The 57,671-nt window shown below is 40.7% G+C and carries 57 protein-coding genes (2 of these 57 only partly in view); 32 read left to right on the forward strand and 25 right to left on the reverse strand.

Features of this window, described 5'->3' with window-relative positions:
- The 11 genes from MHH68_RS04750 to MHH68_RS04800 all read left to right on the forward strand — a co-directional run.
- Positions 1-1,317: the 3' portion of a PucR family transcriptional regulator ligand-binding domain-containing protein gene (locus MHH68_RS04750; RefSeq protein WP_339165359.1), read on the forward strand. It extends 276 nt beyond the left edge of the window; only the last 1,317 of its 1,593 coding nucleotides appear in the window; its start codon lies beyond the left edge, outside the window; its stop codon occupies positions 1,315-1,317.
- 244 nt (positions 1,318-1,561) lie between these two features.
- Positions 1,562-2,902, forward strand: a complete 1,341-nt coding sequence (locus MHH68_RS04755) for an aspartate aminotransferase family protein (RefSeq protein WP_339165361.1) — start codon at positions 1,562-1,564, stop codon at positions 2,900-2,902.
- A gap of 183 nt (positions 2,903-3,085) precedes the next feature.
- Positions 3,086-3,643 carry a glycerol-3-phosphate responsive antiterminator gene (locus MHH68_RS04760; RefSeq protein WP_034663739.1) on the forward strand — a complete coding sequence of 186 codons (558 nt, stop codon included), beginning with the start codon at positions 3,086-3,088 and terminating at the stop codon, positions 3,641-3,643.
- A gap of 213 nt (positions 3,644-3,856) precedes the next feature.
- Positions 3,857-4,672 (forward strand): MIP/aquaporin family protein, encoded by an 816-nt coding sequence (locus tag MHH68_RS04765; protein ID WP_061407218.1) that lies wholly within the window; start codon positions 3,857-3,859, stop codon positions 4,670-4,672.
- Between the two features lie 15 nt (positions 4,673-4,687).
- Entirely contained in the window at positions 4,688-6,184 is a 1,497-nt protein-coding gene (glpK, locus tag MHH68_RS04770) for a glycerol kinase GlpK (RefSeq protein ID WP_180309320.1), read from the forward strand.
- 139 nt (positions 6,185-6,323) lie between these two features.
- Positions 6,324-7,985 (forward strand): glycerol-3-phosphate dehydrogenase, encoded by a 1,662-nt coding sequence (gene glpD, locus MHH68_RS04775; protein ID WP_268498191.1) that lies wholly within the window; start codon positions 6,324-6,326, stop codon positions 7,983-7,985.
- Positions 7,986-8,181: 196 nt separating this feature from the next.
- Complete coding sequence (locus tag MHH68_RS04780) at positions 8,182-9,927, forward strand: phospho-sugar mutase (RefSeq protein WP_268498189.1); 1,746 nt, start codon at positions 8,182-8,184, stop codon at positions 9,925-9,927.
- A 149-nt stretch (positions 9,928-10,076) separates the two neighbouring features.
- Positions 10,077-11,222 (forward strand): GAF domain-containing sensor histidine kinase, encoded by a 1,146-nt coding sequence (locus MHH68_RS04785; RefSeq protein WP_339165365.1) that lies wholly within the window; start codon positions 10,077-10,079, stop codon positions 11,220-11,222.
- Positions 11,219-11,869, forward strand: coding sequence for a response regulator transcription factor (locus MHH68_RS04790; protein ID WP_061407224.1), 651 nt, complete (start codon positions 11,219-11,221; stop codon positions 11,867-11,869). The genes MHH68_RS04785 and MHH68_RS04790 overlap by 4 nt, the downstream gene beginning before the upstream one ends.
- A 269-nt stretch (positions 11,870-12,138) precedes the next feature.
- The gene (locus MHH68_RS04795; protein WP_339165367.1) at positions 12,139-12,561 is read left to right on the forward strand and encodes a GNAT family N-acetyltransferase; all 423 of its coding nucleotides are present in this window, start codon (positions 12,139-12,141) and stop codon (positions 12,559-12,561) included.
- A 29-nt stretch (positions 12,562-12,590) separates the two neighbouring features.
- Entirely contained in the window at positions 12,591-13,001 is a 411-nt protein-coding gene (locus MHH68_RS04800) for a hypothetical protein (RefSeq protein WP_339165369.1), read from the forward strand.
- A 35-nt stretch (positions 13,002-13,036) separates the two neighbouring features.
- On the opposite strand, the gene MHH68_RS04805 is transcribed toward MHH68_RS04800, so the two are convergent.
- Positions 13,037-13,285 carry a YhdB family protein gene (locus tag MHH68_RS04805; protein ID WP_024426598.1) on the reverse strand — a complete coding sequence of 83 codons (249 nt, stop codon included), beginning with the start codon at positions 13,283-13,285 and terminating at the stop codon, positions 13,037-13,039.
- A gap of 128 nt (positions 13,286-13,413) precedes the next feature.
- Here MHH68_RS04805 and MHH68_RS04810 point away from each other — a divergent pair, with 128 nt between their 5' ends.
- Positions 13,414-13,797 carry a YqzG/YhdC family protein gene (locus MHH68_RS04810; RefSeq protein WP_044140630.1) on the forward strand — a complete coding sequence of 128 codons (384 nt, stop codon included), beginning with the start codon at positions 13,414-13,416 and terminating at the stop codon, positions 13,795-13,797.
- Positions 13,798-14,001: 204 nt separating this feature from the next.
- Here MHH68_RS04810 and MHH68_RS04815 read toward each other — a convergent pair whose 3' ends face one another.
- Both MHH68_RS04815 and MHH68_RS04820 read right to left on the reverse strand, forming a co-directional pair.
- Positions 14,002-15,477 carry a catalase gene (locus MHH68_RS04815; protein ID WP_058014433.1) on the reverse strand — a complete coding sequence of 492 codons (1,476 nt, stop codon included), beginning with the start codon at positions 15,475-15,477 and terminating at the stop codon, positions 14,002-14,004.
- 160 nt (positions 15,478-15,637) lie between these two features.
- Positions 15,638-16,069 carry an Rrf2 family transcriptional regulator gene (locus MHH68_RS04820; protein ID WP_058014432.1) on the reverse strand — a complete coding sequence of 144 codons (432 nt, stop codon included), beginning with the start codon at positions 16,067-16,069 and terminating at the stop codon, positions 15,638-15,640.
- Positions 16,070-16,252: 183 nt separating this feature from the next.
- On the opposite strand from MHH68_RS04820, the gene MHH68_RS04825 reads away from it, so the two are divergent.
- Positions 16,253-17,452, forward strand: coding sequence for a globin domain-containing protein (locus MHH68_RS04825; protein ID WP_339165372.1), 1,200 nt, complete (start codon positions 16,253-16,255; stop codon positions 17,450-17,452).
- Positions 17,453-17,528: 76 nt separating this feature from the next.
- Positions 17,529-18,944: a SpoVR family protein gene (locus MHH68_RS04830; protein ID WP_058014430.1), complete on the forward strand. Its 1,416-nt coding sequence runs from the start codon at positions 17,529-17,531 to the stop codon at positions 18,942-18,944.
- A 47-nt stretch (positions 18,945-18,991) separates the two neighbouring features.
- Here the strand turns inward: MHH68_RS04830 and MHH68_RS04835 are convergent, their stop codons facing one another.
- The gene (locus MHH68_RS04835) at positions 18,992-20,356 is read right to left on the reverse strand and encodes an alkaline phosphatase (RefSeq protein WP_058014429.1); all 1,365 of its coding nucleotides are present in this window, start codon (positions 20,354-20,356) and stop codon (positions 18,992-18,994) included.
- Positions 20,357-20,710: 354 nt separating this feature from the next.
- Here MHH68_RS04835 and MHH68_RS04840 point away from each other — a divergent pair, with 354 nt between their 5' ends.
- The gene (locus MHH68_RS04840) at positions 20,711-21,544 is read left to right on the forward strand and encodes a LysM peptidoglycan-binding domain-containing protein (protein WP_339165374.1); all 834 of its coding nucleotides are present in this window, start codon (positions 20,711-20,713) and stop codon (positions 21,542-21,544) included.
- Between the two features lie 132 nt (positions 21,545-21,676).
- On the opposite strand, the gene MHH68_RS04845 is transcribed toward MHH68_RS04840, so the two are convergent.
- From MHH68_RS04845 to MHH68_RS04855, 3 genes are read right to left on the reverse strand one after another with little or no spacing between them, the layout of a single operon-like run.
- Positions 21,677-21,967 carry a hypothetical protein gene (locus MHH68_RS04845; protein ID WP_003212420.1) on the reverse strand — a complete coding sequence of 97 codons (291 nt, stop codon included), beginning with the start codon at positions 21,965-21,967 and terminating at the stop codon, positions 21,677-21,679.
- Positions 21,955-23,013 (reverse strand): anti-sigma factor, encoded by a 1,059-nt coding sequence (locus MHH68_RS04850; RefSeq protein ID WP_339165376.1) that lies wholly within the window; start codon positions 23,011-23,013, stop codon positions 21,955-21,957. The genes MHH68_RS04845 and MHH68_RS04850 overlap by 13 nt, the downstream gene beginning before the upstream one ends.
- Positions 23,006-23,497 (reverse strand): sigma-70 family RNA polymerase sigma factor, encoded by a 492-nt coding sequence (locus MHH68_RS04855; RefSeq protein WP_008348979.1) that lies wholly within the window; start codon positions 23,495-23,497, stop codon positions 23,006-23,008. Before MHH68_RS04855 ends, MHH68_RS04850 begins: the two co-directional genes overlap by 8 nt.
- Before the next feature lie 370 nt (positions 23,498-23,867).
- Between MHH68_RS04855 and MHH68_RS04860 the strand changes: the two genes are divergently transcribed.
- Positions 23,868-24,470, forward strand: coding sequence for a 1-acyl-sn-glycerol-3-phosphate acyltransferase (locus tag MHH68_RS04860; protein ID WP_058014426.1), 603 nt, complete (start codon positions 23,868-23,870; stop codon positions 24,468-24,470).
- A gap of 39 nt (positions 24,471-24,509) precedes the next feature.
- Here the strand turns inward: MHH68_RS04860 and MHH68_RS04865 are convergent, their stop codons facing one another.
- Entirely contained in the window at positions 24,510-25,841 is a 1,332-nt protein-coding gene (locus MHH68_RS04865) for a hemolysin family protein (RefSeq protein ID WP_034620023.1), read from the reverse strand.
- A 58-nt stretch (positions 25,842-25,899) separates the two neighbouring features.
- Positions 25,900-26,340, reverse strand: coding sequence for a MerR family transcriptional regulator (locus tag MHH68_RS04870; RefSeq protein ID WP_034620022.1), 441 nt, complete (start codon positions 26,338-26,340; stop codon positions 25,900-25,902).
- Positions 26,341-26,674: 334 nt separating this feature from the next.
- Here MHH68_RS04870 and MHH68_RS04875 point away from each other — a divergent pair, with 334 nt between their 5' ends.
- Both MHH68_RS04875 and MHH68_RS04880 read left to right on the forward strand, forming a co-directional pair.
- The gene (locus tag MHH68_RS04875; RefSeq protein ID WP_058014425.1) at positions 26,675-28,057 is read left to right on the forward strand and encodes a hemolysin family protein; all 1,383 of its coding nucleotides are present in this window, start codon (positions 26,675-26,677) and stop codon (positions 28,055-28,057) included.
- Between the two features lie 90 nt (positions 28,058-28,147).
- The gene (locus tag MHH68_RS04880) at positions 28,148-28,540 is read left to right on the forward strand and encodes a transcriptional regulator (RefSeq protein ID WP_339165380.1); all 393 of its coding nucleotides are present in this window, start codon (positions 28,148-28,150) and stop codon (positions 28,538-28,540) included.
- Here MHH68_RS04880 and crcB (MHH68_RS04885) read toward each other — a convergent pair.
- The 3 genes from crcB (MHH68_RS04885) to MHH68_RS04895 are packed head-to-tail and all read right to left on the reverse strand — an operon-like array spanning position 28,537 to position 30,020.
- On the reverse strand, positions 28,537-28,902 hold the full coding sequence (gene crcB, locus MHH68_RS04885) for a fluoride efflux transporter CrcB (RefSeq protein WP_339165382.1): 366 nt from the start codon (positions 28,900-28,902) through the stop codon (positions 28,537-28,539). The two genes, MHH68_RS04880 and crcB (MHH68_RS04885), sit on opposite strands and share 4 nt — an antisense overlap.
- Positions 28,903-29,298, reverse strand: a complete 396-nt coding sequence (crcB, locus tag MHH68_RS04890) for a fluoride efflux transporter CrcB (RefSeq protein WP_268498172.1) — start codon at positions 29,296-29,298, stop codon at positions 28,903-28,905. It lies immediately after the preceding gene.
- A 5-nt stretch (positions 29,299-29,303) separates the two neighbouring features.
- A complete protein-coding gene (locus MHH68_RS04895) occupies positions 29,304-30,020 on the reverse strand; it encodes a glycerophosphodiester phosphodiesterase family protein (RefSeq protein ID WP_268498170.1) in 717 nt (238 codons plus the stop codon).
- A 308-nt stretch (positions 30,021-30,328) separates the two neighbouring features.
- Between MHH68_RS04895 and MHH68_RS04900 the strand changes: the two genes are divergently transcribed.
- The 3 genes from MHH68_RS04900 to MHH68_RS04910 all read left to right on the forward strand — a co-directional run bounded on the left by MHH68_RS04900 (position 30,329) and on the right by MHH68_RS04910 (position 32,444).
- On the forward strand, positions 30,329-30,430 hold the full coding sequence (locus tag MHH68_RS04900; protein ID WP_008359843.1) for a YhdX family protein: 102 nt from the start codon (positions 30,329-30,331) through the stop codon (positions 30,428-30,430).
- A gap of 164 nt (positions 30,431-30,594) precedes the next feature.
- Complete coding sequence (locus tag MHH68_RS04905) at positions 30,595-31,683, forward strand: mechanosensitive ion channel family protein (RefSeq protein WP_169056198.1); 1,089 nt, start codon at positions 30,595-30,597, stop codon at positions 31,681-31,683.
- A gap of 14 nt (positions 31,684-31,697) precedes the next feature.
- Positions 31,698-32,444: an NAD-dependent protein deacylase gene (locus MHH68_RS04910; RefSeq protein ID WP_339165386.1), complete on the forward strand. Its 747-nt coding sequence runs from the start codon at positions 31,698-31,700 to the stop codon at positions 32,442-32,444.
- Between the two features lie 39 nt (positions 32,445-32,483).
- On the opposite strand, the gene MHH68_RS04915 is transcribed toward MHH68_RS04910, so the two are convergent.
- The gene (locus MHH68_RS04915) at positions 32,484-33,338 is read right to left on the reverse strand and encodes a polysaccharide deacetylase family protein (protein ID WP_144462481.1); all 855 of its coding nucleotides are present in this window, start codon (positions 33,336-33,338) and stop codon (positions 32,484-32,486) included.
- A gap of 296 nt (positions 33,339-33,634) precedes the next feature.
- Here MHH68_RS04915 and dat point away from each other — a divergent pair, with 296 nt between their 5' ends.
- Positions 33,635-34,492, forward strand: coding sequence for a D-amino-acid transaminase (dat, locus tag MHH68_RS04920; RefSeq protein WP_144462479.1), 858 nt, complete (start codon positions 33,635-33,637; stop codon positions 34,490-34,492).
- Between the two features lie 45 nt (positions 34,493-34,537).
- On the opposite strand, the gene MHH68_RS04925 is transcribed toward dat, so the two are convergent.
- On the reverse strand, positions 34,538-35,044 hold the full coding sequence (locus MHH68_RS04925; RefSeq protein ID WP_339165389.1) for a universal stress protein: 507 nt from the start codon (positions 35,042-35,044) through the stop codon (positions 34,538-34,540).
- A 560-nt stretch (positions 35,045-35,604) separates the two neighbouring features.
- On the opposite strand from MHH68_RS04925, the gene MHH68_RS04930 reads away from it, so the two are divergent.
- Positions 35,605-37,362 carry an ABC transporter transmembrane domain-containing protein gene (locus MHH68_RS04930; RefSeq protein WP_339165391.1) on the forward strand — a complete coding sequence of 586 codons (1,758 nt, stop codon included), beginning with the start codon at positions 35,605-35,607 and terminating at the stop codon, positions 37,360-37,362.
- Positions 37,359-39,374: an ABC transporter ATP-binding protein gene (locus tag MHH68_RS04935; RefSeq protein WP_268466927.1), complete on the forward strand. Its 2,016-nt coding sequence runs from the start codon at positions 37,359-37,361 to the stop codon at positions 39,372-39,374. The genes MHH68_RS04930 and MHH68_RS04935 overlap by 4 nt, the downstream gene beginning before the upstream one ends.
- Positions 39,375-39,476: 102 nt before the next feature.
- Here MHH68_RS04935 and MHH68_RS04940 read toward each other — a convergent pair whose 3' ends face one another.
- The 7 genes from MHH68_RS04940 to MHH68_RS04970 form a co-directional block, all read right to left on the reverse strand.
- Positions 39,477-40,094: an NAD(P)H-binding protein gene (locus MHH68_RS04940; RefSeq protein ID WP_339165393.1), complete on the reverse strand. Its 618-nt coding sequence runs from the start codon at positions 40,092-40,094 to the stop codon at positions 39,477-39,479.
- A 292-nt stretch (positions 40,095-40,386) separates the two neighbouring features.
- On the reverse strand, positions 40,387-40,590 hold the full coding sequence (locus MHH68_RS04945) for an alpha/beta-type small acid-soluble spore protein (RefSeq protein ID WP_003210761.1): 204 nt from the start codon (positions 40,588-40,590) through the stop codon (positions 40,387-40,389).
- Positions 40,591-40,820: 230 nt separating this feature from the next.
- Entirely contained in the window at positions 40,821-41,927 is a 1,107-nt protein-coding gene (ugpC, locus tag MHH68_RS04950) for a sn-glycerol-3-phosphate ABC transporter ATP-binding protein UgpC (RefSeq protein WP_339165394.1), read from the reverse strand.
- Between the two features lie 140 nt (positions 41,928-42,067).
- Positions 42,068-42,943, reverse strand: a complete 876-nt coding sequence (locus MHH68_RS04955; RefSeq protein ID WP_268498167.1) for a helix-turn-helix domain-containing protein — start codon at positions 42,941-42,943, stop codon at positions 42,068-42,070.
- A 20-nt stretch (positions 42,944-42,963) separates the two neighbouring features.
- On the reverse strand, positions 42,964-43,173 hold the full coding sequence (locus tag MHH68_RS04960) for a YheE family protein (RefSeq protein ID WP_003211787.1): 210 nt from the start codon (positions 43,171-43,173) through the stop codon (positions 42,964-42,966).
- A 153-nt stretch (positions 43,174-43,326) separates the two neighbouring features.
- Positions 43,327-44,685 (reverse strand): YheC/YheD family protein, encoded by a 1,359-nt coding sequence (locus tag MHH68_RS04965; protein WP_268498163.1) that lies wholly within the window; start codon positions 44,683-44,685, stop codon positions 43,327-43,329.
- The gene (locus MHH68_RS04970) at positions 44,642-45,745 is read right to left on the reverse strand and encodes a YheC/YheD family protein (RefSeq protein ID WP_058014409.1); all 1,104 of its coding nucleotides are present in this window, start codon (positions 45,743-45,745) and stop codon (positions 44,642-44,644) included. The genes MHH68_RS04965 and MHH68_RS04970 overlap by 44 nt, the downstream gene beginning before the upstream one ends.
- A gap of 214 nt (positions 45,746-45,959) precedes the next feature.
- Between MHH68_RS04970 and MHH68_RS04975 the strand changes: the two genes are divergently transcribed.
- The 5 genes from MHH68_RS04975 (at position 45,960) to MHH68_RS04995 (ending at position 51,853) form a co-directional block, all read left to right on the forward strand.
- Positions 45,960-47,093, forward strand: a complete 1,134-nt coding sequence (locus MHH68_RS04975) for a DUF445 family protein (protein WP_339165398.1) — start codon at positions 45,960-45,962, stop codon at positions 47,091-47,093.
- Between the two features lie 121 nt (positions 47,094-47,214).
- The gene (locus tag MHH68_RS04980; RefSeq protein ID WP_012009440.1) at positions 47,215-47,571 is read left to right on the forward strand and encodes a YlbF family regulator; all 357 of its coding nucleotides are present in this window, start codon (positions 47,215-47,217) and stop codon (positions 47,569-47,571) included.
- 451 nt (positions 47,572-48,022) lie between these two features.
- A complete protein-coding gene (locus tag MHH68_RS04985; protein WP_144462461.1) occupies positions 48,023-48,889 on the forward strand; it encodes a Cof-type HAD-IIB family hydrolase in 867 nt (288 codons plus the stop codon).
- 114 nt (positions 48,890-49,003) lie between these two features.
- Positions 49,004-50,503: a coproporphyrinogen III oxidase gene (locus tag MHH68_RS04990; protein ID WP_339165399.1), complete on the forward strand. Its 1,500-nt coding sequence runs from the start codon at positions 49,004-49,006 to the stop codon at positions 50,501-50,503.
- A 75-nt stretch (positions 50,504-50,578) separates the two neighbouring features.
- Positions 50,579-51,853: a SidA/IucD/PvdA family monooxygenase gene (locus tag MHH68_RS04995; RefSeq protein WP_339165401.1), complete on the forward strand. Its 1,275-nt coding sequence runs from the start codon at positions 50,579-50,581 to the stop codon at positions 51,851-51,853.
- A 36-nt stretch (positions 51,854-51,889) separates the two neighbouring features.
- On the opposite strand, the gene MHH68_RS05000 is transcribed toward MHH68_RS04995, so the two are convergent.
- The 3 genes from MHH68_RS05000 to MHH68_RS05010 form a co-directional block, all read right to left on the reverse strand.
- Complete coding sequence (locus MHH68_RS05000; protein ID WP_268466932.1) at positions 51,890-53,113, reverse strand: cation:proton antiporter; 1,224 nt, start codon at positions 53,111-53,113, stop codon at positions 51,890-51,892.
- Positions 53,114-53,116: 3 nt separating this feature from the next.
- Complete coding sequence (locus tag MHH68_RS05005) at positions 53,117-53,614, reverse strand: cation:proton antiporter regulatory subunit (RefSeq protein WP_180309296.1); 498 nt, start codon at positions 53,612-53,614, stop codon at positions 53,117-53,119.
- Positions 53,615-53,678: 64 nt separating this feature from the next.
- Complete coding sequence (locus MHH68_RS05010) at positions 53,679-54,005, reverse strand: potassium:proton antiporter (protein ID WP_339165404.1); 327 nt, start codon at positions 54,003-54,005, stop codon at positions 53,679-53,681.
- A 180-nt stretch (positions 54,006-54,185) separates the two neighbouring features.
- Between MHH68_RS05010 and MHH68_RS05015 the strand changes: the two genes are divergently transcribed.
- Complete coding sequence (locus tag MHH68_RS05015; protein ID WP_339165406.1) at positions 54,186-54,956, forward strand: enoyl-CoA hydratase; 771 nt, start codon at positions 54,186-54,188, stop codon at positions 54,954-54,956.
- Between the two features lie 31 nt (positions 54,957-54,987).
- Here the strand turns inward: MHH68_RS05015 and MHH68_RS05020 are convergent, their stop codons facing one another.
- Positions 54,988-55,176 carry a YhzD family protein gene (locus tag MHH68_RS05020; protein WP_339165408.1) on the reverse strand — a complete coding sequence of 63 codons (189 nt, stop codon included), beginning with the start codon at positions 55,174-55,176 and terminating at the stop codon, positions 54,988-54,990.
- Between the two features lie 172 nt (positions 55,177-55,348).
- On the opposite strand from MHH68_RS05020, the gene MHH68_RS05025 reads away from it, so the two are divergent.
- On the forward strand, positions 55,349-56,563 hold the full coding sequence (locus MHH68_RS05025; protein WP_339165410.1) for a DNA repair exonuclease: 1,215 nt from the start codon (positions 55,349-55,351) through the stop codon (positions 56,561-56,563).
- A gap of 16 nt (positions 56,564-56,579) precedes the next feature.
- Positions 56,580-57,671, forward strand: partial view of an AAA family ATPase gene (locus tag MHH68_RS05030; RefSeq protein WP_339165412.1) — the 5' portion only. The gene runs 1,698 nt beyond the window's last position; 1,092 of the gene's 2,790 nt are visible here — the first part of the coding sequence; the start codon lies at positions 56,580-56,582; its stop codon lies beyond the right edge, outside the window.

Here is a 57,671-nt window from a genome sequence, read left to right on the forward strand (position 1 = left end):
TTCGAAGTGCCAGAAGAATTACTGACTTATGCAGAAGAGAGAGATTTTCCGCTTATTCTGTTTACAAAAGAAGTGAAGTTCGTCAACATCACGCAACATCTTCATACGATGATGATCGAGCGTCAGTATCAAATGATGGCTGATTTAGAAGCATTGTCATCAAAGCTAAATGAGCTTTTGCTGACTCCGCATCCGCAGATGGATATTTTGGATCAAGTGTATCAGCATGTAAGGGGGATTCTTTTACTCCTCCCTGTTCAGGGCGAGCCGATTATTTTATGCGATTCTTCCAAACAAACGGAAGAACTGGTCATGAATTATTTGCAGTTTGCTTCCGTGCCAAAAGGATACGAAGTGACACAAAAACAAGTGCTTGCACTCAAACAAACATTTGCAGATCTTGTGCTCATTCATCAAGCAGACACGCTCTCTGAATTTGAACTGCTTGTGATGGATAAAGGAGCGAATGCTCTAGCCCAGCAAACATTAAGAGAGCTTTATACAGAAGAACTGAAAAAGACAAAAGAAAATGAATGGCTGCAAAAATGGTTTCAAGAAGAGCATACAGAACAAGAGATTATAGAGCACCTTGAAGAAACAGAAGGGGTGAAAAAGCCAACTGGCTGCGTCGTCTTGCTCTTTCAAAAGCATCATCAAATTGAAGAAATCGCAGGGAATCTTTACTTTCTTGTCTCTTGCCGCTCTATTTTTCAGCGTGCTGGTTTCCATCTGATTGCATATGAGCATCAAGAACAAACCTTGTTTATTTTACTAAACACGAGAAAGAAAGAGGACTGGAAAGAGCGTGCGGAAAAGGCTGCAAACGACATCAAACAATTGTATAATCGGGAGCAGCCCCGAGGGGCCGAGATCAATTTTGGTATCGGTCAATATTGTGAAAAATTTCAGCACATGAGAAAAAGCTTTCAAGCAGCCAAAGAATTGCTGCATTTAAAAAAAGTGATGCCTCAGCGGGTGGAAAGCCCATTTTACCAAGATCTACATATGCTCCGTCTCATGCCTATGATGAAGGAAAGCGGTCTGCTTGAATGTATGGTGAAAGAGTATTTAGAGCCCGTGATTGTATACGATAATCAAAATAGCGGGAGACTCTATCAAACGCTGAATATCTTTTTACAAACAAACGGTTCTAAAAAAGAAACCGCAAGCCAGCTTTATATTGTCAGGCAAACTCTTTATCATAGACTGGATAAACTGCATGCCTTGCTCGGTGAGGATATGATGAAGGCGCCAAAACGACAGGCGCTTGAATTTGCGATTCTTGCTCATGAATTCCTGCAAGGAAATAAACGTTAGCGATTTTGCCAAGGCATTAAGAAAAGTGTCTTATGATGGTGTTCAATCAGTTGACGATCTGTCTAATGTAATCGGCCTGACCCCTTTCTTATAATGAAAGTATCGATTGGTTCTCTTTTACAGGCGTTCTAGTGCCAGTTTCATAAGCCTCACGTTTCATCCATATAATGAATGGAGCGGCAATGTGCTGCTGAACTGGTCTAAGCTTCTTTAATGATGAAAACGGATACATGGGGGCGGGAAGATGAAAATACATGAGCAGGCTCAAAATCTTCAGGCGAAAGATGATCAGTTGATTTGGCATCATATGAAAGGGACAAACAAGGAAAATGAAAGTATGGTCATTCACGAGGCAGAAGGTGCTTGGGTGACAGATATTCATGGGAATCGCTATTTAGACGGAATGTCAGGCCTTTGGTGTGTAAATGCCGGATATGGCCGGAAAGAGCTTGCAGAAGCGGCGTATAAGCAATTAAAGACAATGCCTTACTATCCGCTTACACAAAGCCACGTGCCGGCGATTCAGCTGGCTGAAAAGCTAAATGAGTGGCTTGGCGGAGATTATGTCATCTTCTTTTCTAACAGCGGTTCTGAAGCCAACGAAGCTGCATTTAAAATGGCTAAACAATACCATGCGCAAAAAGGAGAGAGTACTAGGACAAAGTTTATCTCCCGGTATCGGTCGTATCACGGCAATACAGCAGCAGCTCTTGCCGCAACCGGTCAAGCGCAGCGTAAATATAAATATGAACCATTAGGTCAAGGCTTTATTCATGTCGCACCGCCTGATATGTATCGTCATCCTGAGGATCAAGAGAATCTGGCAAGTGCTGCGGCAATAGATCAGGCCATGACGTGGGAACTAAGTGAGACGATAGCTGGGGTCATTATGGAGCCGATCATTACGGGCGGAGGTATCCTAATGCCGCCAAAAGGGTATTTGAAGAAGGTCAAAGATATCTGTGAAGCCCATGGAGCGCTTCTCATTGTAGATGAAGTCATCTGCGGATTTGGACGGACAGGGAAGCGGTTTGGTTTTATGCATGAGGAAGTAAAGCCGGATATTATCACCATGGCAAAAGGGATCACAAGCGGTTATTTACCACTTTCTGCAACGTGCGTGAAACGAGAAATCTATGAAGCCTATGCAGGAGAAGATACGTATGACAGGCTGCGCCATGTGAATACATTTGGCGGTCACCCTGCTTCCTGTGCGGTGGCACTTGCGAACCTAGAGATTATGGAAAACGAGCAATTAGTGGAACGGTCCGATGCGCTCGGCCGGGATATGCTTGAACGTTTGCAAGAGTTAAAAGAACACCCATTTGTCGGAGATGTCAGAGGAAAAGGGTTGCTGTTTGGCATTGAGCTTGTTCAGGAGCAACAATCCAAAAAACCAGCTGAACCACATGTCGTCGGCCAATTGATTGCTGAATGTAAAAAACGCGGGCTGATCATCGGGAAAAATGGGGATACAGTGGCCGGCTATAATAACGTTGCCCAGCTTGCACCGCCGCTTAATATAACAGATGATGACGCCTCATTTATCATCAATACCTTAAAAGAAAGCATGGCACAGCTATAGCAGAGAGACTTCTCTGCTTTTTTTTATTGAATAAAAGTTTGCTTTTCATCATTTTGAGCTAGTTCTAGGAAGGTGATGTGAGATGAAAGCGGTATTGGGCACACTACGTGTATTGAAAAATAGAAGAGTTTCTATTACTGTTAGGAGAAGACTGATCCAATACACTTTTGAAGGAGACGGCTTATGAGTTTTCATGATCAACCCATTTTACCTGCTGTGCGCAATATGAAGCAATTTGAGGAATTTTTAAAAAGTCCATTTACATATGGTGTTTTACTTGATGTTCATTTAGGCCGGCTTAAGGGCATCATGAATGAGGCAAATGCTCATCACAAAAAAATGTTTGTCCATGTTGATCTCATTCACGGGATTAAACATGATGAGTATGGAACAGAATTTATTTGTCAGGAAATGAAGCCAGCAGGAATTATTTCTACTAGGTCTTCTGTCATAGTAAAAGCCAAGCAAAAAAAGGTATATGCCATTCAGCGAATGTTTTTACTGGATACAAGTGCCATGGAAAAAAGCATGGAGTTCGTTGGGAAACATCGTCCAGATTTTATTGAAGTATTGCCGGGCGTCGTGCCAGATTTAATTACAGAAGTGCGCGAGCGAGCTGGGATCCCGATTTTTGCAGGCGGATTTATCCGTACAAAAGAAGATGTAGAAAGAGCGCTTGAAGCAGGGGCTACAGCTGTGACGACCTCAAATACCACCCTTTGGAAAGCGTTCCAAAAGTAAAAAGATAAAATGTGAATATTTATTGACAACGTTTTCATCCTCTGATACTATAGCACTAAGTTAATATCATGTGATGGAGAAATGGAGATCCACAACAACGCTTTACTAGGTGACAAATGACCCTAATGTAAAGTATGTTTGTTGTGGATCTTTTTCTTTATCTTTTCTACACATTCATAGGGGATGGCAACTGAACCAGAGGAGGAATTTTTCATGACACCATTTTGGGGAGAAGTCGTAGGTACAATGCTGCTCATTATTTTTGGAGGCGGTGTGTGTGCGGCAGTTAATTTAAAGAAATCACTCGCATATCAATCCGGCTGGATTGTAATCGCTTTCGGATGGGGATTTGCAGTAGCCATTGCAGCATATGCAACTGGTGGAATCAGCGGAGCGCATTTAAACCCCGCACTCACAATTGGGCTTGCGCTAGAAGGAAGTTTTCCTTGGGCTGATGTTCCAATGTATATTGTTGGTCAAATGCTTGGCGCATTAATAGGGGCTACTATTGTCTTTTTACATTACTTACCGCACTGGAAAGCAACAGATGATCCAGGTGCAAAACTAGGTGTATTTTCAACTGGTCCTGCGATTCCGCATACTTTTGCAAACGTACTTAGTGAAGTCATCGGTACATTTGTATTAGTTCTTGGAATCTTAGCGATTGGTGCAAATAAATTTGCAGACGGAGTCAATCCGCTGATTGTTGGTTTCTTAATTGTTGCAATTGGTCTTTCTTTAGGTGGAACAACTGGTTATGCAATTAACCCTGCACGTGATTTAGGTCCGAGAATCGCACATGCGATCTTGCCGATTCCAGGAAAAGGTCCATCGAATTGGAAGTATGCTTGGGTGCCAGTCGTTGGTCCAATTTTAGGCGGGGCATTTGGCGGTGTTTTCTACAATGCAGCCTTTAAAGCGAACGTCACTCCAGCCTTTTGGATTGTAAGCGTTATTTTAGTTGTGGTATTGTTAGGACTCTATGTCACTACGAAAAACCAAACAAATGCTGTAAATGAAAGTATGTAAGGGGAGGAAAACATCATGACAAAAGAAAAATATATTCTTGCATTAGATCAAGGGACAACAAGCACAAGAGCGATCTTATTTGATCAAGAAGGCAAAATTGCACATACAACTCAGAAGGAATTTAATCAATACTTTCCGAACCCAGGCTGGGTAGAACACAATGCAAATGAAATTTGGAGCTCTGTTCTATCGGTCATTTCAACTGCTTTAATTGAATCAGGAATTGAAGCAGACCAAATCGCTGGTATCGGAATTACGAACCAGCGTGAGACAGCGGTTGTTTGGGATAAACATACAGGCGCACCTATTTACAATGCCATTGTTTGGCAGTCAAGACAAACGTCTGGCATTTGTGAAGAGTTAAAAGAACAAGGACACAATGAAACGTTTAGAAATAAAACAGGTCTTCTCATTGATGCTTATTTCTCAGGTACAAAGGTAAAATGGATCTTAGACAATGTAGAAGGTGCCCGTGAGAAAGCAGAAAATGGTGACTTACTGTTTGGCACAATTGATACTTGGCTGATTTGGAAGATGACAGGCGGTAAATCACACGTCACAGATTACTCCAATGCGTCCAGAACATTAATGTTCAACATTTACGATTTGAAATGGGATGAAGAATTACTTGATATCCTTGGCGTACCGGCTTCTATGCTTCCAGAGGTGAAACCATCTTCACACATTTATGGTGAAACAACAGACTATCACTTCTTTGGCAGAAATATTCCGATTGCAGGAGCGGCGGGAGATCAGCAGGCTGCTTTATTCGGTCAGGCTTGCTTTGAAGAAGGAATGGCGAAGAACACATATGGTACAGGATGTTTCATGTTGATGAATACAGGGGAAAAAGCCATTAAGTCGGATCATGGTTTATTAACGACGATTGCATGGGGCATTGACGGCAAAGTTGAATATGCTTTAGAAGGAAGTATTTTCGTTGCTGGCTCAGCGATTCAATGGCTGCGTGATGGACTCAGAATGTTTAAAGACTCGAAAGACAGCGAAGCTTATGCAGAGCGCGTTGAGTCAACAGATGGCGTATACGTCGTTCCGGCATTCGTTGGTCTAGGCACACCATACTGGGATAGTGATGTCAGAGGCGCTGTGTTTGGGTTAACACGCGGTACTTCAAAAGAGCACTTTGTCCGTGCAACGTTAGAATCACTTGCTTATCAAACGAAAGATGTGTTAGATGCGATGGAAAAGGATTCAAACATTTCATTAAAAACATTGCGTGTTGATGGCGGAGCTGTAAAGAATGATTTCTTAATGGGCTTCCAAAGTGATTTACTGGATGTGCCTGTAGAGCGTCCAGAAATTAATGAAACGACGGCACTCGGTGCGGCCTATCTTGCGGGAATAGCAGTTGGCTTCTGGAACGACCGTTCAGACATTGCAAAACAATGGAACCTTGACAAGCGCTTTGATCCTAAGATGGAAGAAGACAGCCGTGACTCGTTATACAGCGGGTGGAAAAAGGCTGTAAAAGCAGCTCAAGCTTTCAAATAAACCAAAAGTATGGTATACTTCAAGTAAGTTAATAGAACGGTTGGAGAACTGGAGAGACCGCAGGCACCGAAGTGTAGAAATACGCTTTGGGTGTTTGCGGTCTCTTTTTCTTTACCGTACAACATGGGAGGAACAAGAGATGACTTTTTCTAGCTTAGAAAGAGAACAAATGCTGCAGGAAATGACAAAAAAACCATATGATGTGTTTATCATTGGTGGGGGTATAACAGGCGCGGGTACAGCACTTGACGCGGCTTCACGAGGAATGCGTGTCGGTCTTGCAGAAATGCAGGATTTCGCAGCAGGTACGTCTAGCCGCTCAACGAAACTAGTGCACGGTGGACTTCGTTATTTAAAACAATTTGAAGTGAAAATGGTCGCAGAGGTCGGTAAAGAGCGTGCCATTGTATATGAAAATGGTCCTCATGTGACAACACCAGAATGGATGCTTCTTCCGATGCATAAAGGCGGCACATTCGGTAAGTTTTCAACATCCATTGGGCTTAGAGTGTATGACTTTTTAGCTGGCGTCAAGCATAGTGAACGCAGAAGCATGCTAAGTGCGAAGGAAACACTTGCAAAAGAACCGCTTGTGAAAAAGGACGGTTTAAAAGGCGGCGGCTACTATGTTGAATACCGTACAGACGATGCACGCCTTACAATCGAAGTCATGAAAGAGGCTGTGAAATTCGGAGCAGAAGCGGTCAACTATGCGAAAGTAAAAGAATTTATTTATGATAAAGGCAAAGTGGTCGGTGTTGTCATTGAAGATGTCATGACGCAGAAAACCTACGATGTATATGCGAAGAAAATCGTCAATGCGACAGGTCCGTGGGTCGATCAGCTAAGAGACAAGGATCACTCAAAAGAAGGGAAGCACTTACAGCATACAAAAGGGATTCACTTAGTATTCGACCAATCAGTCTTCCCATTAAAACAAGCGATCTACTTTGACACACCTGATAAACGGATGGTCTTTGCGATTCCAAGAGAAGGCAAAACGTACGTTGGTACAACAGATACAGTGTACAAAAAGCAGCTGGAACATCCGCGTATGACAAAAGCAGATCGTGATTATGTCATCAAAGCGATTCAATACATGTTCCCTGATCTCAATATTACAGAAAAAGATGTAGAATCTAACTGGGCTGGTCTTCGTCCACTTATTCATGAAGAGGGCAAAGACCCTTCAGAAATTTCTCGTAAGGATGAAGTGTGGACATCATCTTCAGGCTTAATCACCATTGCTGGCGGTAAATTAACAGGCTACCGCAAAATGGCTGAGCACATTGTGAATCTTGTACGTGATGGACTAAAAGAAGAAACAGGCAAAGACTTTGGACCATGTAAAACAAAGCATATGCCAATTTCAGGCGGTCATGTAGGCGGATCAAAAAATATGGCTGCCTTTGTCCAAGCGAAAACAGCAGAAGGAGCATCTGTTGGTCTAACAGAACCAGTTGCTCAAAAACTTGCCGAAAAATATGGCTCAAATGTCAGCAGTCTTTTCAAACGTGTAGAGCAGCTTCAAGGTGAAGCAGACAAACGAAACATTCCAGCGTATGTACTCGCAGAGCTTGTCTATGCAATCGAAGAAGAATTAGCTGTTACCCCTGTCGATTTCTTCTTAAGAAGAACAGGAAGTCTATTATTTAATATCAACTGGGCAAAAAAATATGCACAGCCTGTCGTTGATTATATGGCAGAGCGTTTTGGCTGGGATGAAGAAGTCAAACAGAAGCATCAAACAGAATTAGATCAACTATTCCATGAAGCAGTTGTACCGCTTGATGCTGAATAAAAGAAAAGCCGCTAAGGGCTAAAATCAAGTATATTTTAGCCCTTTGTCAACAATCTGAAGCCGATCAAGTATCGGCTTTTTTTATTTGTTCATCATTTTCTTCATCTCCCAACGATATAGCATGACATAAAGGTTGATTCCATATAAAATAACAGGAGAGGTTATTTTATTGATGATAAGAGCTGGGAGGACGACCATGAGTTGGAAGAGGAATTATGAGCGATGGATCAATGAGAAGCACCTGGATACTGAGCTAAGGGAATGGCTGGAGGCACATCAAGATGATCAACAAGCACTTGAAGACTGTTTCTACAAAAACCTTGAGTTCGGCACTGGAGGAATGCGCGGGGAGATTGGTGCTGGCACGAACCGAATGAATGTGTACACGGTTCGTAAAGCATCTGCAGGCCTTGCTGCGTATATTGCGAAACATGGAGAGGATGCAAAAAGAAGAGGCGTCGCCATTGCATATGATTCACGCCATAAATCGCCTGAATTTGCGATGGAAGCAGCCAAAACTCTTGCTTCACAGGGCATCCAAACATACGTATTTGACGAACTGCGTCCAACACCAGAGCTCTCCTTTGCTGTTCGAGAGCTGAATGCATTTGCTGGGATTGTCGTAACAGCAAGTCACAATCCACCAGAATATAATGGCTATAAAGTATATGGAGAAGACGGCGGACAGCTGCCACCATTTCAGGCAGATCAAGTCATTCAAGAAGTAGATGCAATAGAAAATGAACTGTCGATTTCAGTTGATTCAGAAGAAACGTTAAAACAACAAGGGCTGATCAAGATGATCGGAGCAGAAATCGATCATGCTTATATTGAAAAATTAAAAACGATCAGTGTCCACCCTGAGCTGGCAGGTGAGGTCGATGTTAAAGTCGTTTTCACACCGCTTCATGGTACGGCCAACCAGCCTGTCCGAAAAGGACTTCAAGCTTTAGGCTATCAGCATGTAACCGTTGTGCCTGAACAGGAAAGACCAGATCCGCAATTTTCAACAGTGACATCACCAAACCCAGAAGAGCATGCAGCATTTGAGTATGCCATCAAGCTTGGCGAAAAGCAGAATGCCGATATCCTCATTGCAACAGACCCAGATGCGGATAGGTTAGGTATTGCGGTCAGAGATCATGATGGAGAGTTTACCGTCTTAACAGGCAACCAAACAGGAGCCCTATTGCTCCATTATTTATTGTCTGAAAAACAAAAGCTTGGTCAGCTGCCGCCTCGTCCTGTTGTGATGAAAACGATTGTCACAAGTGAGCTCGGGCGTGCTGTTGCTTCCGCATTTGGTGCCCATACGATGGACACACTGACCGGCTTTAAGTTTATCGGAGAAAAAATCAGGCAATTTGAAGAGAGTGGAGAATACACATTTCAATTCGGGTACGAAGAAAGCTATGGCTATTTGATCGGCGACTTTGCCCGAGATAAAGATGCGGTGCAAGCAGCGCTGTTAGCTGTCGAAGTTGCTGCTTTCTATAAAAAACAAGGCAAGTCCTTGTACGATGCGCTTGTTGATATTTTCAAGGAGTTTGGATTTTACCGGGAAGGGTTAAAGTCGTTAACCTTAAAAGGAAAAGAAGGCGCAGAGCAAATTTCAGCGATCCTTCATACCTTTAGAACAAATCCGCCAGCTGCTATTGCGGGTCAGCGCATCACTGTCATCGAGGATTACCAATCAAGTCAAAGACACCTCGTTTCCGAAAAGAAAGAAGAAACCATTCATCTGCCAGCATCAAACGTGCTGAAGTATTTTCTTGAGGATGGCTCGTGGTTCTGTTTAAGACCTTCCGGCACTGAGCCTAAAGTGAAATTTTATATGGCTGTCAAAGGTACATCGTTAACAGATAGCGAAGAAAAGCTGAAGCATTTGTCAGAAGAAGTGATGAAAGTCGTTTATGAAATCGTGGAAGAAACAGCTAAATAAACAAACAAGGCCATCGTGAATGCATGATGGCTTTTTCTCCATCAAAAGGATGAGAAAAAATCATCCTTTTAGAGAAAGAACCGGCAGAATGCTCATGATATAATGAGCGTAATGAAAAGAGAAGGCAGCAAAGGCCGGGGGTAAACAGTATGGGAGAATACCAAGAGAAGGTTGAGACATTAAAAACGTTAAAAGAAATTGCTGAAAAGCTAAATGAAGGCACGGAAATGAAAGAAACGCTTCATGAAGTGCTTCATATGTTGATGGATATCACAGGCTTTCACTCAGCATGGATTTATTTTATAGAAAAAGACGGCTCGTATGAACTGATGGCAGAGGTCTCCTTACCCGAAGCGCTGGCAAAGCATCAAAAAGAGCTCATGTGCCAAAACGATTGCTATTGCATCAATCGATACACAAAAGGTTCACTCCAATCAGCCACAAACATTATGAATTGTAAACGCATCGAAACGGCGATGAAAAAGCAGCTCGGGGATACTGAAGGAATTACGCATCATGCGACGGTTCCCCTCAAAGCATGTAAGCGTACGTTCGGATTATTGAATGTGGCGGCAAAAGGAAAAGTCACATTTACGCAAGAAGAATTGAACTTGCTTGAAAGCATTGCGCTTCAAATTGGTACGGCTATTCAACGGATGAAGCTTGTGCAAAACGAACATCAGCATGCTCTTTTGGAAGAAAGAAACCGGCTTGCACAGGACTTGCATGATTCCGTTAACCAAATGCTATTTTCAGTTAGTCTGACGGCGAAAGCCGCCCGTCAAATGACAAACGATCAGAATTTAGGGGAAATGATTGATTTTATTCAGCATTTGTCACAAGATGCACTGGTTGAAATGCGGTCACTCATTTGGCAGCTAAGGCCAAGAGGACTTGAAAAAGGATTCACAACAGGGATTCAAGAATATGCAAAACTTTTAGGATTACGCTGTACATTATCGTTATCAGGCTGTATGGAGATGGATCATACCCAGCATGAAACGTTGTTTCGAGTATGCCAGGAAGCGCTGAATAATTGTCAAAAACATGCGGAAGTAGAGGAAGTTAAGGTCCAGCTTGAACAATCAAAAGACACGTTTGTGATGAAAATCATCGACCACGGAAAAGGGTTTCAGTATGACGAGCAAATGAGCCTTCCTTCACTCGGTCTGAAAGGGATGTCTGACCGCATCAAAAGAGCTGGAGGGACATTTTGTATAGAGTCTGAGCTTGGTAAAGGAACCACTATTCAAGTAAAGGTGCCATTTTCTCAAGAAAGGAAGGGGTCGTCATGAGAGTCGTCATTGCAGATGATCATCATATTGTGAGAAAAGGGCTTGTGTTTTTCCTGCAGACACAGCCTGACGTTGAAATCGTTGGGGAGGCTTCTAATGGAGAAGAAGCATTAGAAATTGTCAGACAAACGCGTCCTGACATCGTTCTCATGGATTTATCGATGCCTGTAATGAATGGCATTGAGGCAACGAAACAAATGACGCTGGAAATGCCCGATACCCGCATTGTAATCCTGACAAGCTATGCGGATAAAGATTATGTTATTCCCGCCATTCAAGCAGGGGCAAAAGCCTATCAGCTCAAGGATGTAGCGCCAGAAAAACTTCTTACGACAATGATTGACGTACAAAAGGGCACCTATCAATTAGATGGTCATATCACCAATTTTCTTGTGCAGCATTTGACTGAGCCAAAAGAGCAAAGATGGGAGTTAATGAAAGAGCTGACCAATAGAGAGCGAGATGTCTTATTCGAAATTGCAAAGGGGAAAAGCAATAAAGAAATTGCCTCATCTTTGTTCATTTCTGAAAAGACTGTCAAAACGCACGTATCTCATGTATTATCAAAACTAGAGCTGGCAGATCGTACCCAAGCGGCTCTATATGCAGTGGATTATCAAAAAAGTCAGCCCAAAGAGCTGCTATAACAGAAGGGAATTTAGTCGTTATGCTAAAACTTTTAAGCACACATTCAGTTCAATGAATTGAATAAAAAGAGCACAGTAGTTGGTTATTTGACGTGCCCTTTTGCGTGATAAGAGAAGCGTGTTCAGTCTAATTTCTATGAGATAAACGTTAAAAGACTTGATGAGTATCTGCTCATCAAGTCTTTTTTTATTTTGAAGGTGGTGATAAACCGGCTGACTAGAGGTGAAATGATAAAAGGAGGAAATGAGCATGGACACATATTGAATTAGTGAGTGATTATCGCTATGATAACGAATTGAAAGAAAGCTTTAATCAATTAGCGATCAAAACTTTTGATTTGGATTTTAGTGACTGGTACAAAAGAGGATATTGGGATGAAAAATATATTCCTTATTCCTTTGTCCATCACGGGAAAGAGATCTCAAACGCTTCCGTTTATCTCATGTCACTGATCATTGATGGCGAAACGTATCGAGCTGTTCAAATTGGCACGGTGATGACGGATCAAGCCTACCGCAACAAGGGATTAGCGACAAAGTTAATGCAGCATATTATGGATACGTACGAACATGACTGTGGTTTGATTTTTCTTTTGCCAATGAAACTGTACTGGACTATCCGAAATTCGGCTTTACCCGTTACCACGAAAGTGAATTTAGTCTCGATATCGGCAAAAGCGTCATTCAGATAAATAAGGACATGCGCTTCAAGCAGCTAACATTGGAACATGACCTGCCATTACTTGAACAGTTCGCAGAAAAACGTCAAACGGGTTCAATGAAATTAGATGCTGAGGATCATGGCAGCTTATTAATGTTCTACTTTACATTGGTTTGGCCGGAGGCCATTTTCTATATTGAAGCATTGGATACGATTGTCCTGATGAATGAAGAAAATGAAACCATACATGTCTTTGATATCATTTCTCTTGAGCCACAAAATATAGAGGAAGTTGTTGCACATATTATGAATGAAACGACGAAAAAAGTGATGTTCTATTTTACACCTGATCCGTCAATTGACGGCTTACACACGGTGAAGGCGCCAAATGATGAGGATGCGCTGTTTGTTTATACAAAACAACATTGGGTCAAAGACCACTTTATGCTTCCAATTACTGCGCACTGCTAAATGTATGTAAAAAGGCTGATCATCAGCCTTTTTCTTTATGTGTACATCGGTTGTGAATAAACTTCAGAAGCAGCAGCCTCTGAAGCATGGTCAATGTACTGTAGGAGCCCATATAAACATTTTTCAACATCAGCATCGTTCCGGTTAAATTGATACGCGTGTAAGAAATGCTCAATACGTTTCGAGAGCAAGTCATCTTGCGTACGTACCATAAGAATAAGTAAATTATCCCACTGCGAGCGATGCGTATAATAAAGTGCTTTATCATAATCCGCCACATTCATTAAACCTTCTCCTTTCCCTTGAGAAGTCCTCATTAGTTTGCTCGGAACATATCGACATTTTCAGGGGAAAAGTTGGTGTCCGCATCAATCGTGTACCGGCAATTATAGGCTGAATAAATGCTTCATGTATGAAAATGGATCGATCAGCAAAACATAAACAAAATATACATGAAAGTGAGATCAATGATATCATGCAGCCGAAATGGTGGGTGCCGTTTGCAGCGGGAATGGTTTTGTTTGGCAGTTTCATGATCCATCCTGCAACAAATGCAGCGATGCAGCCTGTTGAAAATTGGGAAAGACTTGCGTACACAGCGCTGCAAGAGGAATATGAAGGCGCCGCTTTAAACGATTATCAATATATCGGGCGTACACAAGTAAATGAAGATCAGACAAAAGATGTCTTTCGCGTCACCGTGAAGGAAGGCTCAACGCTTTTTGCTGCGCATGCAGAAATCTATTTTCACCCGGTCACCGGTCATTTGATTAGTATTAACGTATTCCGGCTATAAAAAAAGCACCTCTATTAAAGAGGTGCTCCAGCGTGGAGACAAACCATTGCATTCGTTGTCAGTCCTGTGTGCTGGTGCTCACATCATAAATACGCGCCAATACTCGTCCTTCCTAGGGCTGCAAAGGTTTTCTATTCCGCTGAAAAGAAGACATAGGGGCTAAAATCAAGATCATTTTAGCCCTTTGTCAACATTCTTAAGCCATTATTTCATGCTTCCTTGAAGGTATGAGCGGATATCTACGCCAAGTGAATCGGCTAATCGTTGTCCATAATCTTCATCTGCACGATAGAAGTTGCAGATCGCAAGTAATTTTGTTTTGTCATTTACGTCTTTCAGGTCAGCTGTTAGGTTTTTGATCAATGCTTGTTTCTCTTCTTCTGAGTAGCTTCGATATTTTTCCCCAGCTTGTTTGAAGTCGTTTGGTTTTTCAATTTTTTGTCTCACCATTCGATCACCATGAAGAACTTGTTCGCTTTCTTTGTAGTGAGGATTTTCTTTTGGCTGATCATCGTAACGGTTTGGTTCATAGTTAATATGACCGCTTGGACGAGTCGTTGTCATGAAGCCATCCTGCTGATTATTGTGTACAGGTGCATAAGGACAGTTCACCGGAATACGCATATAGTTGGCACCAAGACGATGACGCTGCGTATCTGGATATGAGAACAGACGGCCTTGAAGCAGTTTATCTTCAGATGCTTCAATTCCTGGAACAAGTGCACTTGGTGTGAAAGCAGATTGCTCTGTTTCAGCAAAGAAGTTCTCAGGATTGCGGTTCAGTGTCATGCGTCCTACTTTTTGAAGCGGGTAATCTTCTTCGCTCCATGTCTTTGTTGGATCACAAGGATCATAATCAAGATCATCATAATCGCTCAGCGGCATCAACTGCACATATAAGTCCCATGCCGGGTAGTTGCCATTTTCAATGCGGTCATATAAGTCTCTTGTCGCATGCTGGAAATCATTTGCTTGGATTTCTGCTGCTTCTTCCATTGATAAATTGCGAATACCTTCTGAAGGTCTCCAGTGATATTTCACATATTTTGTTTCTCCATATTTGTTGACCCATCTAAATGTATGCACACCAGAACCGCGCATTTCAGCGTAGCTCGCAGGAATTCCTTCATCAGAGAAGAGCCATGTGAGCATATGAGTGGATTCAGGTGTTAAGGTCATAAAATCCCAATAACGGTCAGGATCTTGAATATTGGTTACAGGATCTGGCTTGAGAGAGTGAACCATATCAGGGAATTTCAATGCATCACGTATAAAGAAGATCGGCAAGTTGTTACCAACTAGATCATAGTTGCCTTCTTCTGTGTAAAATTTGACAGCAAAGCCGCGCGGATCACGCAATGTTTCAGGTGAACCTTTAGGATGAATAACGGTTGAGAAGCGAACAAAAACATCTGTCTGTTTTCCTTCTTCACTTAAGAAAGCAGCTTTTGTATGTTTCTCCATGCTATTTTCAACTTCAAACACACCATAAGCGCCGGCGCCTCTTGCATGAACGACACGCTCTGGAATACGTTCACGATCGAAGTGTGCAAGTTTTTCAATCAAATGGTAATCATCAAGAAATGTAGGTCCGCGGTGACCAGCTGTTCTTGAGTTTTGGTTATCGCCAACAGGTACGCCTTGGTTTGTTGTCAAATTTTTATGATTTGAATTTGTCATTCTTTTTCTCCTCCTGTAAACAAAAAAATGGTTTCTAGCAATCTATATACCCTAATTATATTGAATCAAACATGATAGTCAATATCTATTTATAATAATTTTAAATTAATTATTATTACAAGGAGGTAAAGAAAAAGACGAAAGAATAGAATTCTTTCGCCTAAAGGAGGAGCTCTCTAAGAGCATCTTTGTTTTGAGTTAAATCTTTTAATGTGTATTGGTCAAGTACGCGCAAGTAAGCAGTAAGTGCTTCATGAAGTACATGCTTTAATGAACAAATCGGGGAGATGATACAGTTGTTTTTGCTTGGATCAAAGCATTCAACCATGACTAAATCATCCTCTGTATAACGGACAACCTCTCCAATGTTAATGCTTTCTGGGCTTTTCCCAAGCCTAATCCCGCCATTTCTCCCACGGATCGTTTCTACATACCCGCGTTTTCCAAGATGGTAAATCACCTTTGTCAGATGATTTTTAGAGATGCCATAAACATCGGCGATCTGCTGAATATTTGACAGTTCATTGTTCTCTCTTGATGCTAAATAAATGAGTACTCTTAATGAGAAATCTGTATAATTCGTTAGTTTCATTTTGACGACCTCTAAACCTGATAGAGTTTTGTATCATCGTAACACACTTTAGACAAAAACTGTTCGAGAAAGTTTTAAATGTGACAACATTTAAAACATGTATTATAAATATTGCTTTTATAAGCTGTCATCCATTACGATAAAGATGTATTTAAAATACATCTTTTGAAAGAAGGAATAACGATGTTATCTAAAGATCAAATGAATGCCATTAAACAATCAGCCCCTTTATTAAAAGCCGAGGGAACCAAACTTGTGACTGTTTTTTATCAAAATATGATTCGTCAGCATCCAGAGCTACTCAATCAATTTAATAAAACAAACCTTATGAACGGAAGTCAGCCAGAGGCGCTTGCTGCAACACTATACCAAGCTGCACTGCATATCGATCGATTAGAAGAATTACTTCCTGCGGTCAAACAGATTGCCCATAAGCATGTCAGTGTGATGGTCAAAGAAGAGCAATATCCAATCGTCGGATATCACCTAATTGAAGCGATGAAAGAAGTGTTTGGTTTAACTGAAAAAGATGACACACTTTTAGCTTGGAAGGCGGCATATGACATCATTGCGAATATCTTTATTACGATTGAAGCAGAAATGATGGAGGAGAATGTAAAACAAACAGGCGGATGGTCAGATGTGAAACCGTTTGTGATTAAGAAAAAAGTACAGGAATCTCCAGCACTGATCTCCTTTTATTTAGTACCAGAAGATGAGTCAGAGCTGCCAATGTTTGAAGCCGGCCAATACATTACGGTTCAGGCAGATATGCCGGGTGAGGCTTATATGTGCAGCAGACAATACAGCTTATCAGATCAGCATCATCCGTCTTATTACCGCATCACAGTGAAGCGCGATGGTCATGTGTCTACATTTTTGCATGATGAAATGGAAGAAGGAGACGTTCTTCAAGTGAGTATGCCGCAGGGAATGTTCTGCTTGCAAGAAGACACAAAAGAGCCTGTTTATTTCATTAGTGCGGGTTCTGGCGTCACACCAATGATTGGTTTATTGAAAACAGCAGCGCAAAACAGCCAGCCATTTACAATGATTCATGCAGATCGATTAGAGGATGTCACCGCTTTTGAACATGAATTTGAAAGCATTCTAGCTTCAGCTCCGCATGGCCGCATCCTCTTATGTAATGAACAATTTGCGCAGTCTGGTAAAGGTGAGCTTGTTGAAAAGGCAGCTTCCCGCATTGACCGTCCATTCCTTCAATCAGTGGTTGGAGAAGGGAAGGGGCAATTTTATCTTTGCGGTTCCCCGGTATTTACACAAGAGATGATTTATATACTAAAAGAGCTGGGAATTCCAGAACAGAATATACATTTCGAGTCATTCGGCGGGCAGTCCACAAAAGAAATGGAAGTCGTCTAAACGAATGGCGGAACATCATGTTTTTTTAGATGCGCTCATATAGTAGGGATAAGTCCGATGAGGAGGGATGGTTTCCTTGAGCGTATCAGAAAAACGTCTTTTACAAAGAGCCATTGATGAAATTACAGAAATTGCAGAAGGATTTGGTCTAGATTTTTATCCGATGAGGTATGAAATCTGTCCCGCGGAAATTATTTATACGTTCGGTGCATACGGAATGCCAACACGATTCAGCCACTGGAGCTTCGGGAAACAATTTCATAAAATGAAGCTTCATTATGATTTAGGATTAAGCAAAATTTATGAGCTGGTCATCAATTCAAATCCTTGCTATGCCTTTCTACTTGATAACAACACGCTTGTTCAAAATAAATTAATTGTGGCTCATGTACTGGCTCACTGTGACTTCTTCAAAAATAATTGCCGTTTTCAAAACACAAAACGAGACATGGTAGAAAGTATGTCAGCAGCGGCAGAGCGGATCAAGGAATATGAGCACCTTCATGGAACAAAAGAAGTTGAATCCTTTTTAGACGCCGTATTGGCTCTTCAGGAGCATATTGATCCGTCTCTTGTACGTTCAAAACTAAGCTGGAATATCGGCGATGAAGAAGAATATGAAGATGACAAACCAAAGCGTCAGACGCCGTATGATGATTTGTGGGGAATGGATGAGCCGAAAATACGTGAGAAAAAGAAAATCGCCAAGCCATTTCCGCCAAAGCCGGAAAAAGATATTTTACTCTTTATTGAGGCGCACTCCCGGGAGCTAGAGCCGTGGCAGCGGGACGTTCTCACGATGCTGAGAGAGGAAATGCTCTATTTTTGGCCGCAGCTAGAAACAAAGATTATGAATGAAGGCTGGGCATCGTATTGGCATCAGCGGATTATGCGAGAGCTTGATTTGGATTCAAGTGAATCGATTGAGTTTGCCAAATTAAATGCTGGCGTGGTGCAGCCGTCAAAAACGGGCATCAATCCTTACTATTTAGGTCTGAAGATTTTTGAAGATATCGAAGAGCGCTATGACAACCCATGTGAAGAATTAAAAAAAGCAGGGGTGACAGAAGGATCAGGCCGCAGCAAAATGTTTGAAGTCAGGGAGATTGAATCAGATATTTCCTTCATTCGAAATTACTTAACAAAAGACCTTGTGATGAGAGAAGATTTGTACTTGTTTCAAAAACAAGGGAGAGATTATAAAGTCATCGATAAAGAATGGAAGGCTGTTCGTGATCAGCTAGTCAGCATGAGGGTCAATGGCGGTTTTCCTTATTTGACCGTGATGGATGGCGACTATTTAAAAAACAATGAACTCTATATTAAACATTGGTATGAAGGCATTGAACTAGATTTGAAATACTTAGAAAAAGTACTCCCATATTTGCATCAGCTATGGGGAAGAAGTGTGCATATCGAATCCATTCTTGAAGGAAAAGAAGTCATGTTTTCGTATGATGGAAAAGGAGTTCATAGAAAATATCTCGCATAAAAAATCAAAAAAAGATGTCTCTGAGCAGACATCTTTTTTTGCCGATTTTATTGGTTTTTCAGCAGTTTGAAAATGTGTTTTGCTTGATCGGTGTTTTCCATCAGACCTTTTAGCTTTTGGCTTGTTGGGCCATACGCAAAGAATGGCACTTCATCACCCGTATGACCTGATGTGGTCCAGCCTGTATGAGATCTCACGTTGATCACTTCTTCAATCGCATCATCAATTTTAACAGCATCCTTTGTTTCAGCAGCCTTTTGAATGGAGGCCATTTCTTCTTTTGTGAAATCAAGATCGATATATTGTTTAAGCGCTGATTCAACAGTCATACCACTGACGATTTTGTTTGCGATAAAATCAGGGGTCTTTTTCGCTGCTTTTACCGGTTTATAATCCCAGCTGCCCGAGCCGTCTGCCCCAAAGGAGAGTCCGCCAGTTGAATGATCGGCAGTGGTGATGACTAACGTATTTTTATCCTTTTTTGCAAAACGAATCGCTTCTTCAAATGCTTTTTCAAAATCCTTCATTTCACTCATGGCACTCACAATATCATGATCATGGCCTGCCCAGTCAATTTGGCTGCCTTCAACCATAAGGAAAAACCCATTTTTGTTTTTAGACAGCTGTTTAATGGCTGAGGACGTCATGTCTTGCAGGGAAGGGGTCTTTTTATCACGATCAATCGCTTTATCAAGACCGCCATCTGCAAAAATGCCTAACACCTTTTGATTTTTGTTTTTTTGTAATGCCTCTTTATTGGTGACATAATCATATCCAGCTTGCTTAAATTCCTTCGTTAAATCACGATCCTTTCGGACAAAATCGACGAGACCTCCGCCAAGCATGACATCGACTGTATGCTGTTTACCGATTTTTTCATCGAAGAAATCATCAGCGATGGATGCTGTATTTTTTCTCGATACATCGTGAGCCGCATACGCAGCAGGAGTGGCATTTGTTAATTCAGAGGTCACGACAAGTCCCGTAGATTTTCCCTTCCGTTTTGCTTCTTCTAGAACTGTTTTTAATTTTTTGCCCTTTTTATTTACACTGATTGCATTGTTGTAAGTTTTTTTACCAGTTGCCATAGCTGTACCAGCTGCGGCAGAATCAGTGATATTGCTTTTCGAATCATTAGGATATGTTTTGTGCATGCCAGTGAGGTAAGGGTCAAACGCTGTTTGTTTTGAAAGGTCTCCGTTGTGCTTAAATGAGCGGTAAGTTGAAAGGTACGGTGTTCCCATGCCATCCCCGATCAGCACGATCACATTTTGCACGTCATTTTTGGGCTTCTTTTTAGCCTCTGCTTTGTCCGCTTGTCCAAATTCAATTCCTGAAAAAATGCCAATCGATAGCACAGATGCTGCCGCCACTGCAGCGATTTTCGTTTTCGAGCTTTTCAACACACTCATTCATTTTGCCTCCTCATTGTTTATGTATCGCTCTTACGTTTACAATGGTAGAGCAGAATTGTGGATTCCCATTTACAGGATCGTAAAAATCCCTTTAAAATTGTAAAGGTCCACTTTACATAGAATGAGCCAAAAAGAGAAATGAATGTATCATTTATCCATGACAAGATACATTTATTTTGTCATGATTGTGTAATGAAAATGAAATATAAAGAACCCTAAAAAAAAATAAATTTTGCCGAATTAATAAGCATAATGTCGTAGGAAGTCAAGACTATTTCTTCTGGTATTTGATCCTTATAATAGTAAGTAGATAAAAATCCGGATCACGATAGATACATACAGGAGGAACAAATGAAAAAACAATTGATCACAGCTGCAAGTGCAGTTCTACTTGGGACGACATTATTTGCCGGAGCTGCCTCAGCGCAATCAGTAAAAGTTCAAAAAGGTGACTCTCTTTCTGTTCTAGCGAAAAAATATAAGACAAGCGTGAGCAAGATTAAATCAGACAATAAGCTGAAATCTAACACGATATATGTTGGACAAACGTTAAAAGTAAATAGTACTGCCGCAAAAAAAACAACGAAAACATCAAAAACAACAACAAAAGTAAAAGCGGCGTCAGCGACAGCCACTCATAAAGTTGTGAAAGGTGATACATTATCGAAAATCGGCAAAAAGTACGGCATGACTGTAAAAGAGCTGAAATCGTTAAATAAACTCAAAACAAACCTGATTAAAATTGGGCAAAAGCTAAAGGTCAAAAAGACGTCTAAAAAAGTAAAGACAACACCTGTTAAAGAAAAAACAGTTTCTGTTTCTTCTTTAAACACGTCTAAGCTTGTTGCGGATGCTAAAGCGTACAATGGCACACCATATAGATGGGGTGGAACGACACCAAAGGGCTTTGATTGCAGTGGGTTTATGTGGTATATCATTAACAAGCAAAAAAAGATTTCAAGACAAACAACTGAAGGTTTCTGGGGATCAATGAAAAGCGTATCTTCTCCAAAGGTTGGCGATTTTGTGTTCTTTACAACATATAAATCGGGTCCATCTCACATGGGTGTCTACATTGGGAACAACAAGTTTATTCATGCTGCTTCCGATGGTGTGACGATCAGTGATATGAATTCAAGCTACTGGAAGCCGATTTACCTTGGAGCGAAAACATTTGTGAACTAATTTATTTTAAAAGACTGCTTATGAAGCAGTCTTTTTTATTTGCGCTGTAGAATGAAGAAAATAAATCGATAGAAAAAGCCCGTGTTACTTGGCATTAGTCAAGTAACACGGGCTTTTCATTTTGAGAGCGGCTTAAAAGCCTAATTGAAGATCGACATCGATCGATACGATGGCATAGACACATAAAATGACAAAGATATTCAGTACGACACCGAGGAACCCAGGGCCCGTACGGCCTTTTTTAATGAACAGTTCAATAATGCCAAATGGAACTGCGGCCATTGCAAAAGGGAGCATCTGAAAAGAATAAAATGTCACATTACTGATAATGGCGAGGTTCAGCATGAGCAGGGATAATATCGCTGTACCGACAGAAATCCAGCCAAATACATTATGCTCTTTAAAAATTCTTACCAATTCCATAATTCCACCTCGCTCACTTTTGCCGTTTTAATGCGTTTTGTCTTCACAAATTTCTCGATTTCTTTCGAAGGACCTGTGATCACAGAGCCATAAATCGTGACACCATTTTGGTTGATATAGCGTATTCGGTTTGACAGATCCAATTCAGGTCTGCCAGAGATCGTTTTTGCCCAGGTTGGGTGTTGATTGACATAAGCAAGGGCATCTTTAAATTGATCTACCTCTGTTTTTGATGTGTGCTGAAGCTCTTTTAAGAATTCAGAGTCTCTCCCAGGAAAGCCAATTGGCCGCTGATTCCCGCTTAATGAATCCTCTGTTTTAATCGCATTCCAGAGCACTTTCATATCATATTTTTTAGCAAAGGAATAAACGTCCTTTGGTATATACGCTTTGTCATAGGAGACATACACTTCACTGACTGTTCCTTCAGGAAGCTTGTCTAAAGTAGTGAGTGTTTGTTTTTTTGATGCATCTGCCTGAGTAGAAGGATGGGTAAAGAAATCCTCCGTCTCGCGTGCGCTGTCACCATAATATGAGATCGTAGGCTGCTTTAATTTATCGAAGAACATCTCGATTTGCTCACTGCCAATGGCTTCTGTTTTATTGCCAATTTGTTTTTGCAGCTTAAGTTCTGTGTTCATTCCAAAAAGCTTGACTTGGCCTTTTAAATCTTTCATTTCAATTGCCACGTTTGGTTTCGTCAAAGCGACTGTTACAGCGGCTGTTTCCATGAAATGATTCCCTTTGCTCTCTGCTCCGCCAACGCCGTAATATAGATAACTTCCTAATGTACAAAGCGGTAAAATAATAAGTGTAGAGATGACAGCAAGTACAGAAATACGTAAATAAGACTTTCTTTTTCCGTATTGCAAGATGGCTTTTTGCTTTTCAGGACTGATGGAAAAATCGGTCCAATCCGAGTCGTTCAGTTCCTGACTTAAGCGTTTTTCGTTTTCTTCAAGCTCTTCTTCAAACGCTATCATTTCTTCCTCGTTCATCTCACCATTATTATATTGTTCCCATCGCTTGTTAAACTCTTCATTCATCATTAACACCTCTGTTATATAGTGCTTTTAGGCGCTGCCTTGCACGAAATAAAACACTTTTAAAATTTGCTTCAGTAATATTCATGACCTTGGATGCTTCCTTGTAATTCAGTTCTTTTAAATAATACAATGTCAACGCTTCCTTGTAGTTATCTGGAAGCTGTTCTAAATACATGTTGAGGACTTCTTTTATTTCAATCTGTTCAGCAGGGCTTTGTACAGACGTTTGTAAAAGGCCGCCAATAAGATCATCCGATATGGTCACTTCTTTTTTATGTTTCCTGACATAATCAATAAAAGCATTTCGTGCCACCTGAAATAACCAAGGTTTCACTTTGCTATGGTCGTAGGAATGAATATGTATATAAGCACGCATAAAGGTTTCCTGCAATAAGTCTTCTGCCAAATGTTTGTCTTTTGTCATGGAGAGCAGAAACCTGTAAACATCGTTCATATACATTTGATAAATTTCATCGATCGTCACTGATTTTTCTCCCCTCTATGTTATAAACGCATAAGAAAGGCATAAAGTTGCACGAAACTTCTCAATACCGTACAATACTCATCTCTTTCGCCGAATCAAAATCATTTCTCCTTATCATAGCGAAATTTGCGCCATTTATAAAGCATTTTCAATAGAACAAATCAGGAAAAAACCTTAAAAAACGACAAAATTGGACACAATTCTTCTTCTATTCTCTCCTAAAATCATAGACCTGAATACAGAAAGAACGATGATTCTGAACGAAAAATGATGTGATGGTTTGATTGTTTCAAAAAAATTAGTACCAGGTAATAAAAAATTTGTTATAATAGAAACAAATCCTTCATTTTTCAAACAAAGGAAGTGCACTATGTATAAATTTTCAGGCTATACCATTAAAGTATTATTTACTCTCCGAGGCGGAATCAAAGTATATCAAAAAGAGAATCTGCCAACGGATCGGGGATTTGTCATTGCATGTACACATGAGGGTTTTGTGGATGTTCTTGCATTAGGCGCAGGGATTCTTCCGTTTGAGATCCACTACATGGCAAAAAAAGAATTGTTTGCAAACAAATGGATCGGTGGATTTTTAAAGAAGATTCATGCCTTTCCAGTTGATCGAGAGAATCCTGGGCCAAGCAGTATTAAAACGCCCATTAAATTATTAAAAGAGGGAAAGATCGTTGGGATTTTTCCAAGCGGAACACGTACAACAGAGGATGTACCTTTAAAAAGAGGTGCGGTTACCATTGCGCAGCTCGGTAAAGCGCCAATCGTTCCAGCAGCGTACAAAGGGCCGTCCAATGCGAAAAGTCTTTTCAAAAAGGGGAAAATGCGCTTAATTATTGGTGAACCGATAGAGCAGTCAGAATTTGAGCATCTGCCGCCAAAAGAACGTTTAGGTGCCATGACTGAAGTATTAAACACGAGAATTAAAGAACTTGAAGCTCAATTAATGGAAAAAGGATAAGAAAAACGACCGCTTGCTTTGGCAAGGGTCGTTTTTTTCTTAAGAAGCGCCTTCTTCAGCGGCTTCTGCTAATTGTTCATTTAACTTTTTGACTTCGATATATACCACATGGTGTCCATCGACTTCATTAATGATAAATTCATAGCCTTGTTCACGAATGGTGTCATTTTTCTCAACTTCATATTTCTGAGTAAGGAACCAGCCGCCGATCGTATCGACTTCTTCGTTATCAAGCTGCGTACCTAAGAGCAGGTTGACTTGATCAACTAGGACCTTTCCATCAAAGATGTAATGGTCTTCTCCAAGTTTACGCACTTCGTTGATTTCATCCATATCGAATTCATCACGAATTTCACCGACGATTTCTTCAAGGATGTCTTCTACAGTCACAAGACCAGCTGTACCGCCGTATTCATCTGATAAAATCGCCATGTGTACACGTTCGCGCTGCATTTTGAGCAATAGATCATGTACAGGAACGGTTTCAATTACATGAATAATTGGATTGACAAACTTTTCGATCGTATCACTTGTAGAACACTCACCGCTAATGCAGGCAGTGAGAACCTCTTTAATGTTCAGAACACCAATCATATTATCTTTATCGCCATCTTCAATTGGATAACGTGTATATTTCTCTACCTTGGTCACCTTCAGCATTTCCTCAATGGTAATATCATGAGGGAAGCTGACAACTTCGGTACGAGGAATCATAATTTCTTTCGCCAGACGGTCATCAAATTCAAAAATTTTATTTACATATTTGAATTCAGACTGGTTAATTTCGCCGCTTTTATAGCTCTCTGATAAAATAATCCGCAATTCTTCTTCAGAGTGCGCCATGTCATGCTCAGAAACTTGCTGAAGACCGAACGCTTTTGTTAACAAACGAGCAGATCCATTTAATACCCAGATAAACGGGAACATCACTTTGTAAAAAATCATGAGCGGTCTAGCAAAAAGAAGAGATACTTGCTCTGCCTTTTGAATGGCGAGTGTTTTTGGTGCAAGTTCTCCAACCACAACGTGTAAAAACGTCATAATACTAAACGCAATAATAAAAGTGACAATAGAACTAGCTGATTGAGGAATGGACAGCTCTACAAATAGTGGAGCAAGCATGTGCGCAATTGTTTCTTCCCCTAACCAACCAATACCAAGGGCGGTAATGGTAATACCGAGCTGACAGGCTGACAGATACTCATCAAGGTGAGTCGTGACATGCTTGACAGCAACTGCTGTTTTATTACCTTCTGCGATTAACTGATCAATTCTTGAGCTTCTTAAGCGAATGATCGCAAACTCTGATGCAACGAAAAATGCGGTTAAAGCTATAAGCAAAGCAACTATAAGTAAATTAACTATGTCCAATTAAGGCCTTCGTTCTGACTTTGAGAACGAAGGTAACACCTCCTGTTTAGTAAAAATTTTAACTTAACAGCAGTAAAAATGATTGGACAGCCGTCATCTTTTCAGGTGTAAGCTGTTCTTTTAATTTTTCACGTTGTTCTGGTTGAAGCTGCTTACAACGTACTAAAATGCGGTCCATATGCTCGTTCATCCGATCGATATCAGAGGTTAAATGGACAAGTTCATCAGGATCTTCCTTTTGAGAAGGGAATTGTTCATCTAATCTGGATTTGATGTCAGAAAGAGCCAATCTCTGCTGTTTGCAAAGAACGATTAATTGTAATCGTTTTAAAGCATGTTCATCGTAATAACGATAATTTGAGCAAGATCTAACAGGCGCAAGCAACCCTAGATTTGTATAATAATCTACAGTACGTTTCGTCACCTGTGCAATCTGTGCTAGTTCACCAATACGATACTTTTTCTCAGCCCCATCTGAACATCTCCTCCTAACCGTCACGTTATAGTTTATGAAAATAGTTTAATATAATTCTAGTCTGAAATACAAGTTAATTGTTCATATTTCCTGCCGACATGAAGAGGAGAGAGGGACTTCTCAGTCTAAATGGTCCTGTCAAATTTCACATAGTGATACAGGAATTTTCAGATTATTTATGGTAAGATAAAATGAAGACCGTTTCATATATATGTAGAGAAGCGGATTTATACGTGAACCGGAGGTGGTTAAGTGGGGCCCTCAATATAGTCTTATTTAATCAGTTAACCGTTTTGCAAAACATAACATCATCAATCAGGAGGTGACTCCTTGTTCTTCTGAGAAAGAGCAAGGTTAAATGGACGATATTGTTAATCTGAGTATAGTCGGTGTTTTGATTGCTTTAACAGCTTTCTTTGTTGCATCTGAATTTGCCATAGTAAAGGTGAGAAGCTCAAGAATTGATCAGCTTGTTGCCGAAGGGTCCAAAAAGGCCATCGTGGCGAAAAAGGTGACATCAAGGCTGGATGAATATTTGTCAGCCTGTCAGCTCGGTATTACAGTGACATCCCTTGGTTTAGGGTGGATTGGTAAGCCAGCTGTAAAAGAACTTTTGGTTCGAGGTTTCGGTTTGACAAACATTCCTGATTCAGCAATCAGCCTGATCTCAGCAACACTTGCGTTCTCTATTATTACCTTTTTGCATGTAGTCGTCGGTGAGCTTGCACCAAAAACACTGGCGATTCAAAAGGCGGAAAAAATGACGCTCTGGCTGTCAGGCCCGCTGCATGCATTTTATATCCTAATGTTCCCTTTCATTTATGTGTTAAACGGGTCAGCTCGGGTTCTAACCAAAATGATGGGCATCGATATGGGGTCTGAAAAAGAACATTCCCATTCTGAGGAAGAATTAAAGATTTTATTATCTGAGAGCTTAAAAAATGGGGAAATCAACCCATCAGAATATAATTATATGAACAAAATTTTCGACTTTGATAATCGAATTGCCAGAGAGATCATGGTCCCGCGGAGAGAAATTTGTGCCATTCCAGAAGATATGCCGCTAGATGAGATCCTCTCCATCATGACGCAGGAGAAGTATACACGCTTTCCTGTGTTTTCAGGCGATAAAGACCATGTCATCGGCATGCTGAACAAAAAGCAGCTCTTTGCAGATCTTGTGTATCAAGTAGAAAAGGATCAATTGAAGATTCAAGATTATATATATCCAGTGATTGAGGTCATTGACACGATTCCTATTCAGGAGCTTCTCGTCAAAATGCAGCGCGATCGAATGCATATGGCGATTTTAACCGACGAATATGGTGGAACGTCTGGACTTGTTACAACAGAAGATATATTAGAAGAGATTGTTGGCGATATTCGAGATGAGTTCGATGAAGATGAGCAGCCGGTTATTCAAAAAAGAGCCGATCATCATTATGTTTTAGATGGCAAAGTCAGATTAGATGAAATTCAAGATTTGATCGGAATGTCATATCATGATGAAGAAATTGATACAATAGGCGGGTTAATCTTAAATGAGAATATTGATATCCGAGAAGGACAATCCATTTATCTTGATGATATTCGGATGAAGGTCTTGGAGATGGATGGACGCTATGTGAAAAAGATCGACCTGAAGAAAGGCGTCACCTCATCAGAAAAAGGAAATGCACGCATAGGGCGTGATATAAAAGAGCCGCTGTTAGTAAACGAAATGACCTTGAGCGAAAAATAAGCTCAAGGTTTTTTTGGGTATTTAGTCTCTTTTTACGAATGCTTGTTCGGTTTATAATAAGAACAAACGTTCGAAATGAGGGGGATGAACATGCTTTGGTATGAAACAGCAAGTATCACGGAGAAAAAAAACTCAATGAAACGAATTGAGTTTCATTTGAAGAACTTCAAAAATTACCAGGCGGCGATTTTAAATATCGAAAGACAGCTTGAAAAAAGAAGTGCGCATCATTTGGATCACATGACACGGAAGAAGTTAGAAGAGCAAAAAAATCAGTATGAACTCATCGTTGCGTGTATTGAAACAGCACTAAAAGAGTTGGATGAGATAGAGAAGCAGCTCATCGATTACAAATACTTTCGTGATTGGCGTATGGCCAAGTGTGCGATGGAAATCGGCTACAGTGAAAAAACCCTCTTTTTAATGAAGCGCCAGCTTATGGATCAACTGCTTATCAGCTTAGCCGCTATTACCAATATTTAAAAAAGGTGTTGTCCTATTTGATAGAACGCAGAAAAGAGACAGAAAGACCCAATGATTGTCATCAATAAGTAGACAGCAAGTTTTCCGATTTTCCGCTGCTCTAGCATGGTTGCAGATTCTACACTAAATGTAGAGAATGTTGTAAAGCCACCGAAAAAACCTGTTCCAATGATCACAAGCAGCGGATGATTGGCAGTCACGGCACCTGTCAGTATACCTAAACCGGCAGCACCTAATAAGTTGATGAGAATAATACTGTACGGGAAACGAGCATGAGACTTAGATTTCTGTATCGTTTGGCTAATGAAAAAACGAAGGGCGCTGCCGATCCCGCCGGCAATAGCTGTATATAAAATGATCATTTATCTGCCTCCTCTCTGCTGCTTATTTTGATGAAAAAGCCGCTGAGCTAACATTAGTCCACATAAGGCAGCGGCTACTCCGGCAATGACTGAGAGCAGGGTGTAGATCACACTTGAAGTGAACTGCCCAGTCTGTAATAAAAGAATCGTTTCTTTTGAAAAAGTGGACATTGTCGTAAAACCTCCGCAAAATCCTGTTCCGATCAAAGCGGCAAGATATTTTTTTCTCTTATGGAACATAAAATATCCTGTTGAAAAACCAAGAAGCAGACTGCCTGTCACGTTTTCAATTAGCGTTGCATAGGGGAATGTTTGGCTGACAACAGTTTGGCTCAGTTCATATCTGCAAAGTGTCCCAATCAGTCCGCCAATAAATACGGCAAGATATGCTTTCATTTACATCATTTCTCCTTTAGAAAAAATGGCGGGTGATCCGTCACGACACCATCAACGGGATATTTTTTGATCCGATCAGCTGTTTTTTGATCTTTCACAGTCCATATAAACACATCCATCCCGAATGCGTGGATGCGGTCTATCCACCATTTATTGATCATCGTTTTCTTCATATTAAGACAATTTGCAAACGAGCTGTATGCCGTTAACTTTCTTTTCGTCAGTTTAAATGCATTAGGCTTTATAATCAAAGCTGTTCGAAGAGAAGGGGCGAATGCTTTGATTCTTTGCAGTGCATGATCATCAAAAGATTGAATCATGATGTGACGAGAATAGGCAAAACGATTGATGATGTCGGCAACTGCCTTTTCAATTCCTATCTGCCGTTTTGGATGTTTGATCTCGATCAATATCCCAATCCGCTGACTGTATCTTTCAAGAATTTCTTGTAATGTCGGAATTCGTTCATTCGTGTACTGTTGGTCAAACCAGCTTCCTGCGTCCAGTTTTTTCAGCTGATCAAGTGTATAGCTTTTGACGAAGCCGTTTCCGTTCGTCGTTCGGTCAACTGTATCATCATGGATCACGACGACGTGCTGGTCCATTGTGAGCTGTACATCTAATTCAATATAATCTGCACCCTGCTGAACAGCTAAATCAAACGCAGCGATTGTATTTTCTGGGGCAGCGCTTGATGACCCTCTATGCGCGATAATATACATATGCTCCAGCTCCCTGACGTAAGTTCTGGTCTTATCATATCAAATGCTTTCCCGTTTTTCCTTCTTTACTATATGGAGGGAAGAAGAGCAGTATGTAAGGGTGAACGGCATGTGCCGAGAAAGTATGAGGTTTCAAATATGAAAAGTTACAGGAATATCCCAAGCCATGATTGAGTAAATCTGAAGTACATCAATTTTTTCTTCGATCAATTTTGTCCAAATCGTCAGCGTTCGCCAAAATATTAGTGCTTTCGTCATGTTGACTGAAAATTCTGATGTTTTATAATGATGAAAAGGAGGCGAGATGATTGGGTAAAGGGAGAATTAGAGTGGAAGAACGTATTAAGGTCGAAACGGATGCTGAAATGTTTAAAGCGACTCTCCTTGATCAGGCTCAGAAGAAAAAGTAGTTTGCTGCCCGTCGATATGTCTCTAGCCAAAATTTCATAATTGAACATCATGCCTCGGGACTGGTCCCGAGGCTTTTTATTTAGAGGTCAGACATTTATGAGAGGACATAAACGAAGGTTATATTATAAACTAGAGAGGATTGTTTTAAAGGAGAGAGACAAACATGTTTACACAAAAATGGATGGATACATATTTTACAGTAGATGTTGCGATCCAAATCGGCATTAGCCTTTGTATTTTATTGCTTTTTTTATTGCTTCGGAAAGTATTTACGAAGTACTTATTTCATCTTCTCTTTAGGCTGACCAATCGGTCTAAAACGGAGGTCATTAACCAAATTGTTGTGGCATTCGAAAAGCCAGCCAGACTGTTTTTTGTCGCACTTGGGTTATATTTTGCGTTAAGACAGGCACCATACTTTGAGCATCATATGGATGTCATCGTCAAATTATATAGATCCTCTATTATATTGATGCTGACATGGGGGCTTTGTAATTTAACCGCAGCTTCTTCTTTCTTATTTCAAAAAGTAAATTCGAAATTTGAATTAGAAATGGATGATATTTTAGCGCCATTTTTATCGAAGGTGCTTCGTTTCATTATCATTGCACTAAGTATTAGTGTGATTGCACAGGAATTTAATTATGATGTAAATGGACTTGTGGCTGGTCTTGGTCTAGGGGGGCTAGCCTTTGCGCTTGCTGCACAGGATACGGTGGCGAACTTTTTTGGAGGAATCGTCATCATTACAGAGAAGCCTTTTACAATGGGCGACTTTGTGGAGACGCCAAGTGTTCTGGGGACTGTCGAGGACATTACATTTCGAAGTACAAAATTTAGAACACCTGCTGAAGCAGTCGTGACAGTTCCGAATTCTACGCTTTCAAAGGAACCAATCACGAACTGGACGAGAATGAATAAACGCCAAATAACGTTTTCCGTACGTGTATCCTACAATACACCAAAGGAAAATCTGGACCATTGTATCAAACGACTCAAACAAATGCTTTATGAGCATGATGGGGTGCACAAGGAGACAATCATGGTGAATCTCGATGTACTGGCAGACAGTTATTTGAATTTATTTTTCAACTTTTACACAAACACGACGGCCTGGGCTGAAAACCTAAATATCAAACAGGACATTAACTACCGGATCATGGATATCTTCCATGAAGAAGGTGTAGAATTTGCCTTCCCTGGACAGACCATTTACATGAAACAAAAAGGTGAAAAACAGCTGAGTGAATAAAGGAGGAAGGATGAGTGGATCAAACAAAGGTGGCAGTGCTAAGGGAGAAATTAACGCAGGCTTCACATATAATGGTACTTTCAGGTGCGGGCATGAGCACGGAATCAGGTATTCCCGATTTTAGATCAACGGGCGGCTTATGGACTGAAGACACCGCTCGCATGGAAGCGATGAGCCGGTCCTACTTTTTATCAAACCCTCATCAATTCTGGCCGAAATTCAAGGAATTGTTTCAGATGAAAATGAGCGGGAAGTACGAGCCGAATAGCGGGCATACCTTTTTAGCCAGCCTTGAGAAACAAGGAAAACATGTAGAGATTTTTACCCAAAATATTGATGGTCTGCATAAAAAAGCAGGAAGCCAGCATGTATATGAACTTCACGGCTCTATTCAAACAGCTACTTGCCCATCATGCCAAGCGACATATGAACTGCCTTATTTATTACAAGAAGAAGTGCCTGTATGTCTAAAGGTTTCCTCAGACGGACGGACATGTGGGCAAGTGCTGAAAACAGATGTTGTCCTTTTTGGAGACAGGGTTAAACATTTTGATCAAGTAGAGAAATCACTTCAGCAAGCGGACCTTCTGCTCGTCATGGGAACCTCCCTAGAAGTAGCGCCAGCAAGATATATTCCAGAAGATGCCGCTCAAAATCCTTCCATCTTCAAGGTGATGATGAATTTGAGTGAAACAGAATACGATCCACTGTTTGATCTTGTCTTTCATGAGCGAATTGGTGATCTCGTGAAAGCTATATAAATCATCAAAAAACCCGCATCTAATAGGTGCGGGTTCTCTTTATTGCTGCAGCGGCGTCATTGTTTCATCAAGAACTTCAAAAGTATAGCCCTTCGCTTTTAGCTGTGTGAGCAAACTGTTTAAGTATTTTGCTGTCGCTGGCTGGTCGTGCATTAAGATGATCTTTGGTTCCTTTGGATGTTTTGTCTCTAGCACTTGCAGCTGATTCAATACTTCTGGTACATATTTTGAGCTTTTATATTTCCAGTCAAGACTGTCAATTGTCCAATCCCAGTAGATAAAGCCTTTTTGTTTTAAACGTGCTTTTTGTTGATCGGTTAAATTTGGGGCGCTGCCATAAGGTGTTCTCACAAGGTGTGTATACTCTCCTGTGACAGAAGCCAAAATGCGCTGATCTTCTTTCATCTCATTGACGGGAGAATCACTTTTTTGATAAAAGCGTTTCACATCGTGTGTGATCCCATGAAGCCCTAACTGATGACCTTCTTGATGAAGTCTTTTCACAGCGGCCGGATGTTCCTTAATCTGCGGCCCAAGCATGAAGAATGTAGCCTTTACTTGATGCGCCTTGAGCACATCTAAAAGCTGGTTTGATGTCGCTGACGGACCATCATCAAAGGTTAAAAAGATCGTTTGATCCGTTACGTGTTTGTTTGGGTTGATCTTAAAATGTGCATCTAATGTTTTCGTAGAATCATCTTTTGCTTTCAGACTTGTGCTTGTGTCTCGGAATTGACTGCTCGCAGACATTTTAGTCGGCTGGTCTGCTGCCTGCATATTGGTTTTAGATATATCCCAAATAAAAAAGAGGATCAGTGACAGAATCACTAAACCAATCGCCTTTGAGAGCAGCATCGTGTTTGAAGGTGTCTGTTTTTTCGTAACCCGTTGCATTACAATCGCTCCAATAAATCAAAAATTTGTGTCGAATCATGTAGTAGATTCTGTCTTTTTTCACTGTTTTTTGTCGTGTTTATATGGAGTAAGTATACAGGAAAAAAGAGCCTATGAATATAGAAGATGCTAAAAAATTGGAATCTTTTTGGTTATGAGTCTATCTTTGTTACAATAGAAAGTTGACCATTTATCATGATGTGAAATAATTCTGAATAATCATTGAAACATACCCATTTATCCGCTAAGATAGCATCAGATTCAACCATTAATGCGAAGCGAAGGGGAGATTCCGTATGAAAGTATTGTATAATGACGATTTCATTGAAAAAAAGGATGCTCATGTGGATATTGAAGACAGAGGTTATCAATTTGGAGACGGTGTCTATGAGGTTATTCGTGTATACAATGGGACTTTGTTTACATTGAAAGAGCATACAGAGCGTCTGTTCAAGAGTGCAAAAGAAATCGGCATTCATCTTCAAGGTGCAGTATCAGATATGGAAGAAAAGTTAAAACAGCTCGTCGCCCATAACCAATTAACAGATGGTGGTGTGTATATTCAAGTCACGCGGGGCATCGCACCTCGTAAACATCAATATGGCGATTCTCTCACTCCTCAAATCACAGCATATACGTTCCAAGTGAAAAGGCCTGTTCAAGAGCAGACAGCTGGTGCAAAGGCCATAATATCTGAGGACCTTCGCTGGTTAAGATGTGATATTAAAAGCTTAAATCTCTTATATAACGTCATGGAAAAACAGAAAGCATCTGAAGCTGGTGCGTTTGAAGCCATTCTCATTAGGGATGGTTTTGTGACAGAGGGTACCTCCTCGAATGTATATGCCGTCATTGATGGCGTGATTCGCACACATCCCGCAAACAATTTTATTCTAAACGGTATTACCCGTAGAAAGCTTCTTGAAGTATGTGAAGAAGAGGAATGCAGTGTTGAAGAAACACGTATAAGTAAGGAAGAGCTGCTGCGCGCGCAGGAAATTTTCATCAGCTCGACGACGGCTGAAGTCATTCCGATTGTTGAAATTGATGGCCAGCCAGTAGGGGAAGGCGTTCCAGGAGAGTTGACAAAGCGTGTACAGGAAGGCTTTCAGCAAAAAATTAAACAGGAAAGTGAAGCATCGATTTCTTCATAATAAAAAGAGGCTGTAAACGAATGTTTACAGCCTTTGGTGATTCTTTTATTTGACAATAAGCACAGGTATATCTGATTTTGATGATAATTTTTCACTTACACTGCCAAAGAGCATTTTTTTTAATCTGCTTTGGTCACGGGCTCCCATGACAATGAGGTCTGCTGAAATGTCTTCAGCATATTCGATAATCGCTTCTGCTGGTTCTCCCTCAACAATTTCAATGGCAGCCTCAAACTGCTCCTCATTTAAAAGCATTCTTGCTTCTGCAACGACCTCTTCTGTATGGTCTTCAAAAATCAAGGGACTTTGCTGTTCATCATGAGGTACATACACAGGGGGCGTTTGAAGGTCTGCCATGCCGCTGCCGATATAAGCACCGCCAGTCATTGGGCGAGGTGCATCAAACACCTGTCTGCTTGATTTGCCATCATGTGCATAGGCAACGGTCAGCTTGGCATGCAAGGTTTTGGCTAAAGCGATTGCCTTTTTTAATGCTTTCTTACTGTCTTCATGTCCATCAAACGCAACGACCATCCGATCAGCTTGAAACAATGTCCTCATTCCTTTCAAAAGGAGTCTTTACACTCATGGTATACCCGTTAGCTGAAAAAGATACACATAAAGGGTGTGAATTTTTTGTTAGAAAATTTCATTTATTGAAAAATATTTATTGACAAAATGGTGACAGCCACTATAAGATAAAAAAAGATTCAAGAGCCAAAAGGAGGAAATGTCATGTGCAACATCATTGGAAGAATGAAATCAAACTGCATGAATGGGTTGATTCACGTGACAATTACACCTTCATTGGTCATTGAAAAGGGACTCGTATGTTCCAATTGATCGGATGAATCAAGGCGTATGTTGCGTATTTGTCAACATGCGCCTTTTTACATGACGAAAAGAGGCGTACCAGATAGCTGGTTGCCTCTTTTTTTGTTGTATTCATTTCGTATTTCGAAATAAAGGGATGGAGATCAACAAGTAAATGAAGAGGAGTGAAAGCATGTGAACATGCCAAAAACAAGACAAATGACAAAAAACAAAAAAACAATTCAAGGTGACAGTCAAGAAAATATAGAAAGCGGCTAGCTTTAAAAGGAGAGACAAACATGTTTTCAGTATTTACGAAATTAGGCTGGTTCTTCAAACAAGAGTGGAGGCGTTATACGATCGCCATTACGCTCCTGCTCATTGTGAATGTGCTTGAAATGCTGCCACCAAGATATCTTGGGCAGGCAGTTGATGACATTCGTTCTGGTCAATTTACAACATCTAGTATGATGTTTTATGTAGCCATTTTTTGCTTGCTAGGTGTCGTTGTCTATACACTGACATATTTCTGGATGTATCAGTTATTTGGCGGCGCAAATGTCATGGAACGTGTGATGCGCGGGAAACTTATGCGTCACTTACTCAAGATGACACCCACCTTTTATGAAAAGAAAAAAACCGGTAACTTAATGGCATTAGGTACAAACGATTTGAATGCTGTAGCTTTAACGACAGGTTTTGGCGTTCTGACATTGGTGGATTCCACTGCTTATATGCTGATGATCTTTTTTACGATGGGTCTGACGATTAGCTGGAAATTAACTTTAATGGCGATCATTCCTATGCCGCTGATGGCGCTCTTGATTGCGTATTATGGCAGCAAAATTCATGATCGCTTTACAGTTGCTCAAGATGCATTTGGTGATATGAATGATCGCGTCCTTGAATCGGTCGCAGGTGTCCGGGTCATCCGGTCTTTTGTACAGGAGAAGCAAGATGTCGAACGCTTTCGCCAAATGACAGATGATGTATTTCAAAAAAATATGAGAGTGGCGGTCATTGATTCATTGTTTGAGCCGACAGTGAAATTACTTGTCGGGGTCAGCTACTTAATAGGAATTGGATACGGTGCCTACCTTGTATTCCAAAGCGATTTAACCATTGGTGAGCTTGTCGCTTTTAACGTATATCTTGGGATGATGATCTGGCCAATGTTTGCGATCGGCGAGTTGATTAATATTATGCAAAGAGGAAATGCGTCGTTAGACCGGTTGAATCATACACTCAGCTATAAGCCGGATGTTACAGACGCTTCTCAGCCAAAAATGTTACAAGAGCCTGGCGATATTCAGTTTGACCACGTGACATTTAGGTATCCAACTTCCCCAAAAGATAATTTAATTGATGTGTCCTTTACGGTTCGAAAGGGGCAGACGATCGGAATTACAGGCAAAACAGGAAGCGGTAAAACAACTATTGTAAAACAGCTTCTGCGCCAGTATCCAACAGGTGATGGTCACATCCTGCTATCAGGAATCCCAATCCAAGAGATCGAATTGGATCAGCTATTTCAATGGATTGGATACGTACCGCAGGATCATATTCTCTTTTCAAAAAGTGTAGAAGAGAATATGTGTTTTGGTCATCGAGACGCAAAACAAAATGAATTAGCACAAGCAATCAAAGATGCTTATTTTGAAAAAGATTTACGTCTTTTGCCAGAGGGTCTCGAAACGATGGTCGGAGAAAAAGGTGTGGCGCTGTCAGGTGGACAAAAGCAGAGAATTTCCATTGCGCGCGCTTTATTAATAGATCCCGACATTTTAATACTGGATGACTCGCTTTCTGCGGTAGATGCAAAAACAGAAACCGCTATTTTAGAAAATTTAAGGCAAAATCGTCATGGGAAAACGACGTTTATTACGACTCATCGTCTATCAGCTGTTGAGCATGCAGATCTTATACTTGTCATGGAAGAAGGACGCATCGTCCAAAAGGGAACTCACGAAGAGCTCATTCAGCAAGATGGGTGGTACAAAGAACAATTTCTGCGTCAACAGCTGACAAACCAGCTGGAAGGAGGGGATGAGGCATGACAACGGGAAGAAGACTCCTCGCCTACGCACTCCTTTATAAAAAAGTACTGTCTGTTGCCTTGATCTTTCTCATCATTGCAGTAGGTGCTGAACTGACAGGACCATTTATTGGGAAGAAAATGATTGATGATCATATTTTAGGTGTAGAAAAGCCATATGTCGAGGTCAATGAAAAAACAGACAAAACCGTTTATTACCAGGGAAATAACTATATACGAAGCGATCGATTAGACAGTGAGATGGAATCCGGAAAACAAATCAATGTGGTGCAAGTCGGATTCGGTTACTATTTTGTAAATGAGCCGATTCGCTTTGACGGAAACCGAAAAATATCGGGAGATCAACTTACCATTGAAAATGGAAACGAGCGCGAGACCTATCAAGTACAGCCTTTATCAAAAGAGGAAATTTTCTCTTTTTATGAGCCGGAAATCAGTGGTTTGGTGCAGCTTGTTCTATTTTATCTAGGGCTTCTCGTCATTGCGATTTTCTTTCAATATGCGCAGCATTACCTGTTACAGCGAATAGCCAACCGAATTATTCAAAAAATGAGAGTAGATGTGTTTGAACATATTCAAACGCTGCCTATCCGGTATTTTGATAATTTACCGGCTGGAAAGGTTGTAGCGAGGATTACCAATGACACTGAAACCATTCGTGATTTATATGTGACAGTCCTCGCCAATTTTGTGACGAGTGCGATTTATATGATTGGGATTTATATTGCCATGTTTTTATTAAATGTGAAGCTGGCACTTATTTGTTTGGTGGCGGTACCGATTATTTTCCTATGGTCAATGACCTACAGAAAATTTGCATCGGTATACAACCACCGCATTCGTTCGATCATTAGTGACATCAATGCCAAGCTAAATGAAGCCATTCAAGGGATGACCATTATTCAAGCGTTTCGTCATGAAAAAGTGACAAAAGAGGAATTCGATGAGCTGAACAACAATCACTTTCGATATCAGCGAAAGATGCTTCATTTAAATTCACTTCTGTCGCATAACTTGGTTAACCTGCTTCGGAATTTAGCCTACGTGGCACTCATTTGGTATTTTGGCGGTGCCTCTTTAAGTGCGACGGGAATTGTGTCGATTGGTGTGCTCTATGCGTTTGTCGATTACCTAAATCGATTATTTCAGCCGATTACAGGCATTGTGAACCAATTCTCGAGATTGGAATTAGCACGGGTTTCATCGGAAAGGGTTTTCCGATTATTAGATGAGCCAGGAACAACAGTGGAAGAACCTGTTCAGAAGGAAATGGAAGGGCACGTTCAGTTCCAAGACGTCACCTTTGCTTATAATGAAGGGAAAAATGTATTAAAGAACATTACATTCGAGGCCAAAAAAGGCCAGACGATTGCACTTGTGGGGCATACTGGTTCTGGGAAAAGCTCGATTATGAACTTGCTGCTGCGTTTTTATGACATTCAGCAAGGAGACATTCTCATTGATGGGGAAAGCATTTATCGCCAGTCCCGGCAAACGTTGCGGAAACAAATGGGCATTGTGCTTCAAGACCCGTATTTATTTTCCGGAACGATTGCATCCAATGTCAGCTTAGGAAATGAAGACATTAAAAGAGAAACGATTGAATCATCATTAAAACAAGTAGGCGCAGTAGAGTTATTGAAGCACCTGCCAGAAGGATTTGATGAACCAGTCGTTGAAAAGGGAAGTACTCTTTCCTCAGGGGAACGTCAGCTCATTTCATTTGCTCGTGCACTAGCATACAATCCAGCGATCTTAATTTTAGATGAAGCCACCGCAAACATTGATACAGAAACAGAAGCGATCATTCAGCGAGCGCTTGATGTCGTCAAAGAAGGACGAACAACTTTTGTCATTGCTCACCGATTATCCACCATTAAGAAAGCCGATATGATTTTGGTTTTAGAAAAAGGGGAAATTGTCGAGCGGGGCAGTCATGATCAACTCATGCAGCAAGAAGGGCTATATGCGCAAATGTACGAACTGCAAAAGGGTGCTGTGGCAAACAGCTGATGAATCACAAAAAGAGCCTATTCATATTGAATGGGCTCTTTTTATTTGCATAAAAAAGTCGAGCGATCGTTTTTGACCTCGATCTTTACTCATTATGCGTCATTAGTAAGCAATACCGACACGTTGATGTACAAATTCCTTCGAATTTAACTGCTGATATAAAAAGTGTGCGGTATCTTCAACTGAAATTTTCTTTCCATCTATAGGGAGAAAATCTTTCTCATAGCGATATGACCGTGTCACTTCTCCGTCTGGTAAATAGGTTGGACAAATAATGGTCCAATCTAAATCAGTCGATTGAAGGAGTTCAAACGCTTTGGCATGCTCTTTAGCTGCTCGGGAAGTGGTCCGCCTTGATTCATTTGTTTCAAAACGGTAATGCTCCGGCTGCTGCCTTGCCTTTAAAATACCTGCCGTACCTATTGTAATAATTCTTGATGTATTTGATTGCTTCATGGCTTGTACGATATGCTCCATTGAAACAGATAATGTATCATCACCATCTGTGGATAGACAGCTCACAACAATATCTGCTCCTTTGATCGTCTCAAGCACATCTTCTAGATTTCTTGAATTGCCGGTGACTTGAAACATACCCGCAAGCATTTCTTCTCGGTTTGTCCGAATCAATGAACGAACGATGTAACGATCATCTACTTGAACGAAACGAAGAAATGCTTGTCCTACACGTCCATGAGCACCGAAAAGAGCTATTTTCATCTATTCGATCCCTCCACTACATACTATAAGTGAAAAGAACCCAAAATGGTACAACTTTTATGTGATGCTTTTTTTATAAAGATGAAAGGACCGAATACTATGAGCATATTCACATAATAGAGAGATACCGACGAATTGTAGAAGTTCAAAGTTCATACCGGAAATAATGTCCATGAAGATCCGCTCCTTTCTACTCCATAATATGAGCTGGAAAGGAGATTGGTGAGGGATAACAACAAAAAAAGAAGACACCTTAAGAGGTGCCTCCTATGATCCAGATATGAAATTGAAATTAAGCTTTTGTTCCACCCATGTGTTGTTGAGCGTAAGAGACAAGACGTTTTGTGATTTCTCCACCAACTGAACCGTTAGCACGAGCTGTAGTTTCTGCTCCAAGGTTAACGCCAAATTCAGAAGCGATTTCGTATTTCATTTGATCGATTGCTTGCTCTGCTCCAGGAACTAGTAATTGATTTGAACTATTAGAATTAGCCATGATGTGAATCTCCTTTTTGTATGTGATTTTTTTATGGTTGGGTTTGCTGGAATCGCACCAGCGAAATGATCAAGTCATTTGCCACTTGGCGAAACCCAATGCGGTAACTGCTTTGTACTAAGTATTATGGTGATTTTCGAAAAAAACATACGAGAAAAGAACATGGTAAATGTTGTTCAACATGCAAAAAAGCCATCACTCAATCATGAGTGATGGCACTGCATATATATTTATTCAGCGGAACGAATGCGGAGCTCCGTATCTGAGTCAAAGAAGTGGGCTTTATTCATATCGATGGCAAGAGGTATAGTTTGTCCGGCCTGAACATCGGTACGAGAATCAACACGTGCAATAAAAGACTGACCATCGAGAGAAGAGTAAAGCATCGTTTCTGCTCCCATTAATTCAGCAACTTCTACGCTCGCATCGATCTTTGTGCCCTCAGACGCTTCTATAAACACGGGTTCATCATGAAAATCTTCTGGTCTGATCCCAAGGATGATATTTTTTCCGATATAACCTTGGCTCCGTAATACCTTCATCTTTCCTTCTGGTACACGTATATGCGTTTTTCCAACTGCAATGGCACCGTCAGAGAGCTTTCCTGTAAAAAAATTCATCGCAGGAGAGCCAATGAATCCACCAACAAATATATTTTCTGGATTTTCATATACATCCTTTGGCGCTCCAACCTGCTGAATAAAGCCATCTTTCATTACAACAAGACGAGTAGCCATTGTCATAGCTTCAGTCTGGTCATGTGTGACATAGATAAATGTCGTTTGCAGACGCTGATGAAGCTTAGATATTTCAGCACGCATTTGAACGCGAAGTTTTGCATCTAAATTAGAAAGCGGCTCATCCAAAAGAAAGACCTTTGCATCACGCACAATTGCTCTCCCAAGTGCAACACGCTGCCTTTGACCGCCAGACAGTGCTTTTGGTTTCCTGTCTAAATATTGCTCAAGGCCTAATATTTTAGCGGCATTTCGAACCCGCTCATCAATTTCTGCTTTCGGGAACTTCCGCAGCTTTAATCCAAAAGCCATATTATCGTATACATTCATATGAGGGTATAATGCATAGTTTTGGAAAACCATTGCGATATCTCGGTCTTTTGGTGCTACATCGTTCATCCGTTTGCCGTCTAAAAGAAAATCCCCTTGTGAAATCTCTTCAAGTCCTGCAATCATGCGAAGGGTTGTTGATTTTCCGCATCCAGATGGACCAACAAACACAATAAATTCTTTATCTTCTATATGTAGATTAAAGTTGTCTACTGCTGTTACCTTGTTATCATACACTTTATAAATTTGATTGAGCATCATTTCAGCCATAAATGATAACCTCCCCATCCTTTTATTGAAAGCGCTTTATATTGTACATAAAGTGTATAAAATGGGGAAGCGTCTGTAAATGGACAACGTGCACAACATCTCATTTTCATTTTTGGGCAGGTTGCTCATGTCACGGAATGTTATGAAATATCGAGAAGGTTCATTATAAAATAAACAGCAGATGCTTCTGGAAAATGTCGTATATCTATTCCTGTTCGCTCAATAAATTTATCGATTCGATATTGAAGGCTGTTTCTGTGAACATATAAAGCTTTTGCTGCCTTAGATGCATTTAAGTTACATTGCATATAAGTCATGAGGGTACGGTAAACGTCCCGATCAAGAACCGCCTCTTTAAAAGCATCTGAAATAGCATGAGAGAGGGCGGTTTCATCATAACGCAAAAGTGATGGCAGACATTGATAAAATGTGGAAGTCCCTGACCTAAGCTTACCTCGCTGCATATGACCAAAGACAAGCTGCTGTTCATTTAACAATTTCTTCTGTAAATGTTCATTTGGCAAATGAAGTTGTCCTTGTAAAAAGAATGAGTCTGTTAAAAAGTCACTTGTAATGGCTAGAGACAAATCATATAGCAGCTCTAATTGACTATTTTCTGATGTAGCGTTTGTTTGAATCAGCATCGCTGTATGAGCGCCTGTCCAAATGAAATGAGTTTGTTCGAGGCTGTGAACCACAGCCTCTTTTATTTGCTGCCTTTGTTCTGCTTGATGTGACATTTTAAAATAATATACACGGACGGGGTGCTGAACGGTTAGTGGCTTGTTATCAAAAAGATAGCTGTACCATTGTTGTTCATCCTCAGTCCGCTTTGTGTGAGAAAGATCAATTGGTGTAAGGAAAGTATTGAGAAGATGTGTTTCTCTAGCTGTAAGCTTTGATTTGTCTACTCCAAATAATTCGCCTTCGTCTGTTTGGTACCAAAGTATTTGATGATCATCTGTAGGGGAGCTGATGATATGCTCTCCGTAAACAAGCTTTAATTTTTCTAACATGGCGAAGCTCCTTAAACAGTTTAATCATAGACATGGAATAGCATTAATTCGTGGATTTCTTCTTTTAAGGTTGGTTCGACTTCATGAGGCGGAAGCTGAGAGCCCCATTCAATATCACCTGTTTTGTGGTAGATGCCTTCGTAGTGCGCACCATTGTGAAAAAAGGATATTTTCCAGCCTGGCAATTGTGCTTTTTTAAAGAGAGGTTTCCATTGAAAATGAGAAATCATATCATCATTGCCTCCTTGCTTTTATTGATGAAACAATAAATAAACACGACAATACGGAAACAATCTTGAACTTGATTTTATTGTATCTCATCTGATGAAAAGAGCATAGGAAAAGCATAGATTTCATCACACCCTTACTTTTTTAAAAACCTGTCAATAGATGTTTGTGTGGTCTGTAGTTGTTAAGGTCGTTTGTGAAAGGTAAGAGGCGTAATCCATGATTCTTTTTCCAATCAGCCTTTCTGAGTTTCGCAATGAGACATGCTGGAAAACCTCTCGGCCAGGGCGAGAATTGGCTTCAAACATCCAGATAGCTCCTGTCCGATCAATACCTAAATCAAAACCGATTTCACCAATATGACCGGACAATTTTTCATCAATTACCTGACTAAGCGTGATAGCAGTATAAGAAAGCTGCTCTAAGATTTTCAAACGCTTCTTCTTTTCTGGAAAAACATCATAAAGTGTTTTCACCGAGCCTCCATGTGAATGGTGAGTCGTGACGGTGTGATTGCCAGAAATTTTTGCTGCTACTGCTGTGACTGTCCAATGACCGTACTTATTTTTATTGGTATGAACTCTGAAATCCATTGGTTGATTGTCTATTTGAAGAAGTGCAATGCCTTGTTGAGCCATAAAATCTTGAATTGCGTGATCTTTCCGGAGATTGATAACGAAATCCTCTAAAGAGTCATATGGAACAGCCCTTCCTTGATTTGAGCATACAGTGATTCCATGAGCCTTCTTGTTTAATTGATAAATACCGTCGCCATGACTGCCGTTCGACGGTTTTAAGTAAATGACCTGATGTAGATGGAGGAGTGTTTCTATTTTATTTAGAGCGTCCACCGGGTCCAATTGTATGGAATGTGGAAGAAAAGGACATGTTTTTTCATCTGTTAACAATTGTTCATGAATGTCCCATTTATTAAAAAAATGAGGGTTGAACCAAGGAATATCATAGTCTTGAGTGAGTTTGCGCTTTGTTTCTTGAATGAATGCTGACTGAGCAGCCTTTCTATTTGGAAGACGATCGTAAATGACTGAAGGCAGGGGCATTTGTTTTTTAACCCATGTTTGCTGTTGGTACAACAATCCTTCTACTATTCCTTTATCCCAATCAATAGAATGTGTCCCAAAAAGATAAGCAAAACCGGCATGCTGTTTGAAAGAGCGCAGCAGTTTGATAAAAAAGTCTGATCTCGTTCCTAGTGGCTGCGTGCTTTGCTCAAAACCTGCGGTGAAAATACCAAGCAGTGGCCCTATGAACAGGGTATGATCAATGGCTATCACATCAGCTTTTGATTGATAAGGAATGAATAAATCTCTATATAGATCTTCTGATAATAAAATTTTAGTTGGATGTTGATGATAGGAAACGGTGAAGTCATCTACTAGACGAGAACCTAAAGCAAGAGAATAGATCGCCTCCTGCTTTTTAAAATGGATGGGAAGATGAATTGTTTTTTCACTTGCGGGATGAGTGGCGATGATGTAACGATTTTTGTTCATGAGAAACCTCCTTCGGTTGTGACTTCATCGACTGTGCATGTGCAAGAATGGTACGAATCAATTCATTTTCCTTGTCAGGATAAGCTTTTAAAAAAGCGGATCGCCCTGGTTTTGATCTTATATTTGATATGAAAAGCCTGCCTTCACTTGTATGGAGTAAGTCTACAGCGAATTCAAAGCAAGGGGAAAGGGTTTTATCTATATATGCTGGCAGAGATGCTTGAATGGATGCAATATCATCTAAAAGAAGCTCTTTGATGTGCGGCTGCAAGGTGTTTAGATAGTGATCAAAGCCTATCATGGATGCTGATTTTTGTGTAATGCTTAAATGATTATTTTCTGTAGGTGATTTTGTGTGAATCCCTATGCGATTCCACTGATTTTGTGAATCTTTCATCAGGAAAATCCTTATTTCATTGAATAAAAAGTCTTTTTGATCACTCGTCTGAAAAAATTGAAGGAAATATCGGCCTACATACTTTCTGCACCAGCGCTCTATATCTGATGGACGCGAAAATGTGATGACTTGTTCGGGACTTAGCTGAACAGTGAAAGTGTTGTCTTTTAAGAAAATGAAGTAAGTAGATGCTGCATGTTGTTGAGAGAGCGGCTGCATTTTACAATAACCGTCTTTGCTTAACATGCTGAGAAGGTCTGATGGCTCTTTTAATAATGAGCAGACAGGTAAGTATGGCTGTAAAGCAGGGAGAAGGCGGAGCTGCTCGAACAGCATCATTTTATTTGAAATACCTGTATTCAAAAAATCTGTTTTCGGATACTTTTTCAGCCATTCCATGATTGGTTTTGCTTTTTTAGATTGTGCGTCATGCTTGTAAAGGCATCGATCGTAAATCAAGTCAGGAATTTCAAATTCTGCTGCGGTGAATCCTTGACCATTCGTATATGTTTGACCTTGTATTAAATTTGAAGCCGGCTTTAAATCAAGTGGTGTAAAACGGACAACCTTTAAACCATAAGCAGGGGCAGCTTTGGCTAGCCCACGTGTGAATCCCTCTTCATACTTCGGTGAAAGAGTCACAATACCTAATGTTGATGTCATTAAAAAACACCTTCTTTTCAACTTCTTTTTTTACCAGCAGAAAAACACTTTTTCATGATTTTACATAAAGATTGCGCTCCTTTATCATTACGACAGATCGATTGATCATATGTCTAGCAGCATGCTTCATTTGCTTGAGGACATGACAACAACTATAATACGTATAGATTAAACCAATAAACATCGGGTATTGTTTGAAAGGTAGATGACGACTTTGAATATATTCACAACGTTTATCTTTATGATTGTTATAGGTGCCGTTATAGGAGCAGCGACAAACCATCTTGCGATTAAAATGCTTTTTCGTCCTTATAAGCCGTATTACTTATTCGGGAAACAGCTTCCTTTTACACCAGGGCTCATTCCTAAAAGAAGAGATGAAGTAGCCAAGCAGGTTGGAGTCTTGGTTATGGAGCATTTGCTCACGCCAGAAGGTATTCAAAAGCGATTTGAATCATCTGAGGCTAAGCAGGAGATCTTGCATACAGTTCATCGATTGATTGATAAAGGCGCTGACATGGAGATCACAATGCTCTCTTTGTTAGAAAGATTCGGTGTATCGCATGCTGACGTCAAAGCAGATGAATGGATTCATCATTGGTCTGATCAGAAGCTCGATTCATTACTAAAAAAATATAATGAGCAAACGTTATCTGAGTTACTCCCATTAGAAGTAGAAAACAAAATTTCGGCAAAAATTCCAGATGCAGCAGATTATATTTTAAAGAGAGGCATCCATTACTTTGAAAGTGAAGAAGGTAAAGCGAGGCTTGGCAATATGATTGATGATTTCTTAAAGGAACGCGGCATGCTTGGCGGTATGGTTCAAATGTTTTTAGGAAATTCAAGCTTAATTGACCGTGTACATCCTGAAATCATTAAATTTCTAAGAAATGCAGAAACAAAGAGGTTTTTATCAGATTTGCTTGTTCAGGAATGGGACAAGGTGAAACAATTTTCTCTTCAGGAACTGGATGATAAATGGAATGTGAAGGAGCTTGCTTATAGTGTGAAAAAGCAATTGCTTTCACACTTCTCTACAAAGCTGATATTAGACAAGCCAGTTGGATCTTATGTCAGCGTAGTAGCGGTTGATCTCAAAATACACTTAGCACCAGTGCTTGTCGATAAGGGGATTAAAGCAGCATCAAATGCATTAGAGGGACTGCTCGCAAAGCTCAAGTTTGAAGATATCATTCGTGAGCAGATTGAACTGTTTCCGCTTAAAAAAATGGAGGAGCTTGTCGTTAGCATTTCCAACAATGAACTTAAGATGATCACGTTTTTAGGTGGTTTTTTAGGGGGATTAATCGGCGCAATCCAAGCAATCTTTGTCACGTTATTTTAAGACAGACTAGAGAAATTTTAATGAATTCGTTGTATATATGTGAAACGAAAGCCATAGTTTGTTATAGTGGAGTGGTGTCCGCCGATCATATCGGTGATAACGGATAGAAAGGAGACATAACATGTCTGTAAATGTTTATGATGTTGCATATGACCTTGAAAAAGCATTGCGTCATAGCGAAGAATACTCAACTCTAAAAAATCTTTATGATGAGGTTAACGCGGATGAGTCCTCTAAAAGAATGTTCGAGAACTTCCGTGATATTCAAGTAAACCTTCAACAAAAACAAATGACTGGTCAAGAGATCACACAAGAAGAAGTGGAGCAAGCACAAAAAACAGTGGCACTTGTTCAACAGCACGATAAAATCTCTCAGTTGATGGAAGCAGAACAACGTGTGAGTGTTCTCATCGGAGAATTAAATAAAGTGATCATGAAGCCTCTTGAAGAGCTTTATGGGAATCCAGAAGAAAATTAATGAAAAGGGCGATGATATTCGCCCTTTTTTTATTTCACATGTTCCCTGTCCAACTTTTCAAAAAAAGGTTGTCGAAGCTCATAAATTCTGCGATAATACTTATATTGAAAGTGCTTTCAAATAAGCGCTCTCATGGGACAATTGGGTGCGTTTCACTTGGGATTTAAGGCGATTAGCCAAACGAGAGAGAAGCGCTTCTGGGAGAAACGCAAAGCATAAGGGGATCTGATATAAGCAATGCTTTGGTGTGTGAAAGATAAGGGGATCATGGGGAGCTTCATCACCTCATTGTGACGCATCCAAACCATACATAAAAAAAAGCCTAGGGGTAGGCTTTTTTTATTTGCAAAAGATTCATAACACACAGGGCTCTTTCAACTGCATGTTCTAAAGCACCAAGCTAGGGCATATCCTCATCGTAAGTACAGTCATCAAGAAGGGGGATGCCTCAGTGTCAAAAAAATTACTTGCACTCAATATAGATGGAACGTTACTTCGTTCCAATGGAAAAATCCATTCCGCTACAAAAGAAGCTGTGGAATACGTAAAGAAAAAAGGGGTTTACGTGACGCTTGTCACCAATCGGCATTTTCGTTCCGCACAAAAAATTGCCAAGGCGTTGAAGATTCCAACGTCAACCCTTGTAACGCATAGTGGTGCATTTATCGCGAATAAACTCGATGAGCCGCTTCATGTGAAAAAACTAACGGAAGAAAAAACATTTAATCTTGTGCAAATTCTTGAAAGCTTTGATTGTAATGTCCGCTTGCTGCATGAAAAATTCTCGATAGGCAACCGGAAAAAAACGCAGTCACAGCTGATGGGAAAGACGTTGATTCATCCGTCTGATCCAATTTTCTATCCCGTGCAATTTGTTGAATCGCTAAGTGATATGCTGATGGATGAGCCGGTCAGTACACCAGTGATTGAAGTGTATTCAACCGCAGAGCTTCAGGCTGAAATTCACCGAACCATTCAACAAGCTTTTCCATCTGTCGATCTTATTCGGATTAGTGATGAGAAAATGAATATTGTATGCAAAGGCGTATCAAAAGAAGCGGGGCTTTCTCTTTTGACCTCAGCCTTAGGTTTGACATTAGAAGATACGGTGGTCATTGGGCAGGGAACAGATGATATTCCAATGCTCGAATTGGCTGGCTTAGGCGTTGCGATGGGAAATGCACCTCATTCTGTTAAACGTAAAGCCGATTGGGTGACACGTTCACACGATGAACAGGGAGTCGCTTATATGATCAAAGAATACTTTAGAATGCAGCAAAGAGAAGGATTTTTACATCAATTCGATATTAAGCGATAATATAGACGAAGGTCCTGTCAATCAAGAAATGGCAGGGCCTTCAACTGTTCCAGTCATTGCTTTTCCTACATAGATTTTGTAAAATGAAACAAGTTTGAAGATAAAGGTGATACGATGCGAATTTTAATTAAAGGGCTGTCAGATGAACGATTTCATCGCCCGCTTGTCAATATAGCCAATTTATTTGAAGAAGATAGTGAAGTGCTGTTTGGTCCAGATGAATTGCATGATGGACTAGTCATGGAGTTTAGCTGGAAAGAAGAAAATGGGACGGTGGAGGCATCTGGTCACATCGCTGGAACAGACATCACTAGTCGTTTTTCGCGAGACGTGCCAGAGGGATTGAATGACAAGGAGCGCTGGAAGCAAATTAAAAACACAGTGCTGTCTGTTTATTTACATCTGCTTCAGGAGCACACAGGAATGACGCAAAAGTGGGGGATTCTCACAGGGATACGTCCTACAAAATTACTTCATAAGATGCTGAGAGATGGTATGACAAAGGAAGATGCGCATGCCGCATTAAAGCGTGATTATTTGATTCATGATGAAAAAATCGATTTGATGCAGGAGATTGTCGACCGTCAGCTTCAAGCGATTCCTGACCTGTATGACCTTCAGCAGGAGGTAAGTATTTATATTGGTATTCCTTTCTGCCCAACAAAATGCGCTTATTGCACGTTTCCTGCTTATGCGATTAAAGGACAAGCTGGAAGAGTGGGAACGTTTTTGTTTGGTCTGCATTATGAGATGCAAAAAATCGGTACTTGGCTAAAAGAACATGGGATCAAAGTGACGACCGTTTACTTTGGCGGAGGTACGCCGACAAGTATCACTGCGGAAGAAATGGATTTGCTGTATGAAGAAATGTACCGCTCATTCCCTGATGTGAAACATATACGGGAAGTGACTGTCGAAGCAGGGCGTCCTGATACGATTTCGCCTGATAAGCTAGAGGTGCTAAACCGATATCATATTGACCGGATTAGTATCAATCCACAATCGTATGAGAATGAAACACTGAAAGCCATTGGCCGTCACCATAGTGTAGAAGAAACGATTGAAAAGTATCACTTATCAAGACAGTATGGCATGAATAACATTAATATGGACTTAATTATCGGTTTGCCGGGAGAAGGGCTAAAGGAATTCCAGCATTCCTTGCAGCAGACTGAAGAACTTAAGCCTGAATCTTTAACTGTGCATACGCTCTCCTTTAAAAGAGCGTCTGAGATGACGCGCAATAAGGACAAATATCAAGTAGCTGACCGAGAAGAAATCACACGTATGATGGATGAAGCGGTCGCTTGGACGAAAGCACATGACTATCATCCTTATTATTTATATAGACAAAAAAACATCTTAGGGAACCTTGAAAATGTCGGGTATTCATTAGATGGACAGGAAAGTTTGTATAATATCATTATTATGGAAGAAGTGCAGACAATCATTGGGATTGGATGCGGTGCTGCTAGTAAATTCATTGATCCACGTTCAGGAAAAATTACGCAATATGCCAATCCAAAAGATCCAAAATCATATAATGACCGTTATGAACACTATACTGAAGAGAAAATTCAATTTCTTGAGTCATTATTTGTTCCTCACGTTTAAACACTGCGGTGACGTAGTGTTTTTTTCATTTGTAAAAGGGTATATAAGTGATAAAAAGTTAAAGCAGGTGTACATATGATTGATGTGATCGGAATTGGGATTGGACCTGCCAATTTAGGTTTGGCGGCTTTGTTAGAGGAGTATGAAGATGTTTCATGCTGTTTTTTTGAACAGGAGTCTGAATTTGCCTGGCATCCTGGTATGCTGATCAAAGGAACGGATTTACAAGTCTCCTTTTTAGCTGATCTTGTGACGATGGCGAATCCAAGGAGCAGATATACATTTTTAAATTATTTACATGAATCCAATAGACTTCACCGGTTCTATACATTTGAACAGTTTGACATTCCGCGAAGAGAATTCAATGAGTATTTATCATGGGTCGCAGGTGAAATAGATAGCTGTCAATTTGGCATGAAGGTAGAAGAAGTGACGGACTGTCAAGGTGGTTATCTTGTGAAAGTCAGGTGCTTAAAGGATGGATCGCTTTCTGAGTATCGGGCAAAGCATGTCGTGCTTGGAACAGGGAGCAAACCGATGATTCCTGTCGATGTGCCTGATGCTGCACTGCCAAATGTGACCCATAGCAGCCGGTATTTAGACCAGCAGAAAGAACTTCATGAAGCTGAGTCGGTGACGGTGATTGGCTCTGGGCAGAGTGCAGCCGAAATCTTCTTAGACTTGCTTCAGCATCAGAAGAAAGGGCAGCAGCTATCTTGGTTTACGCGATCTAGTGAATTTAGAGAGCTAGAGACGGCTGAGCTTGGTCAGGAGCTATTTACACCAAAGTACGTTGAATATTTCCATTCGCTTCCTTATGAAGAACGAATGAACACATTGCCTAGGCTGACTGGATTAAGAAATGGGATAGATGCATCGACGCTCTCACGCATTTATCAAGAATTGTATCATCGGTCTGTTTCTGGCGAAGAGCCATCTGTGATTATTCAGCCAATGACCGAGCTTGAAGCGATTCAGGTGGAGGAGAATCAGTCCCTGAAGCTGAAACTAAAGCAGTGGCAGCTAAAGAAAGAAAAGAGTATAACAGTAGATCGTGCCGTATTGGCTACAGGGTACACACCGAATATCCCGGCGTGGTTTAGTGCGTATGAACCTTTGATTGAATGGGAAAGTGAGGAACATCTTAAAGTGACAAAAGACTTCAGGCTTGTGTTCAAAGACAAGCGTCCGCATCATTTCTTTACATTCACGCACCTAGATCACTCTCATGGAACAGCGGCGACCAATTTAAAACTATCCATCTACCGCAACCAGAAAGTGATTCAAACGATTCGCGGGGTCAAAGAAGCGCCAGTCAAGCAAGAAACAGCTTTTCAGCAATTTGAATAAGAGATAAAAAGGGCCCAAGCATAGGGCCCTTTTTCATTAGATTGTCGTTTCTTTTTTCGCTTTTGGTTTTTCTGTTTGCCATTTGAACACTTTGTTTAGGATTTGATAGATTCGCTTAGATTCCTTCGTCACTAGTGGACCTAATATCGCAAGGATTAAGACATACAATGCAGCAAATGGCTTTAAGGTAGCGGCAAGTCCGCCCGCAATACCGAGCTCGGCTACAATAATTGAAAACTCTCCGCGTGATACGATGGTTAAACCAATATTAGAAGACGCTTTATGAGAAAATCCAGCTCTTCTCCCAGCGAACATTCCAGCAGTGAAATTCCCAATGAAGGTGAGGACCACAGCGCCAATCGCAAGCCAAAATGCATCACCTAATGTAAATGGATCAATGCTGAGACCGAAGCTGAAGAAAAACATGGCCCCGAAGAAATCTCTAAATGGTACCACAAGATGTTCAATGCGGTCAGCGTGCTCTGTTTCTGAGAAAACAAGACCAAGTAAGAGAGCACCAATGGCCTCTGCTACATGGATCGTCTCTGAGAAACCTGCGACAAAAAATAAAGCCGCAAAAATCACAATGATGAACACTTCGTTCGAACGGATATCGAATAACTTGTTTAATCGTTTCGGCAGCTTACGTGCAATGATAAAGAAAAGCATCATATAACCAAAAGCAATGAAAATAGATAATAATGCACCGCCAACAGTTGTGGCATCTCCAAGGACAAGACCGGATACGACGGATAAATAAACAGCGAGGAAAATATCCTCAAACATGATGATCCCAAGAATTAACTCAGTTTCAGGATTCGCTGTCCGTTTCAAATCAACAAGAACTTTGGCCACAATGGCACTGGATGAAATCGTGATAACTCCTGCCATAATGAGAACTTCGAGGACCCCAAACCCTGTAATAAAGCCGTAAAGCAGTCCTAAGCTGAAGTTAATCAAAATATATATAGATCCGCCGACAGCAATGGACTTGCCCGATTTAATGAGCTTTCCCGCAGAGAATTCAAGTCCAAGGTAGAAAAGAAGGAACAAGACGCCCATTCTGCCAAAAAACGAAATAATGTCGGTGCTTTCAATAAATTTTAGATCAATGATCCCAATGGTTGGAGCATGCGGACCAACGATCATACCAAGGACAATGAGGAAAGGGATGATTGAGAATTTCATTTTATTGGCGATTAAGCTGGCGATGGCGATGAGAATCAGTGCCGTCCCAACTTCAAAGACTAAATGATCCATTCATCACTCTCCCCCTCTTGAAAGAAAATCACGTATCAATCGCTTTAAGTGTTTTCTTTCGCCTGAAATGACCAGCGTATCATTTGCTTCAATAATCGATTCGGCACCAGGGTTGAGTAATTTTTCATTTGTATGCTTTATGATCGCAATGACGGTGACTTCATAGTTTTGCCGCACATCTAAATCACCGAGTGTATATCCAACCGCTTTTGCTTCTTTTTCCACCTTAAACCATTCAATCATCAAGTCGTTGAAGGCCATTTCAATGGTTTCGAGTGCCTGTGGTTTATATACCATGCCGCCAATAATTGCAGCGATTTGCCGTGATTCAGCATCATCGAGAGAAATGGTGGACAGCACTTCATCTGGATCATCATCATCAAAACGATAAATCTCCCGTCTGCCATCATCATGAATCACGATCGTCATCTTTTCTCTATTTCTCGTTTCAATTTCAAATTTCTTTCCGATCCCAGGAAGATCATTTTCTTTAATATTCATTTTATCCCTCCGAATATGATAGGTTGTGATTTTCATATAGTGAATACGGATGAAATAAAATGAATCAGTATAGATAATTTGATTGACACATAATGGGGATCGCACACTTCATTTTCAAAAAACATAGATCAATCGATAACGCAGCTGATGGAGCAGGCTTTAGAAGAAAAATCTTTGAATCAGCCAGTGATAATTTGTCCTTTAATAGAATAGAAGAGGCATGTTTTTTTGAAAATGGAGGTGTCTTCACAGCGTGTATTTCTTCATCGTAGATGGATGGAGAAATAAGACTAGGTGTGCTCGCTTCTGCTTGTGGATCAAAAACGACATTTGAAAAAGGAGAAAACATGACGATGAAATGAACTAATATGAATAGGGAACACCTGATCAACCATTCTCCCCCTTTCACCATCAATTTCTTTCTTCATTTACTATATAAAAATATATTTTTCGTTTCAACAATTATGCTTGTTTTGGTATCAACTGATCCTGAAATTTTTTATGCAGAGGAAAAAGGATTATTCGGGTTGAAATGGAAGTAAGTCATGTGCTTAAAAAAGGGGGATGGATGATGACATATATCAATTGTCAGCTAGACGGGGATATTTTTGAAATCGTTTTCAATAGACCGGATGCTTACAATTCATTTCATGTGGAGATGTTTGCTGAATTCAAAGAGGCATGTGATGCGGCGGAGGATAGTAGTGCAAAAGTCGTTGTGATCAAGGGTGCGGGAAAAGGGTTTTCAGCAGGCGGAGATATTGGCATGATGCTTAAGCAAGAAAGTGAAGAGGATTTCCATCATGTGATGGATTTGATCGAGGGGATTACGCTTTCTCTTGCAGGTATGAAAAAAGTGACGATTGCCCTTGTCCACGGGTCAGCGGCTGGCCTAGCTTTTAGCTTTGCTTTAAGCTGTGACTACTTGTTTATGCATCAAGATGCAAAGCTCGCCATGAATTTTAATGGAGTAGGTTTAATTCCAGATGGCGGAGGGCACTTTTTCCTCACAAAAAGAGTCAGTGAACAAACCGCGAAACAATTGATTTGGAGCGGACAAAAGCTTCCGGCTGAAGAAGCGCTAAAGCTGCGCCTTGCAGACGGCGTATTTCAAGAGGAAGTCGATGCGCATCAAAAGGTATGTGTGAAGCCGTTTATGAACATGCCGCTTCAAGCATTTATCGAGACAAAGCGAATCTATTTCCAGCAGTCAGAATCACAGCTGCTAGCCGTTCTTCAAAAGGAGAGGGCAGCACAGGCTAGACTGAGGCAAAGCCATGATCATAAGGAAGGCATTCAGGCCTTTTTAGAAAAAAGACGACCTGTGTTCCAGAATGTATAAACGAATGTGAGGCCGGCGAATGCCGGCTTTTTTAACGTTCAAATAAAAGCAGCTTGCCTGCATCATCAACGAGCCGATGAGAATGCTTCGTGTATTGCTGTTCTAATAAGCGATGGCGACCTAATTCCTTTGCCTTTTCATCACTATCTGTTGTGATTTTTTCATTTAGTAAAGTCTCACCTGTCGGGTCAAATACAGTTAAAAAGTATGTCTTCTCCATTCCTCATCTTCCTTTCCTCTGCTTTTCTATGTAATTAAACAAGGAATAAGACAAAACCTCTTTTTTACCCCTTAAAAATGTGTTTTTTAGAATGAGAGTGATAGAACGTGCATTCGTAAAAATGGCATGATAAAATATGGACAATGACAGTATCGGACAAGGAGATAGACGTTTGACTAAGCTTACCTTTATTCATGCCGCAGATTTACATTTAGACAGTCCATTTGCAGGAATGTCGAATATCCCTAGCTTACCCTTTAAGCGGCTCAAAGAAAGTACATTTCAAAGTGCGAAGAATATGTTTGATCTCGCCATTGCTCGAGCAGTAGACTTTGTGCTGCTGAGCGGAGATTTATTTGATGAATCTAACCGCAGTCTGAAAGCACAGCTGTTTTTAAGAAATCAGTTTTTAAGACTGCAAACCAAAGGGATTGAAGTCTTTATTATTTATGGTAATCATGATCATTTAGGCGGTGAATGGACACCGATTGAGTGGCCTGAGAATGTGCACGTTTTTTCAACCAGTACCCCAAGTGAGCAATCCTACTATAGAGGAGATCAGCTTGTCGCAAGTATTTATGGATTTAGCTACAAAGAGCGTGCTGTTTATGAAAATATGACCTCTCATTATGTCAAAAAGACAGATGCTGCCTATCACATTGCGATGCTTCACGGTACATTAGCTGGACAAGAAGGTCATGACGCATATGCACCTTTTCAGCTTGAGCAGCTCCTTTCCCGAGATTTCGATTATTGGGCGCTTGGACATATACATAAGAGAGCTCTTCTGCATGAAGACCCGTTGATTATTTACCCTGGTAACATGCAGGGCAGACATATAAAAGAAACAGGAGAGAAAGGCTGTTACGTTGTTCAACTCTCTGAGGATTCTGCGGCAGCGGAATTTATTAGCTGTGCGGATGTGATGTTTGAGACACTTGAAATAGACATCACAGAGACGGTTCATATGACGGATCTTGTGACACTTGTGGATAACAAAATCATTGAACTGAAAGAAGAAGGCGTCCCTCATTTTGTGAAAATTGAATTGACGGGTGATTCTCCTTCTTACTTTGAGCATACGCAGCTTGAGTTGCTTGAGGAGCTGATGGCCGTTCTTCATGAACAGGAGGAAGATGAAGATGTATTCGTTTGGGTGATATCGATTGACTGCCAGACAAACGAGGACGTCGCCTATCCAGAAGATTCCTTTTTAAAGGAACTCACTGCTGAAATTTCACAGTTTGAGGCATATGAAGAGCTTCTATCACCGATCAAGCGTCACCCAACCTATAGAAAGTCAGGAAAAGCTCTTACAAAAGAGGATGAAGTGGATATAAAAGAAGAAGCACAAAGGCTGCTGACAGAACAGCTTAAGCAATTATGAGAAAAGGAGAGGCACAATGAAAATACGTTCACTCCATATCGCCCATTTTGGAAAATTTTCAAATCGGACCTTTCACTTTTCTGATGACGGTTTTCAGCTAGTTTACGGGCTGAATGAATCGGGGAAAACGACATTGAAAACGTTTATTGAATCGATGTTATTTGGTTTTCCGAAAAACAAGATGTACAAGATGAAGCAGGGTTCTTTTTATGGTGGTTCCCTCACTTGCCAAGATGACGAGTTAGGCGTCATTCATATTGAGAGAACATCCGATCGCGGTGGGCAAGCACAGGTGTTTTTACCGAATGGTGAAGTGAAAGACGAAGCTTTTCTACAAACACTTTTAAAGGGAACGGATCGCAGATTATATCAATCAATCTATTCGTTTGATGTGTTTGGACTTCAAAATGTCCAAGCCTTGAATCAGGACCAGATAGGCGAATTTCTACTTTTCTCAAGTTTATTTGGCTCAGATGCAGCCACCAAGATGGATAGCAGGCTGCTAAAGCAACAGGAGCAGCTGTTTAAACCAAATGGCCGCAAACCTGAATTAAATCAGCAGCTTGATCGCTTAAAAGAGCTGGCAGGTCAGCTGAAACAAGCGAGATTGGCAGAAGGCAGCTATATCGATAAGAAACGGGAGCATTCTGAATTAACGGAGACGATCGAAAAGCTTCAAAATGAAATGAAGCAAGCGGAAGAACACCTTCAGAAACTGACTGAATCCATTCAAGTGTATCCCATGATTGAGAAAAAAGTGGAGTTGAAAAAGGAATTAGCCCGCTATCCAGACCGAGTCAAACGTTTTAGAGCAGAAACTGAGCATGAGCTGGATAAACTAGAATCACACCTTCACCCGAAAAAGGCTCAATTGACTGCACTGAAACAGAGGTTAGATCATTTGCAAACCTCACTCTTACAAGTTCAACCGCTTTATGACAAGGAAACCTTTATGGAGATGAAACGAGTCGTAGATGAAGCATCTAATGTTGAGCTTGTGAAAAAGCGCATAGCAGAGTGTCAAGCAAATCGTGATTCATTGAAACAAAAAATAGACGAAGCGGTCGCAAAGTTAAAGTGGGAGCGCCCGATAAAGCTCGAACAAATC

Source organism: Bacillus sp. FSL K6-2841 (genome assembly GCF_037976435.1).
Taxonomy (GTDB): domain Bacteria; phylum Bacillota; class Bacilli; order Bacillales; family Bacillaceae; genus Bacillus; species Bacillus pumilus.

Bases quoted from the DNA above. Each gene is read 5' to 3' on its own strand.
- MHH68_RS04755 (WP_339165361.1), top strand. From the start codon at position 1,562: ATGAAAATACATGAGCAGGCTCAAAATCTTCAGGCGAAAGATGATCAG.
- MHH68_RS04760 (WP_034663739.1), top strand. From the start codon at position 3,086: ATGAGTTTTCATGATCAACCCATTTTACCTGCTGTGCGCAATATGAAG.
- MHH68_RS04765 (WP_061407218.1), top strand. From the start codon at position 3,857: ATGACACCATTTTGGGGAGAAGTCGTAGGTACAATGCTGCTCATTATT.
- glpK (WP_180309320.1), top strand. From the start codon at position 4,688: ATGACAAAAGAAAAATATATTCTTGCATTAGATCAAGGGACAACAAGC.
- glpD (WP_268498191.1), top strand. From the start codon at position 6,324: ATGACTTTTTCTAGCTTAGAAAGAGAACAAATGCTGCAGGAAATGACA.
- MHH68_RS04780 (WP_268498189.1), top strand. From the start codon at position 8,182: ATGAGTTGGAAGAGGAATTATGAGCGATGGATCAATGAGAAGCACCTG.
- MHH68_RS04785 (WP_339165365.1), top strand. From the start codon at position 10,077: ATGGGAGAATACCAAGAGAAGGTTGAGACATTAAAAACGTTAAAAGAA.
- MHH68_RS04790 (WP_061407224.1), top strand. From the start codon at position 11,219: ATGAGAGTCGTCATTGCAGATGATCATCATATTGTGAGAAAAGGGCTT.
- MHH68_RS04805 (WP_024426598.1), bottom strand. From the start codon at position 13,285: ATGAATGTGGCGGATTATGATAAAGCACTTTATTATACGCATCGCTCG.
- MHH68_RS04810 (WP_044140630.1), top strand. From the start codon at position 13,414: ATGAAAATGGATCGATCAGCAAAACATAAACAAAATATACATGAAAGT.
- MHH68_RS04815 (WP_058014433.1), bottom strand. From the start codon at position 15,477: ATGACAAATTCAAATCATAAAAATTTGACAACAAACCAAGGCGTACCT.
- MHH68_RS04820 (WP_058014432.1), bottom strand. From the start codon at position 16,069: ATGAAACTAACGAATTATACAGATTTCTCATTAAGAGTACTCATTTAT.
- MHH68_RS04825 (WP_339165372.1), top strand. From the start codon at position 16,253: ATGTTATCTAAAGATCAAATGAATGCCATTAAACAATCAGCCCCTTTA.
- MHH68_RS04835 (WP_058014429.1), bottom strand. From the start codon at position 20,356: ATGAGTGTGTTGAAAAGCTCGAAAACGAAAATCGCTGCAGTGGCGGCA.
- MHH68_RS04840 (WP_339165374.1), top strand. From the start codon at position 20,711: ATGAAAAAACAATTGATCACAGCTGCAAGTGCAGTTCTACTTGGGACG.
- MHH68_RS04845 (WP_003212420.1), bottom strand. From the start codon at position 21,967: ATGGAATTGGTAAGAATTTTTAAAGAGCATAATGTATTTGGCTGGATT.
- MHH68_RS04850 (WP_339165376.1), bottom strand. From the start codon at position 23,013: ATGAATGAAGAGTTTAACAAGCGATGGGAACAATATAATAATGGTGAG.
- MHH68_RS04860 (WP_058014426.1), top strand. From the start codon at position 23,868: ATGTATAAATTTTCAGGCTATACCATTAAAGTATTATTTACTCTCCGA.
- MHH68_RS04875 (WP_058014425.1), top strand. From the start codon at position 26,675: ATGGACGATATTGTTAATCTGAGTATAGTCGGTGTTTTGATTGCTTTA.
- MHH68_RS04880 (WP_339165380.1), top strand. From the start codon at position 28,148: ATGCTTTGGTATGAAACAGCAAGTATCACGGAGAAAAAAAACTCAATG.
- crcB (WP_339165382.1), bottom strand. From the start codon at position 28,902: ATGATCATTTTATATACAGCTATTGCCGGCGGGATCGGCAGCGCCCTT.
- crcB (WP_268498172.1), bottom strand. From the start codon at position 29,298: ATGAAAGCATATCTTGCCGTATTTATTGGCGGACTGATTGGGACACTT.
- MHH68_RS04895 (WP_268498170.1), bottom strand. From the start codon at position 30,020: ATGTATATTATCGCGCATAGAGGGTCATCAAGCGCTGCCCCAGAAAAT.
- MHH68_RS04905 (WP_169056198.1), top strand. From the start codon at position 30,595: ATGTTTACACAAAAATGGATGGATACATATTTTACAGTAGATGTTGCG.
- MHH68_RS04915 (WP_144462481.1), bottom strand. From the start codon at position 33,338: ATGCAACGGGTTACGAAAAAACAGACACCTTCAAACACGATGCTGCTC.
- dat (WP_144462479.1), top strand. From the start codon at position 33,635: ATGAAAGTATTGTATAATGACGATTTCATTGAAAAAAAGGATGCTCAT.
- MHH68_RS04930 (WP_339165391.1), top strand. From the start codon at position 35,605: ATGTTTTCAGTATTTACGAAATTAGGCTGGTTCTTCAAACAAGAGTGG.
- MHH68_RS04935 (WP_268466927.1), top strand. From the start codon at position 37,359: ATGACAACGGGAAGAAGACTCCTCGCCTACGCACTCCTTTATAAAAAA.
- MHH68_RS04940 (WP_339165393.1), bottom strand. From the start codon at position 40,094: ATGAAAATAGCTCTTTTCGGTGCTCATGGACGTGTAGGACAAGCATTT.
- MHH68_RS04945 (WP_003210761.1), bottom strand. From the start codon at position 40,590: ATGGCTAATTCTAATAGTTCAAATCAATTACTAGTTCCTGGAGCAGAG.
- ugpC (WP_339165394.1), bottom strand. From the start codon at position 41,927: ATGGCTGAAATGATGCTCAATCAAATTTATAAAGTGTATGATAACAAG.
- MHH68_RS04955 (WP_268498167.1), bottom strand. From the start codon at position 42,943: ATGTTAGAAAAATTAAAGCTTGTTTACGGAGAGCATATCATCAGCTCC.
- MHH68_RS04960 (WP_003211787.1), bottom strand. From the start codon at position 43,173: ATGATTTCTCATTTTCAATGGAAACCTCTCTTTAAAAAAGCACAATTG.
- MHH68_RS04965 (WP_268498163.1), bottom strand. From the start codon at position 44,685: ATGAACAAAAATCGTTACATCATCGCCACTCATCCCGCAAGTGAAAAA.
- MHH68_RS04970 (WP_058014409.1), bottom strand. From the start codon at position 45,745: ATGACATCAACATTAGGTATTGTGACTCTTTCACCGAAGTATGAAGAG.
- MHH68_RS04980 (WP_012009440.1), top strand. From the start codon at position 47,215: ATGTCTGTAAATGTTTATGATGTTGCATATGACCTTGAAAAAGCATTG.
- MHH68_RS04990 (WP_339165399.1), top strand. From the start codon at position 49,004: ATGCGAATTTTAATTAAAGGGCTGTCAGATGAACGATTTCATCGCCCG.
- MHH68_RS04995 (WP_339165401.1), top strand. From the start codon at position 50,579: ATGATTGATGTGATCGGAATTGGGATTGGACCTGCCAATTTAGGTTTG.
- MHH68_RS05000 (WP_268466932.1), bottom strand. From the start codon at position 53,113: ATGGATCATTTAGTCTTTGAAGTTGGGACGGCACTGATTCTCATCGCC.
- MHH68_RS05005 (WP_180309296.1), bottom strand. From the start codon at position 53,614: ATGAATATTAAAGAAAATGATCTTCCTGGGATCGGAAAGAAATTTGAA.
- MHH68_RS05015 (WP_339165406.1), top strand. From the start codon at position 54,186: ATGACATATATCAATTGTCAGCTAGACGGGGATATTTTTGAAATCGTT.
- MHH68_RS05020 (WP_339165408.1), bottom strand. From the start codon at position 55,176: ATGGAGAAGACATACTTTTTAACTGTATTTGACCCGACAGGTGAGACT.